General features: G+C 71.2%; 55 protein-coding genes and 2 pseudogenes (1 of these 57 only partly in view). 21 read left to right on the forward strand and 36 right to left on the reverse strand.

Annotation, left to right across the window (positions count from 1 at the left end):
• Positions 1 to 96: 96 nt before the first annotated feature.
• Together IH26_RS0125225 and IH26_RS62220 are read right to left on the reverse strand one after the other, a co-directional pair.
• Entirely contained in the window at positions 97 to 774 is a 678-nt protein-coding gene (locus IH26_RS0125225; protein WP_030438709.1) for a response regulator, read from the reverse strand.
• Entirely contained in the window at positions 771 to 1,934 is a 1,164-nt protein-coding gene (locus IH26_RS62220; RefSeq protein WP_051808490.1) for a sensor histidine kinase, read from the reverse strand. The genes IH26_RS0125225 and IH26_RS62220 overlap by 4 nt, the downstream gene beginning before the upstream one ends.
• Before the next feature lie 85 nt (positions 1,935 to 2,019).
• On the opposite strand from IH26_RS62220, the gene IH26_RS63085 reads away from it, so the two are divergent.
• The 4 genes and pseudogenes from IH26_RS63085 to IH26_RS64885 all read left to right on the forward strand — a co-directional run bounded on the left by IH26_RS63085 (position 2,020) and on the right by IH26_RS64885 (position 4,898).
• Entirely contained in the window at positions 2,020 to 3,843 is a 1,824-nt protein-coding gene (locus IH26_RS63085; protein WP_051808491.1) for a glycoside hydrolase family 5 protein, read from the forward strand.
• 211 nt (positions 3,844 to 4,054) lie between these two features.
• Complete coding sequence (locus tag IH26_RS0125240) at positions 4,055 to 4,291, forward strand: hypothetical protein (RefSeq protein WP_030438712.1); 237 nt, start codon at positions 4,055 to 4,057, stop codon at positions 4,289 to 4,291.
• Position 4,292: 1 nt separating this feature from the next.
• Positions 4,293 to 4,484, forward strand: a pseudogene (locus tag IH26_RS63090) (Clp protease N-terminal domain-containing protein); the annotation flags it as partial.
• Positions 4,485 to 4,487: 3 nt separating this feature from the next.
• Complete coding sequence (locus tag IH26_RS64885; RefSeq protein WP_483757044.1) at positions 4,488 to 4,898, forward strand: Clp protease N-terminal domain-containing protein; 411 nt, start codon at positions 4,488 to 4,490, stop codon at positions 4,896 to 4,898.
• Position 4,899: 1 nt separating this feature from the next.
• Here the strand turns inward: IH26_RS64885 and IH26_RS0125250 are convergent, their stop codons facing one another.
• Positions 4,900 to 5,286 carry a hypothetical protein gene (locus IH26_RS0125250; protein ID WP_030438714.1) on the reverse strand — a complete coding sequence of 129 codons (387 nt, stop codon included), beginning with the start codon at positions 5,284 to 5,286 and terminating at the stop codon, positions 4,900 to 4,902.
• 67 nt (positions 5,287 to 5,353) lie between these two features.
• On the opposite strand from IH26_RS0125250, the gene IH26_RS0125255 reads away from it, so the two are divergent.
• Positions 5,354 to 5,803: a hypothetical protein gene (locus IH26_RS0125255; RefSeq protein ID WP_245665496.1), complete on the forward strand. Its 450-nt coding sequence runs from the start codon at positions 5,354 to 5,356 to the stop codon at positions 5,801 to 5,803.
• A 16-nt stretch (positions 5,804 to 5,819) separates the two neighbouring features.
• Here the strand turns inward: IH26_RS0125255 and IH26_RS0125260 are convergent, their stop codons facing one another.
• Complete coding sequence (locus tag IH26_RS0125260) at positions 5,820 to 6,458, reverse strand: hypothetical protein (protein ID WP_030438716.1); 639 nt, start codon at positions 6,456 to 6,458, stop codon at positions 5,820 to 5,822.
• 172 nt (positions 6,459 to 6,630) lie between these two features.
• Between IH26_RS0125260 and IH26_RS0125265 the strand changes: the two genes are divergently transcribed.
• On the forward strand, positions 6,631 to 6,918 hold the full coding sequence (locus tag IH26_RS0125265; RefSeq protein ID WP_030438717.1) for a hypothetical protein: 288 nt from the start codon (positions 6,631 to 6,633) through the stop codon (positions 6,916 to 6,918).
• A gap of 96 nt (positions 6,919 to 7,014) precedes the next feature.
• Positions 7,015 to 7,677 (forward strand): serine hydrolase, encoded by a 663-nt coding sequence (locus IH26_RS58230; RefSeq protein ID WP_084599055.1) that lies wholly within the window; start codon positions 7,015 to 7,017, stop codon positions 7,675 to 7,677.
• 35 nt (positions 7,678 to 7,712) lie between these two features.
• On the opposite strand, the gene IH26_RS0125280 is transcribed toward IH26_RS58230, so the two are convergent.
• Positions 7,713 to 8,105, reverse strand: coding sequence for a GNAT family N-acetyltransferase (locus tag IH26_RS0125280; protein WP_342668304.1), 393 nt, complete (start codon positions 8,103 to 8,105; stop codon positions 7,713 to 7,715).
• A gap of 133 nt (positions 8,106 to 8,238) precedes the next feature.
• On the opposite strand from IH26_RS0125280, the gene IH26_RS0125285 reads away from it, so the two are divergent.
• Genes IH26_RS0125285 through IH26_RS0125295 form a run of 3 tightly spaced genes read left to right on the forward strand, consistent with a single transcriptional unit; the run spans position 8,239 to position 11,069 of the window.
• Entirely contained in the window at positions 8,239 to 9,612 is a 1,374-nt protein-coding gene (locus IH26_RS0125285) for an alpha/beta fold hydrolase (RefSeq protein ID WP_030438721.1), read from the forward strand.
• A gap of 46 nt (positions 9,613 to 9,658) precedes the next feature.
• The gene (locus tag IH26_RS0125290) at positions 9,659 to 10,099 is read left to right on the forward strand and encodes a MarR family winged helix-turn-helix transcriptional regulator (RefSeq protein WP_030438722.1); all 441 of its coding nucleotides are present in this window, start codon (positions 9,659 to 9,661) and stop codon (positions 10,097 to 10,099) included.
• A gap of 1 nt (position 10,100) precedes the next feature.
• Positions 10,101 to 11,069, forward strand: a complete 969-nt coding sequence (locus tag IH26_RS0125295; protein WP_030438723.1) for a pirin family protein — start codon at positions 10,101 to 10,103, stop codon at positions 11,067 to 11,069.
• Positions 11,070 to 11,169: 100 nt separating this feature from the next.
• Here the strand turns inward: IH26_RS0125295 and IH26_RS0125300 are convergent, their stop codons facing one another.
• Both IH26_RS0125300 and chvE read right to left on the reverse strand, forming a co-directional pair.
• On the reverse strand, positions 11,170 to 12,753 hold the full coding sequence (locus IH26_RS0125300) for a methyl-accepting chemotaxis protein (protein ID WP_030438724.1): 1,584 nt from the start codon (positions 12,751 to 12,753) through the stop codon (positions 11,170 to 11,172).
• Positions 12,753 to 13,808 (reverse strand): multiple monosaccharide ABC transporter substrate-binding protein, encoded by a 1,056-nt coding sequence (gene chvE / locus IH26_RS0125305; protein ID WP_245665497.1) that lies wholly within the window; start codon positions 13,806 to 13,808, stop codon positions 12,753 to 12,755. Before chvE ends, IH26_RS0125300 begins: the two co-directional genes overlap by 1 nt.
• Positions 13,809 to 13,892: 84 nt before the next feature.
• Between chvE and IH26_RS0125310 the strand changes: the two genes are divergently transcribed.
• A complete protein-coding gene (locus IH26_RS0125310; protein WP_030438726.1) occupies positions 13,893 to 14,144 on the forward strand; it encodes a hypothetical protein in 252 nt (83 codons plus the stop codon).
• Here IH26_RS0125310 and IH26_RS0125315 read toward each other — a convergent pair.
• Positions 14,137 to 14,889 carry an alpha/beta fold hydrolase gene (locus IH26_RS0125315; RefSeq protein ID WP_030438727.1) on the reverse strand — a complete coding sequence of 251 codons (753 nt, stop codon included), beginning with the start codon at positions 14,887 to 14,889 and terminating at the stop codon, positions 14,137 to 14,139. The two genes, IH26_RS0125310 and IH26_RS0125315, sit on opposite strands and share 8 nt — an antisense overlap.
• A 73-nt stretch (positions 14,890 to 14,962) precedes the next feature.
• Here IH26_RS0125315 and IH26_RS0125320 point away from each other — a divergent pair, with 73 nt between their 5' ends.
• Together IH26_RS0125320 and IH26_RS0125330 are read left to right on the forward strand one after the other, a co-directional pair.
• Positions 14,963 to 16,159, forward strand: a complete 1,197-nt coding sequence (locus IH26_RS0125320; protein WP_030438728.1) for an aminopeptidase — start codon at positions 14,963 to 14,965, stop codon at positions 16,157 to 16,159.
• Positions 16,160 to 16,371: 212 nt separating this feature from the next.
• Complete coding sequence (locus IH26_RS0125330) at positions 16,372 to 17,928, forward strand: phospholipase D family protein (RefSeq protein ID WP_030438729.1); 1,557 nt, start codon at positions 16,372 to 16,374, stop codon at positions 17,926 to 17,928.
• Between the two features lie 139 nt (positions 17,929 to 18,067).
• On the opposite strand, the gene IH26_RS0125335 is transcribed toward IH26_RS0125330, so the two are convergent.
• A complete protein-coding gene (locus tag IH26_RS0125335; protein WP_034215942.1) occupies positions 18,068 to 18,517 on the reverse strand; it encodes a MarR family winged helix-turn-helix transcriptional regulator in 450 nt (149 codons plus the stop codon).
• A 66-nt stretch (positions 18,518 to 18,583) separates the two neighbouring features.
• Here IH26_RS0125335 and IH26_RS0125340 point away from each other — a divergent pair, with 66 nt between their 5' ends.
• Together IH26_RS0125340 and IH26_RS0125345 are read left to right on the forward strand one after the other, a co-directional pair.
• On the forward strand, positions 18,584 to 19,354 hold the full coding sequence (locus IH26_RS0125340; RefSeq protein WP_245665499.1) for an SDR family NAD(P)-dependent oxidoreductase: 771 nt from the start codon (positions 18,584 to 18,586) through the stop codon (positions 19,352 to 19,354).
• Positions 19,355 to 19,453: 99 nt separating this feature from the next.
• Complete coding sequence (locus IH26_RS0125345; RefSeq protein WP_030438732.1) at positions 19,454 to 20,032, forward strand: carboxymuconolactone decarboxylase family protein; 579 nt, start codon at positions 19,454 to 19,456, stop codon at positions 20,030 to 20,032.
• Here the strand turns inward: IH26_RS0125345 and IH26_RS0125350 are convergent.
• From IH26_RS0125350 to IH26_RS0125370, 5 genes are read right to left on the reverse strand one after another with little or no spacing between them, the layout of a single operon-like run.
• A complete protein-coding gene (locus IH26_RS0125350) occupies positions 20,019 to 20,615 on the reverse strand; it encodes a dihydrofolate reductase family protein (RefSeq protein WP_030438733.1) in 597 nt (198 codons plus the stop codon). The genes IH26_RS0125345 and IH26_RS0125350 overlap by 14 nt on opposite strands.
• Positions 20,616 to 20,664: 49 nt before the next feature.
• Positions 20,665 to 21,192 (reverse strand): DUF6817 domain-containing protein, encoded by a 528-nt coding sequence (locus IH26_RS0125355; RefSeq protein WP_030438734.1) that lies wholly within the window; start codon positions 21,190 to 21,192, stop codon positions 20,665 to 20,667.
• A complete protein-coding gene (locus tag IH26_RS0125360; protein ID WP_030438735.1) occupies positions 21,189 to 22,289 on the reverse strand; it encodes a protein-L-isoaspartate O-methyltransferase family protein in 1,101 nt (366 codons plus the stop codon). The genes IH26_RS0125355 and IH26_RS0125360 overlap by 4 nt, the downstream gene beginning before the upstream one ends.
• A 59-nt stretch (positions 22,290 to 22,348) precedes the next feature.
• Positions 22,349 to 22,777, reverse strand: a complete 429-nt coding sequence (locus tag IH26_RS53975; RefSeq protein WP_030438736.1) for a phosphotransferase family protein — start codon at positions 22,775 to 22,777, stop codon at positions 22,349 to 22,351.
• Complete coding sequence (locus tag IH26_RS0125370) at positions 22,774 to 23,097, reverse strand: TfoX/Sxy family protein (RefSeq protein WP_030438737.1); 324 nt, start codon at positions 23,095 to 23,097, stop codon at positions 22,774 to 22,776. Before IH26_RS0125370 ends, IH26_RS53975 begins: the two co-directional genes overlap by 4 nt.
• Positions 23,098 to 23,137: 40 nt before the next feature.
• Between IH26_RS0125370 and allB the strand changes: the two genes are divergently transcribed.
• On the forward strand, positions 23,138 to 24,448 hold the full coding sequence (allB, locus tag IH26_RS0125375; RefSeq protein ID WP_030438738.1) for an allantoinase AllB: 1,311 nt from the start codon (positions 23,138 to 23,140) through the stop codon (positions 24,446 to 24,448).
• 3 nt (positions 24,449 to 24,451) lie between these two features.
• Positions 24,452 to 25,447 (forward strand): allantoicase, encoded by a 996-nt coding sequence (alc, locus tag IH26_RS0125380; RefSeq protein ID WP_030438739.1) that lies wholly within the window; start codon positions 24,452 to 24,454, stop codon positions 25,445 to 25,447.
• Here alc and IH26_RS0125385 read toward each other — a convergent pair.
• Both IH26_RS0125385 and IH26_RS0125390 read right to left on the reverse strand, forming a co-directional pair.
• Positions 25,417 to 26,601, reverse strand: coding sequence for an FAD-dependent oxidoreductase (locus IH26_RS0125385; RefSeq protein ID WP_030438740.1), 1,185 nt, complete (start codon positions 26,599 to 26,601; stop codon positions 25,417 to 25,419). The genes alc and IH26_RS0125385 overlap by 31 nt on opposite strands.
• A gap of 167 nt (positions 26,602 to 26,768) precedes the next feature.
• On the reverse strand, positions 26,769 to 27,428 hold the full coding sequence (locus IH26_RS0125390) for a PadR family transcriptional regulator (RefSeq protein ID WP_030438741.1): 660 nt from the start codon (positions 27,426 to 27,428) through the stop codon (positions 26,769 to 26,771).
• 133 nt (positions 27,429 to 27,561) lie between these two features.
• Between IH26_RS0125390 and IH26_RS0125395 the strand changes: the two genes are divergently transcribed.
• Positions 27,562 to 28,272, forward strand: a complete 711-nt coding sequence (locus tag IH26_RS0125395) for an ALF repeat-containing protein (RefSeq protein ID WP_030438742.1) — start codon at positions 27,562 to 27,564, stop codon at positions 28,270 to 28,272.
• Positions 28,273 to 28,350: 78 nt separating this feature from the next.
• Positions 28,351 to 28,551 carry a hypothetical protein gene (locus IH26_RS0125400; RefSeq protein WP_157437383.1) on the forward strand — a complete coding sequence of 67 codons (201 nt, stop codon included), beginning with the start codon at positions 28,351 to 28,353 and terminating at the stop codon, positions 28,549 to 28,551.
• A gap of 234 nt (positions 28,552 to 28,785) precedes the next feature.
• Here the strand turns inward: IH26_RS0125400 and IH26_RS60020 are convergent, their stop codons facing one another.
• From IH26_RS60020 to uraD, 9 genes are all read right to left on the reverse strand, one after another.
• Entirely contained in the window at positions 28,786 to 29,409 is a 624-nt protein-coding gene (locus tag IH26_RS60020) for an RICIN domain-containing protein (RefSeq protein WP_169789814.1), read from the reverse strand.
• Between the two features lie 215 nt (positions 29,410 to 29,624).
• Positions 29,625 to 30,437, reverse strand: a complete 813-nt coding sequence (locus IH26_RS0125410; RefSeq protein WP_211268751.1) for an SDR family NAD(P)-dependent oxidoreductase — start codon at positions 30,435 to 30,437, stop codon at positions 29,625 to 29,627.
• A 130-nt stretch (positions 30,438 to 30,567) separates the two neighbouring features.
• The gene (locus IH26_RS0125415; protein WP_030438746.1) at positions 30,568 to 30,822 is read right to left on the reverse strand and encodes a PadR family transcriptional regulator; all 255 of its coding nucleotides are present in this window, start codon (positions 30,820 to 30,822) and stop codon (positions 30,568 to 30,570) included.
• 37 nt (positions 30,823 to 30,859) lie between these two features.
• A complete protein-coding gene (locus IH26_RS0125420) occupies positions 30,860 to 32,005 on the reverse strand; it encodes a DUF6986 family protein (protein WP_030438747.1) in 1,146 nt (381 codons plus the stop codon).
• Between the two features lie 4 nt (positions 32,006 to 32,009).
• Complete coding sequence (gene aceB, locus IH26_RS0125425; protein WP_030438748.1) at positions 32,010 to 33,557, reverse strand: malate synthase A; 1,548 nt, start codon at positions 33,555 to 33,557, stop codon at positions 32,010 to 32,012.
• Positions 33,558 to 33,606: 49 nt separating this feature from the next.
• Positions 33,607 to 34,947 carry an 8-oxoguanine deaminase gene (locus IH26_RS0125430; RefSeq protein ID WP_030438749.1) on the reverse strand — a complete coding sequence of 447 codons (1,341 nt, stop codon included), beginning with the start codon at positions 34,945 to 34,947 and terminating at the stop codon, positions 33,607 to 33,609.
• Complete coding sequence (pucL, locus tag IH26_RS0125435) at positions 34,944 to 35,804, reverse strand: factor-independent urate hydroxylase (protein WP_030438750.1); 861 nt, start codon at positions 35,802 to 35,804, stop codon at positions 34,944 to 34,946. Before pucL ends, IH26_RS0125430 begins: the two co-directional genes overlap by 4 nt.
• Before the next feature lie 4 nt (positions 35,805 to 35,808).
• Positions 35,809 to 36,171, reverse strand: coding sequence for a hydroxyisourate hydrolase (gene uraH / locus IH26_RS0125440; protein ID WP_030438751.1), 363 nt, complete (start codon positions 36,169 to 36,171; stop codon positions 35,809 to 35,811).
• The gene (gene uraD / locus IH26_RS0125445; RefSeq protein ID WP_030438752.1) at positions 36,158 to 36,667 is read right to left on the reverse strand and encodes a 2-oxo-4-hydroxy-4-carboxy-5-ureidoimidazoline decarboxylase; all 510 of its coding nucleotides are present in this window, start codon (positions 36,665 to 36,667) and stop codon (positions 36,158 to 36,160) included. The genes uraH and uraD overlap by 14 nt, the downstream gene beginning before the upstream one ends.
• Before the next feature lie 180 nt (positions 36,668 to 36,847).
• Between uraD and IH26_RS53980 the strand changes: the two genes are divergently transcribed.
• Entirely contained in the window at positions 36,848 to 39,793 is a 2,946-nt protein-coding gene (locus IH26_RS53980) for an ATP-dependent RNA helicase (RefSeq protein WP_051808493.1), read from the forward strand.
• On the opposite strand, the gene IH26_RS0125460 is transcribed toward IH26_RS53980, so the two are convergent.
• The 9 genes and pseudogenes from IH26_RS0125460 to IH26_RS64610 form a co-directional block, all read right to left on the reverse strand.
• Entirely contained in the window at positions 39,790 to 42,114 is a 2,325-nt protein-coding gene (locus IH26_RS0125460; RefSeq protein ID WP_030438754.1) for a putative bifunctional diguanylate cyclase/phosphodiesterase, read from the reverse strand. The two genes, IH26_RS53980 and IH26_RS0125460, sit on opposite strands and share 4 nt — an antisense overlap.
• Positions 42,115 to 42,206: 92 nt before the next feature.
• Entirely contained in the window at positions 42,207 to 42,926 is a 720-nt protein-coding gene (locus IH26_RS0125465) for a PP2C family protein-serine/threonine phosphatase (RefSeq protein WP_030438755.1), read from the reverse strand.
• Between the two features lie 70 nt (positions 42,927 to 42,996).
• Positions 42,997 to 44,019, reverse strand: a complete 1,023-nt coding sequence (locus IH26_RS0125470) for a hypothetical protein (RefSeq protein WP_030438756.1) — start codon at positions 44,017 to 44,019, stop codon at positions 42,997 to 42,999.
• Positions 44,016 to 45,122, reverse strand: a complete 1,107-nt coding sequence (locus tag IH26_RS0125475; protein ID WP_245665501.1) for a transporter substrate-binding domain-containing protein — start codon at positions 45,120 to 45,122, stop codon at positions 44,016 to 44,018. Before IH26_RS0125475 ends, IH26_RS0125470 begins: the two co-directional genes overlap by 4 nt.
• Before the next feature lie 33 nt (positions 45,123 to 45,155).
• Positions 45,156 to 46,883: a malto-oligosyltrehalose trehalohydrolase gene (gene treZ / locus IH26_RS0125480; RefSeq protein WP_030438758.1), complete on the reverse strand. Its 1,728-nt coding sequence runs from the start codon at positions 46,881 to 46,883 to the stop codon at positions 45,156 to 45,158.
• The gene (gene treY / locus IH26_RS0125485) at positions 46,883 to 49,150 is read right to left on the reverse strand and encodes a malto-oligosyltrehalose synthase (protein ID WP_030438759.1); all 2,268 of its coding nucleotides are present in this window, start codon (positions 49,148 to 49,150) and stop codon (positions 46,883 to 46,885) included. Before treY ends, treZ begins: the two co-directional genes overlap by 1 nt.
• Positions 49,150 to 51,261, reverse strand: a complete 2,112-nt coding sequence (glgX, locus tag IH26_RS0125490) for a glycogen debranching protein GlgX (protein ID WP_030438760.1) — start codon at positions 51,259 to 51,261, stop codon at positions 49,150 to 49,152. Before glgX ends, treY begins: the two co-directional genes overlap by 1 nt.
• 144 nt (positions 51,262 to 51,405) lie before the next feature.
• Positions 51,406 to 52,323, reverse strand: coding sequence for a ketopantoate reductase family protein (locus tag IH26_RS0125495; protein ID WP_030438761.1), 918 nt, complete (start codon positions 52,321 to 52,323; stop codon positions 51,406 to 51,408).
• Positions 52,324 to 52,535: 212 nt separating this feature from the next.
• Positions 52,536 to 52,823: pseudogene (locus tag IH26_RS64610) on the reverse strand (calcium/sodium antiporter); the annotation flags it as partial.
• Positions 52,824 to 52,924: 101 nt separating this feature from the next.
• Here IH26_RS64610 and IH26_RS0125505 point away from each other — a divergent pair.
• On the forward strand, positions 52,925 to 54,397 hold the full coding sequence (locus IH26_RS0125505; protein ID WP_030438762.1) for a potassium/proton antiporter: 1,473 nt from the start codon (positions 52,925 to 52,927) through the stop codon (positions 54,395 to 54,397).
• 10 nt (positions 54,398 to 54,407) lie between these two features.
• On the opposite strand, the gene IH26_RS0125510 is transcribed toward IH26_RS0125505, so the two are convergent.
• A complete protein-coding gene (locus IH26_RS0125510) occupies positions 54,408 to 54,671 on the reverse strand; it encodes a UBP-type zinc finger domain-containing protein (protein WP_030438763.1) in 264 nt (87 codons plus the stop codon).
• A protein-coding gene (locus IH26_RS0125515) for a Na+/H+ antiporter (RefSeq protein ID WP_030438764.1) crosses the window boundary here: on the reverse strand, positions 54,668 to 55,053 show its end. Its footprint extends 1,168 nt past the window's final position; the window shows 386 of its 1,554 coding nt (coding positions 1,169-1,554); its start codon lies off the right edge, out of view; the stop codon is at positions 54,668 to 54,670. The genes IH26_RS0125510 and IH26_RS0125515 overlap by 4 nt, the downstream gene beginning before the upstream one ends.

The raw sequence follows: 55,053 nt of genomic DNA on the forward strand, positions 1-55,053 counted from the left end.
GCGGTCGCATCCCGGTGTTGGATGTGGCCGTTTCGCGGACGCCGTCAGGCGCCACCTGGGCCACGCCGCAGCCCCGCGTGATCCACCAGATAGGCCCTAAGATCCCGGCCGGATCAGGCCGGTCTCGTAGGCGAAGACGACGATCTGCACCCGGTCGCGCAGCTCGAGCTTGGTCAGGATCCGGCCGACGTGTGTCTTGACGGTGGCCTCGGCGAGCACCAGCCGCTCGGCGATCTCGGTGTTGGACAGGCCCTGCGCCACCAGCACCAGCACCTCCCGCTCGCGCTCGGTGAGCACGGCCAGCGGATCGTCACCGCCGGCCGTGCCGGGGCGGGCCACCATCTGGTCGGCGAACCGGTCGAGCAGGCGCCGGGTGATCCGCGGCGCCACCACGGCGTCGCCGCCGGCCACCACGCGGATCGCGGCCAGCAGGTCCTCGGGCGGCGCGTTCTTGAGCAGGAAGCCGCTCGCGCCGGCCTGCAGCGCCGCGAACGCGTCGGCGTCGGTGTCGAAGGTGGTGAGCACCAGCACCCGGGGCGTCTCGGCGCCCCGGGCGCGCAACCGCCGGGTGGCCTCGACGCCGTCCATGACCGGCATCCGCACGTCCATCACGACCACATCGGCCGGCACGGCGCTCAGCAGCCGCAGCGCCTCGGCGCCGTCGCCGGCCTCGCCCACCACCGACAGGTCCCGCTGGGCCGCGAGAATCATCCGGAACCCGGCCCGGACCAGCGGCTGGTCGTCCACGACGACGACCCGGGTCGGCGCGTTCACCCCGCCCCCAGCGGAATCGTGGCGCGCACCCGCCAGCCGCCGCCCAGCACCGGGCCGGCCTCGAACTCGCCGCCGTGCACGGCCACCCGCTCCCGCATCCCGATCAACCCATGCCCGTCCGGCCGGTCCGGCGTCGGCGCGATGGCCCCGCTGCCGTCGTCGGCCATCTCCATCTCCACGGATGTCGGAGCGTACCGAACGGTGAGCCGCCCGGTCGCGCCCTGCCCGGCGTGCCGGAGCACGTTGGTGAGCGACTCCTGGACCAGCCGGTAGAGGGTCAGCTCCACCGCCGGCGGCACCCCCGTCCGCTCGCCCTGGACCTCGACGGCGATCGGGAGCCCGGCGGAGCGGGCCCGCTCGACCAGCTGCTCCAGGGTGATCCGCCGATGCTCGTCCGCGTCCGGCGGCGCATCGCCGGCGCCGCGGAGAACCCCGACGAGGCGCCGCATGTCCTCGAGCGCCTCCCGCCCGGTGGCGCCGACCTGTTTGATCGCCGCCCGGGCCTGGGCCGGCTCGGCGTCCAGCGCATAACTCGCCCCGTCCGCCTGCACGATCATCACGGCGAGGCTGTGCGCCACCACGTCGTGCAGCTCCCGTGCGATCGCGGCGCGCTCCTCGGCGACCGCTATCCGGGCCAGGTGGTCGCGCTCCCGCTCGGCGGTGGCCGCCCGCTCTTCCAGCCCGGCCACATACTGCCGGCGGGTGCGCACGGCCAGGCCGCCCAGCCAGGTGCCGCCGCACAGGGCGAGGTACAACGCGATCACGTAGAGCTGATCGCGCTGCGGGTGCCGGACCACCTCGAACACGATGCCGATGGCCACCGGCACGGCGGCGAGCACCGCGTCGGACAGCCACCGGCCGTACTTGACCACCGAATACATCGCGATCAGCACGGCCGCGTCGTAGGGCACCGGGTCGTCGGCCGGCGGAAACCAGAGGACCTGCTGCAGCGCGAGCAGCGACACCACCGCCATGGTGGACAGCGGGAAGCGACGCCGGACGAGCAGGGCCATCGCCATGCCGAACCCGATCGCCCGCACCGGGCCGGTCATCGTCCGCGGCACACTGGTCAGCGCCAGGGTGACCACGAAAAGCGACACGAGCAGGTCGAATAGGAATGACCGCGCCCGCTCGTCGGCCCAGCCCAGCACCCACCTCATGAAATTCGCCTTAAGTCTTGATCCGCTCGTGGGAGCGCTCCCGTATGGCTTGCCGTAGGCAAACTCGGGAGAGGCGCGGGTTCCAATGTACAGATCCAAGGTCGGTCTGGGCCGATTCAAACAGCGCCGGTGGCAAGCGTACGCGGTCGCCGGCGTCGCCGTCGTCGTGGCCGGCGCCGGATTGGGCATCGCCTCCGCCAGCGAGACGGTGCCTACGGTCAACTGTCCCCAGGTCGCGGTCAACGTCGCGGTGCCGGCCCAGCAGCGGGCCGACGTGCAGAACAACCTCAAGCTGCTCAACACCCAGATCGACGAGGCCAACAACCGGCTGAAGACGACCGTCGGCCAGGGCGGGCCCCAATTCATCAACAACGCGATCCTCGGCCCGCTCAAGGACAAGCGCTTCGCCACCATCAACCGGATCGAGACGGCGATCGGCCGCAACGCCCCCAAGCCCAACCTGAACGCCGAGGGCCTCTCCGCCTGCACGCTGAACAAGAACGGCGGCGCGTCGAAGAAGCAGAACACGGCGCTGTCGGCGGCCGCCACCGCGGCCCAGCCGGTGCCGACGGTCAACTGCCCGACGGTGAAGATCACCGTCGCCGTGCCGGCCCAGCAGAAGGCCGACGTCGACCGGAACCTGGAGCTGCTCAAGACCCAGATCGACGAGGCGAACCAGCGGTTGCGCACCACCGTCGGCCAGGGCGGCCCTCAGTTCATCAACAACGCGATCCTCGGCCCGCTCAAGGACAAGCGCTTCGCCACCATCAACCGGATCGAGACGGCGATCGGCCGCAACGCCCCGAAGCCCAACCTCAACGCCGAGGGCCTCTCCGCCTGCACGCTGAACAAGGCGACCGTTCCGGCCCCGACGAAGGCCCCGGCCCCGGCTCCGACCGCGACCGCATCCGTCGCGCCGGCGCCGACCACCCAGGCTCCCGCGCCGGCCCAGCCGGGCACGAAGGCGCCGGCCGGCTCCCCGGTGGCGGTCAACGGCCAGCTGAGCGTCTGCGGCGTGCACCTGTGCAACCAGTCCGGCACGCCGATCCAGCTGCGCGGCATGAGCAGCCACGGCCTGCAGTTCTTCCCGAACTGCGTGAACGCCAACTCGCTGAACGCGCTGCGCAACGACTGGAAGGCCGATTTCATCCGGCTGTCGATGTACGTGCAGGAGGGCGGCCTCGCCAGCGACCCGACCGGCTTCACCAACAAGGTGAACGGCCTGGTCGACACCGCTACGGCGCTCGGCCTCTACGTCGTGGTCGACTTCCACATCCTCACGCCGGGTGACCCCAACTTCAACCTTGGCCTGGCCAAGACCTTCTTCGCGAACGTGACGGCCAAGCACGCCGGCAACACCAACGTGCTCTACGAGATCGCCAACGAGCCGAACGGCGTGAGCTGGGACGCGATCAAGTCGTACGCGGACCAGGTGATCCCGGTGGTGCGGAAGAACGCGCCGAACAGCGTCGTGCTGGTGGGCACCCGCGGCTTCTCGTCGCTGGGCCTCACCGACGGCAGCGACGAGAAGGAGATCCTGGCGGACCCGGTGAACTTCAAGAACGTGATGTACACGTTCCACTTCTACGCCGCCTCGCACGGCGCCGATCGCCGGGCCGTGGTGGCCCGGGCGGCCAAGGAACTTCCGCTCTTCGTCACCGAGTTCGGCAGCCAGACCTTCACCGGCGACGGCACCAACGATTTCACGAGCACCACCGCCTGGCTGGACCTGCTCAAGAGCAACAAGATTTCGTACGGCATGTGGAGCTTCTCCGACAGCCACGAATCGAACGCCGTCTTCAAGCAGGGCACCTGCGCGGGCACGAACTTCGCCGGCACGGGCGTGCTGACGGCGACGGGCCGCTACATCCGCAGCCGCATCCTCACCGGAGTCGGCAACCCCAACTGAGTCACCCGCACCGGCCACGGCCGCAACCCCCGCCAGGGTTGCGGCCGTGCTGTTTTGCCATGCAGGACAGCCCGGAGGCCGCGGTCGGAGGGTGACCCACGACGGCGCGAGGCGCTGCACCGGGGACTTGTGTCTCCCGTACGTCCAAGTGGTTTTGCGTTTGTGTCAACCGGGGTTGACGTTTGCGGGCATGTCAACGTAAGTTGACAGCATGACTGAGGCAACCGACCTCGCGGCGGCGGCCGGCAGTGCCGATCCCCGGGTGGGGCTGCGTGCCGTCGTGGCACTGCGCCGCCTGCTCGAAGGGCTGGAGCATCTGCAGGTCGCCAACGCTCGCCGCAACGGCTGGTCCTGGCAGGAGATCGCCGACGCGCTCGACGTGACCCGCCAGGGCGTTCACAAGAAGCACGCGCACCTGATCCCCGCGCGCGACCCACGGGAGGGCTGAGATGTTCGAACGGTTCACGACGGCGTCACGCGAGGTCGTCATCAACGCTCAGCAGGAGGCTCGCCGGCTGGGCCATCCCTTCATCGGCACCGAGCACGTGCTGCTCGGCCTGATCCACGACCCGCAGGGCTCGACCGGTCGCCTGCTGCGGCCGGCCGGGGTGGTCGAGGCCGCGGTCCGCGCGGACATCCAGCGGCTGGTCGGCGACAAGTTCGAGCTCGACCTGTCGTTCACCGAGACCGACGCCGAGGACGCGGCCGCGCTCAAGGCGATCGGCATCGACCTCGCCAAGGTGCGGGCCGCGATCGAGGAGAGCTTCGGGGCCGGCTCGCTGCAACTGTCCCGGCCGTCGCCCCGGCGGCGCGGCCTGTTCGGCCGGAAGACCGGCGGACATCTTCCGCTCACCTCGCGGGCGAAGAAGGTGCTCGAGCTGTCGCTGCGGGAGGCGATCCGGCTGAACCACAACTTCATCGCGCCCGAGCACATCATGCTCGGCCTGCTGCGCGAGGGCGAGGGGCTGGCCTGCCGGATCCTGGCCGACCACGAGGTCGACTTCGCGAAGCTGCGGGCCGACCTGGCCGATTCGGTACGGCACGAGGCGGCGTGACTCAGCCGCGGTAGTAGATGCGGAGCTGGTGGCCGTTCGCGGTGTGGTGCCAGCCGACATCGCCCAGCACGTCGATGTCCGGCCGGCGCCGCAGCCACTCGGCGGCCATCGCGAACGCCTCCGCCGGGGTGCGGCCGACGAACGAGACCCGTCGCTCCCACTCCTCGATCACCCGGGCGCCCGGCCCGGTGATCACCGCGGTCGGCCCGACCCGCCGGCCGTTGCGCACCGCCTGCACGAACCAGTCGTCGACATCCTCGTCGTGCTCGACGGCCCAGCCGTCGAACCGGTCGATGTCGTTGGCGATCGCGCTGCGGGCGCAGTTGAGGGCGGCGTCCAGGGTGGCGAGCTCGATCTCCTCGCCGTTGTACTCCACCCGGTACGCCATGCCCGTCCTCCTGAACGGCGTTGATGATAATGGAGCAAACATGAAACTGAGGCGTACCTTCGAAGACATGAGCATGCGGTGGTGGTCGATCGAGGTCCGCGACGGGGTGCTGCCGGCGCAGCGCTGGAAGGACGGCTACGGCGAGGCACTCCTCGAAGCAGCCATCACCAACGGGGCCCGTCGCTGGGAGTGGACGGTGATTCCCGGCGGCGTGGTCCTGGAGGTGGCGTTCCGTGAGTCGGAGGAGTGGGAGCGCTTCCGCGCCCTGCCGGTGGTGACGGCGGCGCTGGACGCGACCCCCGACCCGGTCAACGGGCTGTACGTCTACCCGGGCCGGGGCGGCAACGCCTCCGCGCGGTCGCCGAAGCGCAAGCCGCGCCCGACCGGTGCGGGCGCCGCCGCGGTGCCGATCCCGGTGGAGCCGCCGCCGGTCGCCCGGCTGGCCGTCACCGAGCCGCCGGCCGAGCCGATCGTGGCGGGCTCCCCGGCCTCGTTCACGCTGGAGCCGGCCGCCTAGATGGCCGCCCGGCCGCCTAGATGGCCGCCCGGGCGTCGGCAGCCGCCAGGCCGGCCCGCATGGCTTCCCGCTCCCCCGGGTCCCACGGCCCCGAGTAGGTCAGCGGGATCTCCGTCATGAACCGCCGCTGGTCCGCGGGGATGCGGGCGACGACCAGGTCGGGGTTCGTGGCGGCGGTCTCGTAGAGGTCGGGGCCGTCGGCGTAGTACAGGTCGGCGACGACGAGCCGGCCGTCGGCGGTGCGGCGGACGTTGTCCGGGTTGTGGTCGAGCGGGCCGCACCAGGGCAGGTCGCGCCGGGCCCGCTCGTGCACCCGGCGGATCACTTCGACCAGCCCGGCCACCTCGGCGTCGCCCCGGGCGATGGCCTCGTGGAAGGCGATCGCCTCGGCCTCGGGCACCGGGCTCAGCCACTCTATCACCTGCAGGTCGCCGCCGCCGGCCAGGCGCCGGTGCTCGAACAGCGCGGGCACCTGGCGGGTGTGCGCGGCCTCCCGGTAGAGCGCCGCGGAATAGGGCCCGGTCGGGTCGAAGGGGCTGATCCGGGCGGCTCGGGCGCCGTCCGGCGAGCGCAGGGCGATGGCCCAGTCCCCCGCGCCGCCGTCGGTCCAGCCGGCCGCCCGAAGCGCCCGCTCCACCTCGCGATGATCGGCCATCCCCCGAGGGTAGAGGTGTCAGCGATCGGGCGGCGGCCGACGTCGCCCACCCTGCTGGCCACCGGGGGCGTCCAGGTGACGCTGCTGGGCGGTCGGCCCGCCCCTGTTCCGCCGTCTGAATCTTCGGGCGTACGGGCTGGAGTGGCGGCACCCGCAGGTCGACTGCGCGCACGTGCTCGACGGGGGTGGCGCCGCCGCCCTGCACACGAGCGTGGCCGAGACCGCCGAGGGCCTGGGACCGGACGGGCCGGTTTGGCGCCGCTCGTTCGCCGGTCCGTCGGCCCACCACGACACCCTCACCGAGGACCTGCTCGGGCCGTTGCTCGGCGTCCCGCGCCACCCGCTGCTCATGGCCCGGTTCGGCCTGCCCGCGCCGGCCACCGCGCTGGCCCAGTTGTTTCGCACCGACGCCGCCCGGGCACTGCGGGCCGTGGTGGCGGCGCACGGCTTCGCCCGTTGAAGCGCCCGTTGAGCTCGGCCGTCGGCCTCGGCATGCGCCATCGCGGCTCTCCCCGCAGTCGGCCGTCGAGACGGCAGGACGCTATCGATCACGGAAATGATTCGACAAGAGTCTCTGAGTCGCGACCGAGGAGACACTGGCGGCGACCCGCGGCGCCGCCGGGACGGTGAATCCCGCCACCTCGGCGAGGGGGCACAGCGCCGCGGCGGCGGCCGGTCCGCCGTACGCGGCGAAGGTCAAGACAACCTTGACCAAGTACCTCAAGCCCACCAGCGACAACCCCAAGCACCCGGGGTACGCCGGAGCCGTCGCGCTCGTCCTGCAGGACAACAAGACCCTGATGGTCACCGCGGTCGGGCACGCCCTGCGCTACCAGGCCGGGCCGGTCGAACTCCCCGCCGCGCGATCGGCCAGATGCTGCTGGCCGGCGGCACCTACAACGGCAAACGCATCCTCTCGGCGGCAACCGTCAAGCAGATGCTCACCAACGTCAACAAGGGCAAGCCGGCCATCGACCCCGATCGCCCCCACCGCACCGCCGACCACGGCCTCGGCGTCGAGATCAACCAGCCCTGGTTCATGGGCAAGCTGGCCTCGGCCACCAGCTTCGGGCACACCGGCTTCACCGGCACGTCCCTGCTGGTCGTCCCCGCCCGCCGCCAGGTGATCGTCCTGCTCACCAACCGGGCCCACCCCAACTGGAGCTGGTCCGACCCCGACACCCACCGGGTCGCCGTCCACGACGCCATCGCCACCTGACCCGCCATCCCAGCCTCCCTCGCCGAGGACCTGGTTCAGGGGTCGAGGCGGAGCCGCATGGCCGGATCGGCGGTGCGGCCGAACCCCAGCGACCGATACAACGGTTCGGCCTCCGCTGAGGCTCGCAGATCCACCTTGCGTACGCCCTGCGCCCGGAACCACGCCAGCAGCGCGGTCATGCACTGCCGGGAGTAGCCTCGCCTTCGCATGTCCGGGTCGGTGGCGACGCTGAAGACGTAGCCGGTGCGGCCTTCCGGGTCGCCGGGGGCGCCCAGCCGGTGCTCGATCGTGCCGACGGCGCACGCCGCGAGGCCGGTGCCGTCGGGGCGGTCCACCACGAAGGCCGCGAGTGTCGGCGAGGCCAATCTGGCGACCAGAGTCGTTCGGGCCGGGGCTCGCCAGTCGTCGTCCCCAATAGGATGGTTCATGCTGGTTAGCATTACGGCACGTAGGCGGACCAATTCGTCCGCGTCACGGGCGGTGGCCGGGCGGGCAATCATGGCACGGAAGTTAACGGCGCCGGGCGCGCGCGGGGGACTGAATTTCCATTAACGTCCCAGCATGCTCCGAGCCGTGGGGTTGCTGCCGGCGCTCGTCTGGGGAGTGGTCGCGGCCTTCTGGCGGCCGCGCGGGCCGATCTTCCCGTACGAGGCGCTGGTCATCATCGCGGTCAGCGTCGTGGTGGGCGTGGTGGCCGGGCGGGTCTACCGGTCGCGGGCGGCGATCGTCTGGGCGCCGGTGCTGTTCGCGGCGGCCGGGGAGGTCACCCGGGTCGGGTTCAGCGGGCCGACGGTCGACTATCCGCGGGCCACGTATCTCGGGGTGCTCGCGCTGGTCGTGGGGCGCGGGCTGTACGCGCTGCTCACACTGCTGCCGATGGGCGTGGGCGCCGCCTACGGGGCCGGGTCCCGGCGGCAGAGCCGCAGCGCCTGGCGGTTCGCCGGGCAGTTCCTGGCCGCCGTCTTCGCGCTGGTGGTGGTCGCGACCGGGGTGGTCGTCGCGCTGCCGGGGCGGGTCGCGCCGATCACCGGCGGGGTCTCCGAGCTTGCGTACGCCGGGAAACTCGGCTTGATGATCCGCGGCGCTCGACCGAACCTCCCCGTTCTGCTGTTCGTCCCGGATCTGCCGGGCGGCTCGGAACTGGCCGCCATGCGTGACCGCCTCGGGGTCCTCGAGCAGCGGTTCCTCGTCGCGACCCTGGATCGGCGCGGTGGCGGGCGATCGTTCGGGGACCTCGATCCGACGCCGACGTTCACGGTGGACGACGAGACGCACAACGTGCTCGCGGCCGCCGACTACCTGCGGGCCCGGTTCCGGCAGGACAGGATCTACCTGGTGGCGCACGGGGGCGGGACGATCCCGGCGACCCTCGCGGCACAGGAGCAGCCGACCGACTTCCTCGCGTACGTCGGGGTCGCGCAACTGGCCGACCCCACCGCGAGCGACCGCGGCCAGTACGACGACACGCTCGCCTGGGCGCGCTCGCACGACACCCGGCTGGCCGCGGCGCTCACCCAGGTGGGCCCGCCGCCCTACGCCAACATCTACGGGTACGAGCCGATGCTGCTCAACGAGGACCGGGTGTTCGGGTCGGGCAACGACGCCGCCCTGGTCGCCGACGCGCAGGCGCCCGAGCTGTCGGCGCTCGAGAAGGTCCACGTGCTGTCCGGCTTCCTGGACTCGTTCGACGCGTTCTACCCGCGGACCCGCGACGTCGACTTCAAGACCCAGGTGCCGGCCCTCTCGATACCCGTCTATTTTGTGGAGGGGGAGGGTGAGGTGCCCGCGCGCGTACGGGAACTAGGTCTTTGGTCTTCGGTGTTGAAAGCGCCGCACAAGCAGACGGTCACGGTCAAGGACGCGGGGCATCGGGCGATGTTCGATCAGCCGGCGGCGTTCGCGAACCTGATGGCACGCGTAGTGGCCGGGTCGTGACGCAGGGCACTTGTTATTTCAGATTTGAAAGAGTTAGAGTCTCGGCATGGCCGATCCGCTGACCGACGACGAGGAGCGTGCCTGGCGCACGTTCATCGAGAGCTCGTGGGCGTTGCACACGGCGCTCGAGGATGATCTGCGCGCCAAGACCGGCCTCAGCATGAACGACTATCACGTCCTGGTTCATCTGTCCGAGGCGCCCGGCCACCGGCTGCGCATGGGCGAGCTGGCCGCCGCGCTGTGGTTCTCGCCCAGCCGGGTCACGTACCAGATCAATTCGATGGTCAAGCGGGGGCTCGTGCTGAAGCAGCCCTGCCCCGAGGACGGCCGCGGCCAGGAGGCCGTGCTGACCGACGAGGGGCTGGCCGCGCTGGAGACGGCGGCCCCGCTGCACCTGATCACCGTCCGGGACCGCTTCATCGACCGTCTCGACCCCGACGAGCTCGAGGTCGTCCACCGGGTTTTCGAAAAAGTGAGGAAGGCCTGAGATGCCCGCCATCACCGTCGACGACGTCCTCGTTCTGCCGCGCCTGCCGGAGCTCGCCCCGACCGCCGAGTTCCGCGCGGTCCGCCGGCTCACCACCGCGCCCTCCGGCTTCGAGGGCGAGGGCTTCCCGGTGCGCCGCGCCTTCGCCGGCGTGCCGGTCACCGAGCTCGACCCCTTCATCCACCTCGACCAGATGGGCGAGGTCGACTACGCGCCCGGCGAGCCGAAGGGCACGCCCTGGCACCCGCACCGAGGCTTCGAGACGGTCACCTACATGATCGACGGGATCATGGACCACCAGGACTCGCTCGGCGGCGGCGGCACGATCACCAACGGCGACACCCAGTGGATGACGGCCGGCCAGGGCATCCTGCACATCGAGGCGCCGCCGGAGCATCTGGTGGCGAGCGGCGGGCTGTTCCACGGCCTGCAGCTGTGGGTGAACCTGCCGCGGGCGGCGAAGATGATCACGCCGAAATACCAGGACATCCGGGGCAAGCAGGCGGCGCTGCTGACCACGCCGGACGGCGGCAGCCTGATCCGGGTGATCGCCGGCGAGGTGGCCGGGCACGCCGGGCCGGGCTCCACGTTCACCCCGATCAACCTGGCGCATATCACCCTGCAGCCCGGGGCCCGGCTCGACCTGCCCTGGCAGGCCGACTACAACGCCCTGGTCTACGTGCTGGCCGGGCGCGGCACGGCCGGCGTGGAGAAGCGGCCGATCCGGATCGGGCAGCTGGCCGTCCACGGCCCGGGCGAGGCGATCCGGGTCGAGGCCGACCGGACGCAGGATGCGAACACCCCGGCGATGGAGCTGTTCGTGATGGGCGGCCGGCCGATCCGCGAGCCGGTGGCGCACTACGGGCCGTTCGTGATGAACACCCGGGAGGAGCTGGCCCAGGCCTTCGAGGACTTCCAGAAGGGCCGGCTGGGCGTGATCCCCGCGGAGCGGATGCCGCACACGGATTAAGACGTCCCAGCCCGCGTCGAGAGTCTGCACCGGCTCGGCAGTGGCATGCACTCCCCCGGCGATGTGCGTGACGTCGGGCCCGTCCACCCGGCTGGGCCGGCTAAACCTTGAAGTGGCCGACCAGCGTCTGCAGCTTGTGGGCCATGGCGCTGAGCTCGGTCACCGCGGCGCGGGACTGGGCGACGCCCTCGTTGGTGACCCGGGAGGCGCCGGCCAGCCCGTCGATGGTGGCGGCGATCCCGCCGACGCCCTCGGCCGCCGCGGCGACCCCCCGGTTCATCTCCGAGGTGGTCGCGGTCTGCTCCTCGACGGCGCTGGCGATCGTGGTCTGGAACGCGTTGATCTGGGTGATCACGTCGGTGATCTCGCTGATCGCCTCGACCGCGCCGGCCGTGTCGGTCTGGATCGCCTGCACCCGCTGGGCGATGTCCTCGGTGGCCCGCGCGGTCTCCTGGGCGAGCTCCTTGACCTCGCCGGCGACGACCGCGAAGCCCTTGCCGCTCTCGCCGGCCCGGGCCGCCTCGATCGTGGCGTTCAGCGCGAGCAGGTTGGTCTGGGCCGCGATCGCGGTGATCACGTTGATCACGCTGGCGATCTCGGCGGACGAGTCGCCCAGCTTGCCGACCTGCTGGGTGGTCTGCTCGGCGATGGTCACCGCCTGGTTCGCCACCCGGGCCGCCTCGGCGGCGCTCTGGGCGATCTCGGTGATCGCGGCGCCCATCTCCTCGGCGCCGAGCGCGACCGCCTGCACGTTGTGGGCCACCTCGCCGGCGCTCTGCGAGACCAGCTCGCTCTGCCGGGCGGTGTCGGCGATGGCCCCGGACATCGACGCCGAGGTGGACGACATCTCCTCGGCGGCGGTGGCCACCGAGGTGGCGGTCACCGTGACCGCGCCGACCACGCCGCGCAGGTCGGCGAGGGCGGTGTCCAGGTCGCGGGCCATCTGGCCGACCTCGTCCCGGGCGGTCACCGCGGCCGTGGCGGTGAGGTCGCCGTGGGCGAGGCCCTGCAGCGCGGTGCGCACCCGCACCAGCGGCCGGGTGATCGACAGCACCACGATCCAGGCGAGCGCGACGACGACCAGCGTGGCCACCCCGACCGCGGCCCACATCACGTGGTTGCCGTCGGCGCGCTGGGCGGCGGCCCGGCTCTCGGCCGCGGCGACCACCCGGGCGAACTCGGCGGTGGCGTGCGCCAGGACGGTGGAGACCAGGTAGTTGTCGACGCCGATCTGCGCCCAGCCGAGCCGGGCGGTGGACTGGTCGCTGCCGGCGCTCGACACGTACCGGGTGATCACGTCGATGTAGTCGCCGTAGACCGAGCTCAGCCCGCTGACGGTCGCCTTCTGCGCGGCCGGCAGGCGGACCGCGGCGAGTTGGCCGAGCAGGTCCCGGGTCTGGGCGACCTCGGCGGTCAGCTTGGCGTTCTCGTCGGCCGCGTGCTCCCGCACCAGCGCCTCCAGGCCGACCGCCTTGAGCTCGCTGGCCAGCCGGTCGAGCCGCAGCACGTACGTGCCGGCCAGGTTCAGCCGTTGCAGGTTGCCGGCCGTACGGGTGGCCTGCGCCGAGGTCACCGCGCTCACCGCCAGGCAGGTGACCAGGGCGAGCAGGCTGACCGTGACCAGCATCGTGAGCTTGACGGCGACCGGCCGGTCCAGGAAGCCGCCCGCGATCCGGCGCCACATCAGCCCAGGTCCGATTGCTTGTAGTAGCCGCCGTCGATCAGCACCCGCTCGAGGTTCGAGCGGTCCACGCTGACCGGCTGCAGCAGGAACGCGGGGACGACCTTGACCCCGTTGTCGTACGTCTTGCTGTCGTTGATCTCCGGGGTCTCGCCGGACAGCTCCCGGTCGGTCATCTGCACGGCGACCTTGGCCAGCTCCCGGGTGTCCTTGTAGATCGTCTCGGCCTGGACCCCCTTGTTGATCAGCTTCACCGAGTCGAGCTCCGCGTCCTGGCCGGTCACCACCGGCAGCCGCTTGCCGCCCGAGCCGTAGCCGTGCTGCCGCAGGGTCTCGATGATGCCGCGGGAGATCCCGTCGTACGGCGAGAGAACGGTGTCCAGAGTGACCGACCGGTCCGCGCCGGCGAGCAGCCTCGCCATCCGCGCCGCCGCCACCTTGCCGTCCCACTGTTTCGTGGTGACCTGCGCGAACTTGGTCTGGCCGCTGGGCACGACCAGGGTGCCGCCGGTCAGGTACGGCTTGAGCACACTCATCGCCCCGTCGAAGAAGAATCGCGCGTTGTTGTCGTCCGCCGACCCGGCGAACAGCTCCGCGCGGCAGGTCCGGCCGCCCTTCTTGAGCCCGGCCTTGGCCACGATCGCGGTCGCCTGCAGCACGCCGACCTTGAAGTTGTCGAAGCTGGCGTAGTAGTCGACGTTCGCCGAGTCCCGGATCAGCCGGTCGTACGCGATCACCGGGATGTTCTTGTCGTGCGCGGCCTGCAGCGGGCCCTTGAGCGCGCTGCCGTCCACCGAGCCGATCACCAGCGCCCGGTCGCCGGCCGAGATCATGCTGTTCAGCTGGGATATCTGTTTCTGCACGTCGTTGTCGGCGTACTGCATGTCGGTGCGGTAGCCGAGCGCCCGGAACTGTTTGACCATGTTGTCGCCGTCGGCGATCCACCGGGCACTGTCCTTGGTCGGCATCGCAATGCCGATCGTGCCCAGATCGGGGGCCGACTCCGTGGCGCCGCCGTCCCCCGCGCAGCCACCGGCCGCGCTTGCGAGAACGGCCACGGCGACGATCGCGAGGCATCTCACAACTACCCGATCGGCAGGTACCCGGGATGCCTTAGCCGCGGACCGATCTAGGATGGCGAAATGAGCGACGACACCACGGCCGAGCAGCTGCGCCAGGAACTCCGCGACGTCGAGGAGGAGCTCGCCGAGCTGCGGCGGGTCGGCGGGGACGCCCAGGCGCGGCGCGGGCAGGACACCGACACCTCGGAGGGCTACATCGAGCCCGAGGAGATCGCCACCGAGCTGACCGGCATCGCTGAGAACGAGGCGATCATCGACACGCTGGAGCAGCGGCGCGACCGCATCCAGGAGAAGCTGGACGCGCTCAGCTGAGCGCCAGAAAGTCCAGCAGTACCGGGTTCAGCAGGTCGGGCCGTTCCATACTGGGCAGATGGCCGGCCCAGGCCAGCTCCAGCCGCTTCGCGCCCGGGATCACCGAGGCCAGGTCGTCGGCGATCCGGCGGAAGTCGGGCAGGTCGTGGGCGCCGGTGACCAGCAGCGTGCGGGCGGTGACGGCCTCGAGGTCATACTCGTAGGTGCGCTGTTCCGGCTCCTCGTCGACGCCCCACTGCACGTCGAAAACGTGGCGCTGCATTTCTCGTACGGCCGCGTGGGTCTTTTGATCTGCCTCCGGGCCCAGCCACTGGACCGCGTTGAGCTCGGCCGCCGCATCCAGGTCGCCGGCCTCGAGCAGCGCGTCCTCCCGCTCGCCGAAGGCGCGCAGCTCCGGGCCGCGCTCGAAACCGCCCACCGCGGTGCAGAGCAGCAGCAGGGCGGTCACCCGCGACGGGCGGCGTGCGGCGATCTCCAGCGCGACGCGGCCGCCGCCGGACGCCCCGACGATCGCGAAATCGTCGACCGCCAGCGAGGAGAGGACCGCCAGCACGTCGTCGGCGTCGTTGTAGAGGCCGGTCGGCACCGGGGAGTCGCCGAACCCGTTCAGGTCGCAGCGGATCGCCCGGAAGCCGGCCTCGACCAGCGCCGGGACCTGCGGATCCCACATCCGCCGGTCGACCACCGTGGAATGCAGCAACAAGACAGCCGGGCCATCGCCGGCCACATCGTGAGCGATCGTCATCGGGTCCGACAGTAGAGACCCGGGCGGCGCACCGCACCCCAATTAAGAAGCGTCATCACATAGGCTCTCCGGCATGGGACAGATCGAGCGATTGGCCGACCTGGTCGTGCGAGCCGGGGTCAACGTGCAGCCGGGGCAGGGAGTCGTGGTCGACACCGACACCGCCCATCTCGAGATCGCGCGGGCCGTCGTCGAGGCCGCCTACCGGGCCGGCGCCGGCTGGGTCGAGACGAATTGGACCGACGGGCCGATGCTGCGCTCGGCCGTCGACCACGCCAGTATCGAGGATCTGACCCGTGCCCGGCCGTGGGCGCTCGCCCGGATCGAGGAGTGGGCGGCGGCCGGCGTCGCGTCGATCGCCCTGGTCGGCGACGCGAATCCGCACCTGTTCGACGGCGCCGACCCGAAGAAGGTCGCGGCCCGCCGGTGGGAGGAGGCGCAGGCCCGGCGCCGCGCGCTGTTCGGCCGGATGCGGTGGAGCGTCGTCGCGGCGCCGAACCCGGGCTGGGCCGAGCAGATCTTCGGCGAGCCGGATGTGGAGCGGCTGTGGGCGGCGGTCGGCACCGCGATGCGGCTGGACGCGCCGGACCCGGCGGCCGAGTGGCAGCGGCGGTCGGCGACGCTGGGCGAGCGCGCCCGGCAGCTGGACGCGCTGGAGCTGACCGAGGTGCGGTACGTCGGCGAGGGCACGGACCTGACGGTGGGCCTGCCGGCGAACGCGCGCTGGACCGGCGGCGGCATGATCGACCCGGACGGCATCGCGTACCTGCCGAACATCCCGACCGAGGAGGTCTTCACCAGCCCCGACCGGCGGCGCGCCGACGGCGTGATCCGGGTGACCCGGCCGATGGTGATCCTCGGCCAGCTGGTCACCGGCCTGCGGGTCACCTTCCGGGACGGCCGGATCACCGAGGTGGAGGCCGACGAGGGCGCCGAGGTGATCCGGGCGCAGGTCGCCACCGACGAGGGCTCGGCACGCCTCGGCGAGGTCTCGCTGGTCGACAAGGACAGCCGGATAGCGAAGGCGGGCATCGTCTTCCAGAACACGCTGTTCGACGAGAACGCGGGTTGTCACGTGGCGTGGGGGCAGAGCTTCCCGTTCGCGGTCGAGGGCGGCCTGGCGATGAGCGAGCAGGAGCGCAGCGAGCTGGGCCTGAACATGTCCGGCGTGCACACCGACGTGGTGATCGGCGGCGACGGCATCACGGTGACCGGCACCGGCCCGAAGGGCACGGTCGAGATCATCCGCGGCGACGAGTGGGCGCTCTAGACCCGGGTCTAGACCATGAACAGCATGCCGCCGGCCCCGAGCAGGACGATCAGCAGGACGGCGATGAGCAGGCCCTTGTCGGCGGCGGGGACGGCTACGTTCTCCACGATCGGCTCGCTGGTCATGGCTGGTCCCTCCGGGTTGTGCTGCCAGAGTGCGGGAGTCCGTCAAGGGGCTTAACGTGAGGGCGACATCGACCTCGGAAGGCTGCCTTGGACTGGTTCCTGAGCGGGCAGGAGCGCGGCAACCCGGACTCCTCCATACCCATCTGGTGCGCGGGAAACTCCGCCGAACCACTTATTCACGGAATAACGTATTTTGACCGGCTGGCGACCGAGGTGGACAGCCTCCGTGCGGGTGACCACCTGTTCTTCACCGACTGGCGCGGCGACCCCGACGAGCTGCTGCGCCCCGGCGGCCCGACGGTCGCCGCCCTGTTCGCGGCGGCCGCCCGGCGAGGGGTGATCGTCAAGGGCCTCCTCTGGCGGTCTCATCTGGACAAATTGGCCTACAGCGAGGAGGAGAACCGCAACCTCGGCGACGACGTACGGGCCGCCGGCGGCGAGGTTCTGCTCGACCAGCGCGTGCGGCGGGGCGGTTCGCACCATCAGAAGCTGGTGATCCTGCGGCATCCCGATGACCCCGCCCGGGATGTGGCCTTTGTCGGCGGGATCGACCTCTGCCACAGCCGCCGCGACGACGCGTCGCACACCGGCGACCCCCAACCCGTGCAAATGTCACGAAAGTATGGGAAAAATCCGCCGTGGCATGACGTTCAGCTCGCGGTGAAGGGTCCGGTCGTCGGCGCCCTCGACCTGACCTTCCGCGAGCGCTGGAACGATCCGGCCCCGCTCGATCAGCACGGCCCGATCGCCACCCTGGTCGACCGCCGCAAGCACGCCGACCCGAACGCCGGCCCCCTGCCGCCTCAGCCACCCGACCCACCTCCCTGTGGTCCGCTGACCATCCAGGTCCTCCGAACGTATCCGGCGATGCGCCCGCGGTATTCATTCGCCAGGGATGGGGAACGCAGCATCGCCCGCGCCTACACCAAGGCCATCCGCCTGGCCCGGCACCTGATCTACCTGGAGGATCAGTACCTGTGGTCCACGGAGGTCGCCGAACTCTTCGCCGCCGCCCTGCGCGACACCCCGAGCCTGCACGTGATCGCCGTCGTCCCGCGGCACCCCGACGTCGACGGCCGACTCGCCCTGCCACCCAACGAGATCGGCCGCGAACAGGCGCTGGCCGTCTGCCGACTGGCCGCCCCCGACCGGATGCACGTCTTCGACCTGGAGAACCACGCCGGCACGCCGACCTACGTACACGCCAAGGTCTGCGTCATCGACGACACGTGGTGCACCGTCGGCAGCGACAACTTCAACCGTCGCTCCTGGACCCACGACAGTGAGGTCTGCTGCGCCATCCTCGACGAGACCCTCGACGACCGCCCACCATCCGGCGAGGCCCGCCGCTTCGCTCGCGACCTGCGCCTCTCCCTCATGCGCGAACACCTGGACCGGCCCGACGGCGACGACGCCGACCTGCTCGACCCGATGTCAGCCGTCCGCGCCATGACCGATTCCGCCGACCGCCTACGCGCCTGGAGCGACTCCGGACGAACCGCCCCTCGCCCACCCGGCCGAGCCTTCCCGCACTCCCCCGAACACCTCCCGTGGCACCAACGCCTCTGGTCCCTGCCGGTCTACCGCCTCTTCTACGACCCCGACGGCCGCCCCTGGAAAGACCGCCACCACAAAACCTTCTAAACCCCATGCGGACGTACGAGGCCCAGCCAGGTCCCCGCCGCACCACGCGAGCTGATCGCATGGTTCAGCCTTTGCCGCGACCGCCGGGCTGAGCTGCCCACTCACCCTCTCCCGCGACGCCGAGACCCCGCGGGTCTCGTCATTCAGTTTCCGTGGCAAGGGCGAGGAGATTTCCGCGTACCTTCTCCAGCAGCTCGATCAGAATGGCTTGTTGGTCGTTCGCCATTCCGGCGGTTGCGGTCTCGGCGAGCGTACGCCAGGCTGCCTCTATCTCCGGGACGACCGCTCGGCCTTTATCGGTCAACCGAATACGGGTGGCCCGCCGATCCCCCGGCACGGGCTGCCGGACGAACCAGCCACCTTGCTCGAGGCGGCTGAGACTGCGTGTCGCCGTGGGCTGCTCCACGCCCAGCCGGGCCGCGATCTCCGAGACGGTCACGCCATCGGGCTCTTGGCCGAGCATCCACAACAGGACGTCCTGCCCGGGGTGCAAGGCGAGTCCGCTCAGCACGTCGGCTTGCGCGCTCCGGTAGAGCTTGGCCACCTTGACCAGGGCTTTGTTGGTAGCCAGGACATCCGCCAGTTCCACTCCGGCAGTGTACGGCTTGACGATCCACGATTCCACGGTACATAGTCGGCTAACCTATAGCCGACTATGGAGATCGTGATGGAAACTGGCCTTTCCGGCACCGTGGCTCTCGTCACCGGCGCCTCGGGCGCCATCGGCAAAGCCGCGGCCCTGCATCTGGCCGCCGAGGGTGCCGCCGTGGCACTGTCCTGGCGCACCAACCACGACGGCGTCACGGACGTCGTCGATGCCATAACGCGAGAAGGCGGCCGAGCCTGCGCCGTCCGGCTCGATCACCGGGACCCGGCCACCGCACCGAGCGTCATCGAGGAAATCACCGAACGCCTTGGCGCGGTCACGGTCCTTGTCGCCAACGCCGTGCAGTGGCCATCGTTCGACGATGCCGAGATCAGCGGCCTCACGACCTCGCTGGCCGTGAACACCGTGGGTCCGCTGGCCTTGATCGATGCGGCTCTGCCCGGCATGCGCGCCGCCGGCTGGGGGCGCATCGTCGCCGTGTCGACGGACATCGTCGAGCAACCCATGGCGGGACCGCTCGCCTACGCCACGGCGAAAGGTGCACTCGAAACGGCCGCACGGGTGCTCGCCGTCCGGGAAGCCCGCCACGGCATCCTGACCAACGTCGTCCGCCCCGGCTTCACCCTCACCGACAAGGCTTTGAACGCCCCCTTCCTCGGGCCGAAAGCGGTCGCGGCCGAATCCGAGAAAACCCCCACCGGCCGCATCTGCACGCCCGAAGACGTCGCGTCCGCGATCACCTATCTGGCCTCGGCGGCAAACGGTCACATCAACGGACAGACACTGTCGCTGGCGGGCGGCCGCGAACTCGTCCGATAACCCGGCGGGCACCATGCCGCCGCCGACTCCGAAGATGCCGCTAGCGCTTCTGATATAGAAGCGCTAGCGTCATCCGGAGTGGGCGTTGAGGGAGGCGTCATGGCACGGATAACTCCACTGGAACCACCCTTCGCGGCGGATGTGGCGGCCCAGCTCGCCGCGATGATGCCGCCCGGGCAGCCACCGATCGGCCTGTTCCGCACCTTCGCCAGGAACCTGCCGATGGCGGAGGCGATGACCCACTGGGGCCGCTACGAGCTCGGTCGCCGCTTGTCCCTGACGCTGCGCGAGCGGGAGATCGTCATCCTGCGCACGTGTGCTCGCTGTGGCTGCGAGTACGAGTGGGGTGTGCACGTGATGGTCTTCGCCGATCGCGCCGGGCTGGACCGGTCCGAGATCGGCTCGCTCACCCACGGGTCAGCCGGCGACGATTGCTGGACCGCACCGCGCGACCGGGCGCTGATCCGGGTCGCCGACGCGTTGCACGACGCGGGCGACGTCGACGACCAGCTGTGGCGGTCCGCTCGCGAGGTGCTGGACGAGCCGCAGCTGCTCGACACCTTGCTGCTGTGCGGGTGGTACCACGCGATCAGCTTCGCCGCCCGGGCGGCCCGGGTCGACCTGGAGCCCGGTGCTCCCCGCTTCGCCGGGTCCGCCCAGCGGGTCACCGGCGGTTGACGGTGTAGTGCAGGTGCAGCACGCGGTCCCCCTGAACGATCATGTCCGGGTCGTCGAGGAGGACGGTGCCGGTGTGGCTGCCGAAGAACCGTATCCCCTCGCCCATGACCACCGGGACGACGTCCATCGCTACCTCGTCGACGAGGCCCGCCGAGAATGCCTGGCCGCCGACGTCGCCGGCGGTCACGCAGACCAGGCCGTCGCCGGCGAGGTCCTTGGCGACGGCGATGCCGGCCTCGACCGAGTCGGCGGTACGGAACGGTGCGCCGGGAAATCTGGCGAGCCATTCCTCGGGCAGCGGCCGATGGGTGACGACGACGAGCTCGTCGCCGGCGGCGGGTACGCCGGCCCAGCCGTCGGTGGTGTCGAACAGGTGGCGGCCGATCACGGTGACCTTGATGGCGTCCCAGAAGGGCTTCACGTATTCGGCCGAGGCGCGGCTGACGTTGAACGCCCACTTGTCGTTGGCTTGGATCGTGCGGTCCCCGTTGCCGTACCAGTCGAACAGCGGTCCGACCGAGTCATCGGGATAGGCGATGTAGCCGTCCACCGATACGACCGCCTGCATGACAACTCTGGCCATCTTCGCTCGCTCCCTGCCTCGTCGAAACGCTGAGCTGCCCGCTCACCCTTCAGATACCGAGCACTCGGCGGGCGTCGGCCATCACCGCGGGCGAGGTGATGGGCTCCCAGGCCGGGAAGACCGAGCGGAAGTAGTCGCCGGCCTTTGCCGCGATCTCCGGGGACCGTTCGTAGACGTCCAGCTCGTTGACGATGCTCAGGTCGGCGAAGGCGCGCAGGTCGGCCGGGGTCGGCGCGGCGCTGTTGCCGGTGAAGCGGCTCCAGATCAGGCCGGTCGACGGCAGCGCCCGCCAGGTGCGTCCCCGGTCGCAGCCGCCGTAGCGGTAGACCAGCTCCTCCGCCTCCGCCCCGATCAGGTCGCGGAGGGCGGCCCGCTCGACGACGTCGAGCAGCACCACGGGGAAGCCGTCCGTCCCGTACGCCGCGTGGGTCAGGGCGGCCAGGCGCTCCGCCTCGGGCGCGCCGTGAGCCGAGAGCCGGTCGGCGACCCGGCCGAGGTGTTCGTAGAGCGAACCGCCCGCGTGCGGGATCGCCTCGGCGCCGCGCGCTCGCAGCCACTCCAGCACGGCCTCGGTCATTCGCCGGCCTCCCAGGCGTCGGGGACCCAGATCGGCGACGCCGGATCGCCGGCGCGGGAGAACTCCACCCGCCACGCGCGCATCGGGGGGCCGCCCAGCGTCGTCCAGCGGTCCAGGATGTCGACGGCCAAGGCGGCGAAGGTCGCCGCCTCCGGGCCGCCGGCCAGCACGCTGCCGTCGGGGAGAACGACGGCGCCGCCGGTGCCCGCGGTGTCGACCAGGGCCAGGCGGAGGTGGTCCTTGCCGGGGACCATCGCGAGGGTGGCGCGCCGGCTCAGGACGCCGGCCGCGTACCAGAGACCGCGGTAGGCGACGTCGTCCAGCGGCGGGTCGAAGCGGGGCGGCGCGGCCTCGGCCATCTCGGCGAGGGCGCCGGCCGCCACCGGGGGCGGGAAGGCGCCCGGGTGGTCGGCGTTGAGCGGGCCGGCCGCGCGCATGAAGCCGGCCGGGCAGATCGGCACGCCGGTGACCGGGCCCTCGGGCGGGCCGCTCACCCGCAGGACCGGGTCGGTGCCGGCGTGCGCCACGGGGGCCAGCACGAAGCCGCCCGGATCGAGCTGGGCCAGCCAGTGCGGGGAGACGCCGGCGATCCCGACCGTGACGATGACCCGGTCGAAGCGCGAACCCGGGGCGCCGAGATAGCCGTCGGCGTGCTCCACCCGTACGCCCGCAATGCCCGCGCGAGCCAACGCCGAGCGTGCCCGGACCGCCACGTCCTCCTGCACGTCGATGCTGGTGATCGTCGCCCCGAGCGAAGCGAGCAGGGCGGCGTTGTAGCCGGTGCCCGCGCCGATCTCGAGCACCCGCAGGCCGGGGGTCACGCGCAGGGCCAGGATCATGATGGCCATCAGCGACGGCTGGCTGGACGAGCTGATCGGCACCCGGCCGTCCATCTTGGTGACCAGCACGTCGTTGCTGTAGACGGTGCCCAGGAAATCCGGGTCGGCGGGGCGCACCCAGCTGCCGTCGCGGCGCTGGAAGCCGTCGGGGACGAACGCCTCGCGGGGCACGCTCGCGAACGCCTCGGCCAGTTCCGGCGGTAGGTCGACGCCGTCCTGCCGGATCTGGTCGAGGTAGTCCCCGCGTGGACCGGTCATCCCTTCACGATAGAGGCGCGGACCGCCGCGGACAGGCAGGCGGGGACATCGTCACGGTGCTAGGGCCATTCGGCGGGCTCGATGGCGTCGAGGAAACCGGCGTAGACGACGGCCAACCGCAGGGCGGCGATCGGCCGCATCAGCTGGGCGGCACGCAAGGGCTCGCTGCCGGATCGCTCCCGCCGCCAGCGGTACGCCCATCCCTCGAGCACCGGTTCGGGCGCGGCGAGGCCCTCGGTGAGCCGGAGGATGTCGACGGCGGGGTGGCCGATCACGCAGTCACCCCAGTCCATGATGGTCAGCCGGCCGGCGTCGTCGGTGCGGGCGTTGCCCGGGTGCAGGTCGCCGTGCACGAGCGTGTCCGGGAGCCCGCACTCGCCGATCGCCTCGAGCCGCTCCGGAAGCTCATCGCTCAGCCGCTCGAGCCCGTCGGTCGTGGCGAAGAAGTCCCCGGTGACGAGCACCAGGGTCACGCTCCGGCCGGTCACTTCTTCTTCGGCGGCAGCGTCGCGACGTGCGCCCGGGCCAGCGCGACCCACTCGTCCAGCACCGGGTCGTCCAGCACCTCCCCCGCCACCAGGATCCAGCCCGGCATGCTCCGGCCGCCCACCTCGAACGGCCGCACGCCCGGGCGCCCGGCCACCGACGCCGGGTCGATGCGGACGATCAGCTCGTCCGCGTGCACGCCGACCGTCATGTTGCCGTTCGTCAGGAAGGCCAGACCGCCGAACATCTTCTTCGCGGTCACGGCCGGATCGTCCGCGAACCGCTCGCGCAGCCGCTCCGCCAACGCCTCGTCATAGGCCATGCCGCACATTGTCACCCGCGCCGCCGCTAGTGTCGGGGCCATGGTTGATCTCGTCTTGCGGTCCCGGCGTGTGCTGACCGAAGGCGGCGAGCGCCCGGGTGCCGTGGCGATCGCCGAGGGGAAGGTCGTCGCGGTGACCGGCTACGACGAACCGGTCGAGGCCGCCGACGATCAGGATCTCGGCGACACCGCCCTGCTGCCGGGCCTCGTCGACACCCACGTGCATGTGAACGAGCCCGGGCGTACGGAATGGGAAGGCTTTGCCACCGCCACCCGGGCCGCCGCGGCCGGTGGCGTCACCACCATCATCGACATGCCGCTGAACAGCCTGCCGCCGACGGTCGACGTCGACGCGCTGCGGGTCAAGCGCAAGGCGGCGACCGGGCAGATCCACGTCGACGTCGGCTTCTGGGGCGGCGCGATCCCCGGTAATGCCGACAAACTGGCCGCCCTGCACGACGCGGGCGTCTTCGGCTTCAAGGCATTCCTGGCCGACTCGGGCGTCCCCGAGTTCCCGCCGGTCTCCCCCGCCGAGCTGGGCACCGCGCTCCGGGCGGTCGACGCGCTGTTCGTCGTGCACGCCGAGGATCCCGGTCACCTGGTTTCGCAAGGTGCCTCGGCCGCCTACGCCGACTTTCTCGCCTCCCGGCCGGCCGAGGCGGAGCAGGCCGCGATCGCGACCGCCATCGACGCCGCCCGGGCGACCGGCCGGCGGGTGCACATCCTGCATCTCTCGGCCGCGGGCGCGCTTCCGCTGATCGCGGCGGCAAAGGCCGATGGGGTACGCGTGACGGCCGAGACGTGTCCGCACTACCTGACGCTCGACGCCGGCCACATCCCGGACGGCGCGACCGAGTTCAAGTGCTGCCCGCCGATCCGGGACGCGGCCAACGCCGACGCGCTGTGGCGGGCGCTCGCCGACGGCCTGATCACCTGCGTGGTGAGCGATCACTCGCCGTGCACGCCCGAGCTGAAGCGGCGGGACACCGGCGACTTCGCGGCGGCCTGGGGCGGGATCGCGTCGGTGCAGCTCGGGCTGCCGGTGATCTGGACCGCCGCCCGGGAGCGCGGCCACCGGCTGGCCGACGTGGTGGAGTGGATGGCGCGCCGGCCCGCCGATCTCGTGGGGCTGGCCGGGAAGGGGCGGATCGCGCCGGGGGCCGACGCCGACCTGGTGGCCTTCGACCCCGAGGCGAGCTTCACCGTCGATCCGCGGCGGCTGCATCATCGCCATGCGGTCACCCCGTACGCGGGGAAGGTGTTGCACGGCGTGGTCCGCGCGACCTGGTTGCGCGGACGCAGCGTGACCACCGACGAGGCCGGCGGCCGTTTTCTGACCCGGGAGGGATAGCCGATGGAGGAGTTCAGCAACCGGCCCGACCTGGCGTCGCGGGCGCTCGGCGGCGGGGTGGTCTACGCCAACGACGAGTTCTTCGCGGCGGCGGATCACCTGGTCCTGCCGCACGCGCCGACGTTCACGCCGCGCACCTTCGACCAGAAGGGCCAGGTCTACGACGGCTGGGAGACCCGGCGGCGGCGCGCGCCGGGCGAGGACGTGGCGATCGTCCGGCTCGGCGCGCCCGGCGTGATCCACGGCGTCGACGTCGACACGGCGTTCTTCGTCGGCAACTACCCTACGCACGCGTCGATCGACGCACTGGCCACGGACGGTCACCCCGCCGGCGCGGATCTCCGGGACGCCGATTGGGTGCCCCTCGTGCCGAAATCCCCCTTGCAAGGCGACACCCGGAATCTGTTTCCGGTCACCGACCGGCGCCGATTCACGCACGTGCGGCTGACCATCTATCCGGACGGCGGGGTGGCCCGGCTGCGGGTGCACGGCGACGTCGTTCCCGATCCGGGGCTGCTGCCCGAGGTGGTCGATGTGGCGGCACTGGCGAATGGCGGGCGGGTCACCGGGTGCAGCAACATGTTCTTCGGCCGGCCGCACAACCTGCTGATGCCGGGGCTCGCGCAGCACATGGGCGACGGCTGGGAGACGGCCCGCCGCCGCACCGACGGCAATGACTGGGTGGAGATCGCGCTGGCCGCCCCGTCGACGATCCAATTCCTCGACCTGGACACCAGCCATTTCAAGGGCAACTCCCCCGGCGCGGCCTCGGTGCGCGGCGCCCTCGGCAGCGAGGACTGGTTCGATCTGCTGCCGAGGACGCCGCTCAACCCGGATACGCCGCACCGCTTCCCGGCCATCCAGGGAAGAGTCGACCGGCTGCGGCTCGACATCCATCCCGACGGCGGCATGGCCCGGTTCCGGGCGATCGGCCGCCCCGACCGCCCGGCCCTGGAAGAGGCCTTCGCTCAGGCGGTCGCGGGCCAATCGATGCGGTAACGCTGCTCCGGTCCGAAGGTTTTCTCCGGCTTCATCGCCAGCTCCAGGAAAATGGGCATGATGGCCGACATCAATGCCCTGGCGACCGGGCCGGGCGTCTTGGCGTGGTTGATTTTCGCGGCCCGGGCGGCGATTCGTTCCACCCGGCCGCGGCGGGTTCGCTCGTAGGTCGCGAACGCCTCGGGCACCTCCCGGTCGCGCAGGCAGCGGGCGAGTTCGATCGCGCTCTCGATCGCCAGCGACGCGCCCTGCCCGGAACTGTTGGACGGGGCGTGCACCGCGTCGCCGACCAGCACGAGCCGGCCGCGGTACCAGTGCGGGACCGGGGGCATGATGTAGAGCGCGCCGCTGACCTGCAGCTTCTCCGGGGGCAGGTGACGGAGCAGGTCACCGCCGGGGGCGTCCTCGCCGTACACCCCGAGCAAGGTCGCCATCCACTCGCGCACGGGAACCGCCCGGGCTTCCTTGATCGTCAGCGGCCGCGGATGCGGCACGTTCACGCCGAAGGTGGTGCCGCCGCCGACGGCCGGCCAGTAAATGTAGTAGCCGCGCTTGCCGAACGCGAAGGTCATCGTGCCCGGCTCCTCCGGCACCTCGAAGGCGGAGACGCCCTCGAAGGCGAGCATGCCGGTGTAGCTCGGGCCGGGCGCGTCCGGATCGATCAGCCGGCGGACGGTCGACTGCACCCCGTCCGCGCCGACCAGCACGTCGGCCGTCGCGGTCGAGCCGTCGGCGAAGACGGCCGTGACCCGGTCGCCCTCCTCGCGCGCCTCGGTCAGCCGGCGGCCGTGCTCGATCGTGATGCCCTCGGCCGTCGCGCGGTCGTGCAGGATCCGGTAGAGGTCAGCGCGCCGCACCACCTGGTACGGCTCCACCCCGGCCAGCGCCGGCATCGGGACGCGCTTGCCGCCGATCGCCATGACCTGGCGATGCGCCGGCTCGGCGACCGCCCGGACGGCCTCGGCCGCCCCGACGATCTCCAGAGCCGCCATCCCGTTCGGCGCGAGCGCGATGGTGCCGCCCAGCCCGTCGGCGGTGCTCGGATAGCTCTCGTAGACGGTCGCCTTCAGTCCGGCCTTGCGTAGGGCCAGCGCCGCCACCGGCCCGGCGATGCCGCCGCCGATGATCGCGACCTGTTCCGCTCGCTTACTCATGGCTCTTCTCCCTCTGCCGCGATTTGTCCGCTTCTGCGGGTTTTTCGCCATGGGAGGTCGGCCCGGTATCCTGTGGTTGCCGCCTTCGGCCCGGGTCGTGGTTCCCATGACTTGTGGTTCGAGGCCCGGTCCCGGCGGTCTGTTGCAGCAGCCCGCCGGGACCGTTCTTACTTCTTGTCGCCGTACGTTTCGACGCTCTCCTCCGCGAGCTCCACCATCTCGGCGGGCACCTCCCCGGTCTCGTGGTGATGGCGCCACCCGTCCAGCCCCGGCAGCGTCCCGCCGTCGATCTCCTCGATCAGCGACCCCATCCAGGCCCGCTCGGCCTCGAGCATGGCCAGGTCGTACTCCAGCTCGATCAGGAACAGCCGGGGCACCCGCGGCGCGTGCAACTCATGCGCCGCCTGGGCCTCGGCGATCTCCCGCTCGACGGCCGCCAGGCGCTGTCGCAGCAGCGTCACCACCTCGTCGGGCCCGAGCACCGCCATCACCGAAAGGCCGGCGCGAAACCTCGGATACTCCGGCTCGGCCTCGGAGAGCAGCTCCCTCGCCCAGTCGACGAGCTCGGCCCGGCCCTCGTCGGTGATCCGGTAGACGGTCCGCTCCGGGCGGCGCCCCTCGCGGCTGCTCTCCACCTCGGCGATCAGGTCGTGCTTGGCCAGGTTTCGGACGACCGTGTAGAGCGAGCCCCACTTGATCTCGAAGTCCCGGTCCTTGCCCCAGCCGCGCAGGGTGCCGGCCATCTCGTACGGGTGCATCGGACGGAACACGATCGCGGAGAGGATCGCCAGCCCCATCAGATTCCCCACCCGGCGCCGCTTGGCCATCGACCCATCCTCCCTGGCGTATTACTCGTTGCCGAGTATACGCACACGAGTATCGCCGCCGGCAACCCCGACTTGCTTCTCCGCCCGCCGTCGGTAGCATCTCCATGTTTTCGTCAACGGGGAGGAAGTCCACATGCGAGCGAAGTTGCCGCCCGGTGTCCTGATAGCGCTGGCCCTTCTGGTTCCGGCGGTATTTCTGATTCCGGCGGCGCCGGCGATGGCCCAAACCGGACCGCCGGGGCTCAACGAGTCGTGCCAACCGGTCGAGCGCAAGGTGTACAAGGACATCCGCGAGTTGATGACCATCGACCTGGACACCGCCACCGATGTGCAGGTGCGGATGGAGGCCGACCGGATCCTCTACGTGGCGAACCAGGAGTCGTTGCCCGTCTTGCCGGGCACACTTCAGGGGAAGCTGGACGGCACCCCGGACGACCTTCGGGCATTCCTCAAGACGGGCCTGCTGGGCGCGTGGACGACAGATCTGCGGGTCACGGTGGTCCGCACGTTGACGGGCGCCGGCCCCCACGTGAAGGCGGCCGCGCAGAAGGCGCTCGACAATGGAGGCATCGACGCCTTCCTGGCCTTCCTGAACGACGGCCTGTACGCCGCGCGTGCGCTCGACTGCGCGTCCCAGCCGCCGGCGACACCGAGCGCCACGACGCCCGCCGCGGCGATCCCCAGTTCCGCCACGAGCCGGGGCACTTCCGGTGGTCAGGGTGGCGGGCTGCCGGTGACCGGTGCCGACACCGGGACCGTGGCCGGCATCGGCGGCGTGCTCCTGCTCATCGGCGGCGCCGGCTACCTGGTCGGACGCCGCCGCCGTTCCCGGTTCGTGGCATAGCCGACTCGCCGCGCCCGGCTCGACACGCCGCCGAACCGGGCGCGGCGATCCACGGCCACGAGTGGAACCGCGTAGAACTTGGCGGACATCGTCATGGCCGCGACCAAAGCGCAGGGCCGGTGGCCCGAGATGACGGCAACCGAGGAAGCCGACCGGCGGGACGAGTTCGCCGGCTGGAGCCGCCGCATCGTCGAGGAAGCCGATCCCGGCGACTGGGCTGCGTACTTGTCGGCGACGACGGTGCGGAACATCAGCTGCGCTGGATCGCCGAAAATGTGACCGACCAACCCGCCGAGTAACCTGCCGCCGGCGACAGGTGGCCGCGTCGCGCTCGCAGATCCAGGAGCGTAACCGTCAGCGGCGAACTGAAACCTTCATCCTCCCGCCGGCCCCAACTTCCACGGCCGCCGAGAATGCCGGTTCCGTGCTCACGCCGTACGACCTGGGGGTGTTGGCTTCGATGTTTTGCAAACGCCCCCAGGGTTGCGGAAGGGCCACTGTCAAGGACCGCGATCAGCAGTTGTACGGGAACGTGGGACCGGAGGTGTGCCAACGGCTGGCCCCCGACTGGGAGAGGATCACGATATTGTGGGAGCCTTTGTCCTTCAGTCCGAGGTCCGCGTTGTATCTGACGATGTAGCCGTTGCCGGCCCAGCACCAGCGCTGGTCGGTGCTGCCGTTGCAGCCCCACACCCAGACCTTTGTGGCCTCGACGTTCGGGCCTCCGTCCAGGCATTTCCCGGCGGGACTGAGCGCGTGGATGAAGTAGCCGCCGTTCCTCTCGGTAGCTTTTTCCACGCACCAGATCTGATTGGTGCTGCCGGAACTGGTCGGCCACGTGTGTACGTACCCGGGCGGCTTGCTCTGCCCCGACTGTCCGTAGGTGTCCAGGTAGTTGTTGATGTCGCTGTGGATGGTCCCGGCGTACACCTGATGGGGGCATAGTGAAGCGGCGATCCCTGCCGCGTGCGACGTCGGCACAGCGACAGAGGTGGAGCCCGATTGGTCTGCACCGGACCGCGGCCGGGCCGGGCTGGCAGATGCACTGCCGGCGGTCATCACCAAGGTCGCGATGATCGTGATCAGCGCGATCGCGGCACCGATCCAGCGGGACGCGACACCGTTTCTTTGTTTCACGTTTCGTCGCCTTTCGTCGGCGCCGGACCGCGGTCGGAGCTGGGCCGATATCGGCGTAGCGGCCGGCAGTTTCGAAGGATTTCGCCCAGTGAGCGTGGCGCGCATGGTGCCTTCATCTCACCTACGAGTCCCGCGGCGTGCCAGGCAATCTGATCGGCAAACCACCGGCATTCTTTCCGGCACTTTGGAGGACCGGCCGGGATCGAGCGCAGGGATCAGTCCAGCGCTGTGTCTCGGCTGACGGCCTCCCAGCGGCCGAGTTCGTCGGCCAGGGACGCGATGCGGGCTTGGACGCCGTCGACGGCGTCGTCGCCGAGGACCAGGCGCAGCGGTGGCGCCGGCGCGTCGAGCGCGGTCAGGATGGCGCGGGCCGCTTTCGCCGGGTCGCCCGGCTGGCTGCCGCCGCCGGTACGCACGTACTCGCGGGTGGGGCCGACCGTGGCGTGGTATTCCGGCAGCGGTTCGGAAAGATGCGCGGCGTCGCGATCGAACAGGCCGGTCCGGAAGGCGCCGGGTTCGACGATGAGGAACCGCACGCCGAAGTCGACCTCCTGCGCGAGGGTCTCGGTCAGTCCTTCCAAGGCGAACTTCGTGGCGCAGTACGCGCCGAACCCGGGCGCGGTCACCTGGCCGCCCACGCTCGACATCTGCACCACGGCGCCGCCGCCGCGCCGGCGCATATGCGGCAACACGGCCCGGGTCAGCGCGGCCGGCCCGAAGAAATGCAGCTCGAACAGATCGCGTAGCTCCCGGTCGGTGGTCTCCTCCAACGCACCCACTTGAGTACGCCCGGCGTTGTTGACCAGCACGTCGACACGTCCCCAGCGGTTCCATACGGCGTCTACCACCTCGGCGGCGCGGTGCGTGTCGGTGACGTCGAACTCCAACGCCTCCGCCCGGGCCGGATAAGCCGCCACCAGCTCCTTCAACCGGTGTGGATGGCGCGCCGCCCCGATGACCGTGTCCCCGACGCCCAGCGCGGCGTCCGCCAACGCCCGGCCGAAACCAGACGTCGCACCCGTGATCAACCAAACTCGTCCAGAATCCCCGTTGCCCATGCCGACATTCTGGTACGGATGCCGCTCAACGGCAGCGCCGCCGGTCGAGGTCGCAGGCGACGCCGAGAATTCGAGGTAGTACCGCAGTCGCGGCACGCGCTCACGCGAGACGCGCGTCCTCGGCCGTGACCCGACGCGCGATCGCGTCGTGCGTCCGGGTTCGCGGTCGTGCGGTTGGAGGGCCGGCGCACGTACGGTCGCGAACGAGCTGGGCGAGGATGCGGTACACGCGCCCGAACCGCAGGGGTTTGGCGCCGCCGAACCGGCGGTCGTAGGCGAGCTTCAGGTCATAGCCGTGCCGGGCCGAATCCTCCAACAGCCCGAGCAGGACGTACGAGGTCGTCGCGCCCGGCACTACACCCAGTGGGTCTACCCACTGGGTGTAGTGCTCTTTATCGCGCCAGGACGAGCAGGTCGGAGCGGGGCAGCCCGGCGTCGGTGAGGGCGCCGCAGTCCAGGCCGCGGAGCAGGTAGCCGGCCAGGGCGCGGGCGGTGGCCGGCTCGTCGGCAATGCCGGACTCCTGGCGGGCCAGGTAGCGGTGCAGGCGCTCGACGGCGGCGTCGCGGCCGTCGCGGAAGAAGGCGTACGTCGCGGCGTAGCGGGTCGGCAGTTGCGCCGGGTGCAGGTCCCAGCCCTGGTAGAAGCCGCGTTCGAGGGAGCGACGCACCAGGCGGTAGTGGAGTTGCCACGCGGCGCGGATCTCGGCGGGGGTGCCGACCGGGAGGACGTTGGTGGAGCCGTCGGAGAGGTGGACCCCGGTCTGCGCGGCGGCGGCCTGCATGACGGCCTTCGCGTAGTCGGCCACCGGGTGGTCGAGGGCCTGATAGGCAGCGGCCACGCCGGCGGCGGCGCTGTAGTCGTACGTTCCGTAGTGGAGGCCGGTGCAGCGGCCGTCGGCGGCGGTGATCAGGCGGGCGACGGTGGCGCCCCCGTCGGCGCCCAGGACGGCGGCGGGCAGTTCGATCTGGATCTCGAAGCTCAGGCGCCCGGCGGGCAGGCCGTAGGACCGTTCCAGTTTCTCGCAGAGGGTGACCATCGCGGCGACCTGATCGACGCCGCTCACCTTGGGTAGCGTGATGGCGAACGCGTCCTGATAGGACGAGAGGAACAGGTCGAGCGTACGCAGGGCGCGCCGCCGGGTCGCCGCCTCGAGCGATTTGATCCGGATGCCGACGAAGGGCGGCAGCGGGCCCTCGGCCTCGGCCAGGATCTTGGCGACCCGCCGGACCGCCTCATCCTCCTGGTCGTCGGGGCGGACGCCGTAGCCGTCCTCGAAGTCGACACGGAGATCCTCGATCGGCTCGCGCGCCAGCTTGGCGCGTACCTCCGCCTCGGCCTCCGGCCAGGGAAAGTCGGTCATCGAGGCGAGCGCGGCGTCGCCCCACGAGCGGAAGCCGCCCAGCTTGTCGGCGGGGATGTACACCGTGTGCACGGGCTGGCGGCCCACCGGCGTTCCCGGGTAACGGGAGCGCAGGAACGCATCGTGTGCCGCCAGCCGGACGTCGAACTCCGCGTAGTCGTCCTCGGTCAGCCGCATCTGTTCAGTCGATCGAGTCGTAGGCCGCCGTGGTGAGGAAGTCGGCGAAATCGTCGGCCAGCGCGACCCGCTCGAACAGCTTGCGGGCGTCGTCGAAGCGGGACGCCGTCCACGCCTGGTCGCCGATCGCTTCGCGGATCTTGGCGAGTTCCTCGTCCTCGATCCGGCCGACCAGGTCGGCGGTGATCTCGGTGCCGTCCGGCAGGCGTACGCCGTTGTGGATCCACTGCCAGACCTGCGAGCGGGAGATCTCGGCGGTGGCCGCGTCCTCCATCAGGTTGTTGATCGCCACGGCGCCGTTGCCGCGCAGCCACGCCTCCAGGTACTGGAGGCCGACCGAGACGTCGTTGCGCAGGCCCGCCTCGGTGACCGCGCCCTCGGTGGCCGCCACATTCAGCAACTGCTCGGCGGTCACCGACACCTCGGGGCGCTGCCGGTCGAGCTGGTTGGGCCGCGCGCCGAGCACCCGGTCGAAGATCTCCTGGCAGACCGGCACCAGATCGGGGTGCGCCACCCAGGAGCCGTCGAAGCCGTCGCCGGCCTCGCGCTCCTTGTCCTCCCGGACCTTGGCCAGCGCCACCTCGTTGACCTGCGGATCGCGCCGGCTCGGGATGAACGCCGCCATCCCGCCCATCGCGAACGCGCCGCGCCGGTGGCAGGTCGAGACGAGCAGTTCGGTGTACGCGCGCATGAACGGCGCGGTCATCGTCACCGAGGCACGGTCGGGCAGGATCATCCGCGGGTTGTCGCGGAAGTACTTGATGATGCTGAACAGGTAGTCCCAGCGGCCGGCGTTCAGCCCGGAAATGTGCGGCCGCAGCGCGTGCAGGATCTCCTCCATCTCGAAGGCCGCCGGGATGGTCTCGATCAGCACGGTGGCGCGGATCGTCCCGCGCGGGATCCCGAGCGTGTCCTGCGCGAAGTCGAAGACGTCGTTCCACAGTGCCGCTTCCCGGTGCGACTCCATCTTCGGCAGGTAGAAATACGGGCCGCTGCCGCGCTCGAGCAGCTCGGCGGCGTTGTGGAAGAAGTAGAGCCCGAAGTCGACGAGCGCGCCGACGGCCGGCTCGCCGTCGACCGGCAGGTGCCGCTCGTCGAGGTGCCAGCCGCGCGGGCGCATCACGATCGTCGGGTAGGGGCCGCCGTTCAGCTCGTATGTCTTCTGCTCGGTCTCCAGCGTGATGGTCCGGCGGATCGCGTCGTACAGATTCCGCTGACCGTCGACGACGTTCGACCAGTGCGGGGTGTTGGCGTCCTCGAGGTCGGCCAGCCAGACCTTGGCGCCGGAGTTGAGCGCGTTGATGGTCATCTTGCGCTCGGTCGGGCCGGTGATCTCGACGCGCCGGTCCCGGAGGTCGGCGGGGGCGGGCGGGGCGGACCACTCGGCGGCACGGATGCCGGCGGTCTCGTCGAGGAAGCCGAGCGTGCCCCCGGCCGCGATCTCGGCGCGCCGCGCGGCCCGGGCGGCCAGGAGTTCGTTGCGCCGGGGGCGGAACCGGCGGTTCAGCTCCGCGACGAACGCCACGGCCTCGTCGGACAGGATCTCGGTCATCGCGACGGCTCCAATCGCATTGGTTACTCCCCAGTAGCTTAGCGGTACCTCACGTCAGCAGGCGACGGTGTGCGGCCGCGGCCGCACGTTGGAGAGTCTCCACGTCAGCGTGCACCAATTCGCCGCGCCGCACGACCGGACGGCCCCCGACCAGGGACAGCTCGACCGGCGCGGGCGGCCCGAAGACGAGCGCGGCCAGCCGGTCGTCGATGCCGTCGTGGGCCGGGCCGTCCAGCCGCCACACCACGAGATCGGCGAGCTTGCCCGGCTCGATCGACCCCAGGTGGTCCTCCCGGCCCAGGCACCGGGCGCCGCCCATGGTGCCCAGCCGCAGCGCCTCGCGGGCGGTCATCGCCTTCGGGCCGCCGCGCAGCCGGGCCGTATACAGCGCCTGGCGCAGCTCGGCGCCGAGGTGGGAGACCTCCTGCGAGGCCGCGCCATCGACGCCCAGTCCGACCGGCACGGCATGATCAAGCAGATCCCGTACCCGGGCCATGCCGGCCCCCAGCCGCGCGTTCGAGCTCGGGCAGTGCGCGACGCCGGTGCCGGTCGCGCCGAGCCGCTCGATCGCCGAGTCGTCGAGATGCACGCCGTGGGCCAGCCAGACGTCGTCGCCGAGCCAGCCGACGCGCTCCGCATACTCCACCGGCGTGCAGCCGAATTGCTTGCGGCAGAACTCGTCCTCGTCGTCGGTCTCGGCGAGGTGGGTGTGCAACCGCACGCCCTTGCGCCGGGCCAGCGTCGCGGCCTCGGCCATCAGCCGGGTGGTGACCGAGAACGGCGAGCAGGGCGCGACGGCGATCTGCAGCATCGCGTCGGGCGACGGGTCGTGCCAGCGGTCGATCGCCCGCTCGGTGGCGGCGAGCGCCTCGTCGGTCGTCTCCACCACGTTGTCCGGCGGGAGGCCGCCGTCCTTCTCGCTCAGGTCCATCGAGCCGCGGGTCGGGTGGAAGCGCAGGCCGATGCGGCGGGCCGCCTCGATCTCGGCCCCGAGCACGTCGCCGCCGTCGCGCGGGAAGACGTAGTGGTGATCCATGCTCAGCGTGCAGCCGGAGAGGGCGAGTTGGCCGAGCCCGGCGGCGGCCGAGGCACCGACGATCTCGGCGTCCAGCCGGCCCCAGATCGGGTAGAGCGTGGTGAGCCAGCCGAACAGGGTCTCGTCGACGGCCAGGCCGCGGGTCGCCCACTGGTAGAGGTGGTGGTGCGTATTGATCAGGCCGGGGGTGACGAGGCAGCCGCTGCCGTCGAGCCTTTCGCCCGATTTGTCGAGGGCGGGGCCGGCGCCGACCGCGTCGATCCGACCGTCGTCACCGAGCACGACGTGGCCGCTCGGGTGATAGGTGTCTTTTTGGTCCACGGTCGCGATCGCGACGTTCTCGATGACGATCACTGGTACCACTCCGCCGTGGCCGGGGGCGCGTCGTCACGGGTCACGGTGCCCTCGATCAGGCCGTACGGGCGGTCGCCGGCGATGAAGACCTCGTTCTCGTTGGCCAGCCCGAACGGGGCCAGGTCGACCAGGTAATGGTGTTTGTTCGGCAGCGCCAGGCGGATCTCGGCGATCTCCGGCCGGGTGGAGAGGACGTAGCTGCCCATCGCGAACAGCGTCTGCTGCAGCGAGGAACTGTACGTGTTGACGAACGCCGTGGTCAGCGCGTCGAGGGCGCCGTGATAGGACGCCGCCCAGTCGCCGGCCGGGGCCAGATGTCGCCAGCGGGCGTCGACGGCGGTGGCCAGGATGCGGTCGCGGGTCTCGGGCAGCGTCGTGTAGCGGTCCTTGATGAAGCCGTGGAACTCGGACGCCGTCGTGTTCATCAGGGTCAGGCCGGTCACGCCGGAGACCACCTGCTCGTCGCCGGCGGTGGCGACGACCTGGGCGATCCTGGTCTGCGCGCCCTCCCGGCGGAACGAATGCGGCCCGAGACGGTCCCACCCGTACGACTCGATGGTGATTTTGACCTGGTCTATCTGCCCTTGAGTTTTCCGGAAGTGGCGGGCGAGCAGCAGCGCGAACTCCTCCGGCTCGCCGACGCCGTGCTGCTTGGCGAACGCATACACCGTGTTCTTCATGGTGTCGGTGGGGAGCACGCCGGTGTTGTCGCCGGTCAGGTGGGTGGCGGCAAGGTCGCCGGCGAGCGCGACGCTGACATTGAGATCGGTCAGCGAGTGCGTCCCGCCGTCGCGGGTCACGCGGACCAGGCGCGTCTCCGCCTTGCCGTAACGGTTGGGTCCGAGCACGATCGCCACGGCGTCAGCTCCCTCGATAGGTGGTGTAGCCGAATCGGCTGAGCAGCAGCGGCACGTGGTAATGCCGCTCGGGGTCACGGACGTGGAAGGCGACGGTGACCTCCGGGAAGAAGCAGTCCTCCCCCAGGTAGGGCTCCACGTAGAAGAACAGCCGGTAGCCGCCGGCCTGCCACTCGTGCAGCGGCACCCGATAACGAAGGCGGCCGTCGGAGTCGGTGCGGCCCTCGTCGATAATGCGCCAGCCCGACGAGTCGCGCCGCTCCAGCCGCACATACACGTTGCGGGCGGGCTCGCCGGTCACCGTGTCCAGGATGTGCGTCGAGATCTTGGCGTGGAACTCCGGCTCCGTGCCGTCATCGGAGGGCATCGAGCACCCGCTCCAGCCGGAGCAACGCGATCTTGCGCAACTCGTCCGCCACGATCACCCGCTCGGTGTCCTCGTCGTTGGCCAGCCGCTCGCGCGCTTCGGCCAGGATCTCCTCCTGCGTCCGCCCATTGGCAAAGATCAAGAACACCTGACCGAACCTGCTTTCGTACGTCCGGTTGGCGTCGGCAAGCGCAGCCTTGGTCAGCTCGTCGGCGCTCCGCGCGGCGGCCGCCTGCTCCTGCCGCGACCAGGACGCCTCCGCCGAATCACCGCTCGCCCGCTCCCCGATCCGCGGGTGGGCGGACAGCGCGACCCGCACCTCGTCCCAGCTCAGCGCCCGGGCGGCGGCGTCGCCCGCATCGATGATCTCCAGTCGCTCCCGGTAGGGCCGCTTGGCGAGAACGGCGGCACCCCAGCCCGGGGCGGCGCAGCAGGCACGCAGCTGCGCCTCGAGGCGGGCGGCGGGCAGCCTGTTGAAGACCTCTACAGCGTCCATCCGACGACCCCTTCCCGATGTCGATCAGTCAAGCAGGCCCGCTCACGTGAGTGCAGACCTTTGGGCGGGAATTAACAGTCCCGTTCCGGTTGCCGCAGACCTTGCCACCCGGGTCCGACAGTTTTTCGGGCGGACCCGACCGGCCTCAGTTTTGTCGGACCCCTGCGGAAGGATGGGTCCGTGCTCATCCCCGACGCGTCGCTGCCCGATCTGCCCATCCGGCCGGTTCTCCCCGAGCTGCGGGCGTCGCTGGCGGCCGCGGGCGCGTCGGTGCTGGTGGCGCCGCCCGGCACCGGCAAGACCACGCTGGTTCCGCTTGCGTTGAAAGGGCGGGTCGTGGTCGCCGAGCCGCGCCGTCTCGCCGCCCGGGCCGCCGCCCGGCGGATGGCGTCGCTGCTGGGCGAGCGGGTGGGCGACCGGGTCGGCTTCTCGGTGCGGGGCGAGCGCCGCGTCTCCCGCCGCACGATGGTCGAGGTGGTCACCACCGGCGTGCTGGTCCGCCGCCTGCAGCGCGATCCCGAGCTCGCCGGCACCGCGGTCGTGATGATCGACGAGTGCCACGAGCGCCATCTCGACACCGATCTGGCGCTGGCCTTCCTGCTTGAGGTGCGGGCGGCGCTGCGACCCGACCTGCGGCTGGTGGCGGCCTCGGCGACGGCCGACACGTCGGTGCTCGGCCCGGTCCCGGTGGTGCGGGCGGAGGCGCGGCTGTTCCCGGTCGAGGTGCGTTGGGCGCCGCCGCCGGCCCCCGTCCGCCCGCCGCTCGGGCTCCGGGTCGACCCCCGGCTGCTCGATCACGTGGCGGCGGTGGTGCGCCGAGCCCTGGCCGAGGGCGACGGAGATGTGCTGGTCTTCCTCCCCGGCGCGGGAGAGATCGACGCGGTCGCGAGCCGGCTGGGCGGCCTCGGCGGTTCGGGCGGCGTCGGCGGTTCGGGCGGCGTCGGCGGTTCGGGCGATCTCGGCGGTTCGGGCGATCTCCGCGGCCTTGGCGGTTCGGGCGATCTCGGCGTCGAGGTGCTGGCGCTGCACGGGCGGCAGCCGGCGTCCATTCAGGATGCCGCCCTGCGCCCGGGCTCGCGGCGCCGGGTCGTGCTCGCCACCGCGGTGGCGGAAAGCAGCCTGACCGTCCCCGGGGTGCGGGCGGTGGTCGATGCCGGGCTGAGCCGGGTCCCACGGATGGACCATGCGCGCGGCCTGGGCGCGCTGGTGACCGTGCCGGTGTCGCGGGCCGCCGCCACGCAGCGAGCCGGCCGGGCCGGGCGGGAGGCGCCGGGGCGGGTCTACCGGTGCTGGCCGGAGGCGCAGCACGAGCGGTTGCCGGCCCAGCCCGAGGCGGAGATCGCGGCGGCCGACCTGACCGGGTTCGCGCTCGACCTGGCGCTGTGGGGTCATCCGGACGGCAGCGGGCTGGCCTTGCCCGACCGGCCGCCCGCGGGGGCGCTGCAGGCGGCGGTGACCACGCTGCGCGATCTCGGGGCGGTCGACCAGGACGGGCGGATCACGGCCCGGGGGCGGGCGCTGGCCGATGCCGGGTTGCATCCGCGGTTGGCGCGAGCGCTGCTCGACGGGGCGCCGGTGGTGGGGGCTCGCCGGGCCGCGGAGATTGTGGCGCTGCTGGACGACGAGCGGGCGGTGTCGGATGACGTGGTGACGGCCTGGCGACGGGCGCGGTCGGCCAACGAGCCGTCTTGGCGCGGCGAGGTGCGACGGCTGACGGCGGCGTTGAGTCGCTCCCCCGGCGACGACGTCGAGGTGCCGGAGGTCGCGGATGTCGCCTCGGGTGATGACACGGACATTGCCGAAATGCCGGGCGCAATGGGCTCGGGGGCTGTGGATAACGGCCGGGAATTGTCGGGGCTAGGTGGTTTGCTTGGCCCCACCCAGAAGGGTGGGGGCGGTTCGCGGCCGGGGCGGGGCGACTCGCGACCAGCGCCGGGCGACTCGCGACCAGCGCCGGGCGATCCGCGACCAGGGCCGGGCGACTCGCGACCAGCGCCGGGCGATCCGCGACCAGCGCCGGGCGACTCGCGACCAGCGCCGGGCGATCCGCGACCAGCGCCGGGCGACTCGCGACCAGCGCCGGGCGATCCGCTGCCGGGGCCGGGCGATCCCCAACCGGGGCCGGGCGATCCGCGGCCGGGGCGTCACCTGCCTGACGATCTTGCGGCGGGGCTGATCGTCGGGATGGCGTATCCGGAGCGGGTTGCGCGGGTGCGGGCGGCCGGCGGGCGGGGCTATCTCATGGCGGGCGGGACGGAGGGCGAGCTCTCCCCCGGGAGCGGGCTCGCCGGGGTGGGCTGGCTCGCGGTGGCGTCGGCCGATCGGGTGGCGGGGGCGCGGACGGCGCGGATTCGGGCCGCGGCGCCGCTCGACGAGGAGACGGCGGTGGAGGCCGCGGGGGCGATGCTGTCCGAGTCGACCGAGATCGGCTGGGTCGACGGTGACGTGGTGGCGCGCAGCGTGCGGCGGCTCGGGGCGATCACGCTGGTCGAGCGCCGGCTCGCCGAGCCCGATCCGGCGCTGGTGCGGGCCGCACTGCTGGACGGGTTGACGAGAGCGGGGCTCGGGCTGCTGACCTGGACGCGGGGCGCGGTCGAGCTGCGGGAACGGCTGGCGTTCGCGCACGCCGCCCTCGGTGAGCCGTGGCCGGATGTCAGCGACGAGGCGCTGCTCGCCCGGGCCGAGGAGTGGCTCGATCTCGGCTCCGCGCGGCGGCGGGCCGATCTGGCCAAGCTCGACGTGACCGCCGGGTTGCGAAAAATGCTGCCCTGGTCGGTGGCCGGGCGGCTCGATGAGGTCGCGCCGGAGCGGCTGCCGGTGCCGAGCGGGTCGCGGGTGCGAGTGGACTATTCGGACGTTGCCGCGCCGGTGCTGGCGGTGAAGGTGCAGGAGGCGTTCGGGTGGCAGGACGCACCGCGGCTGGCCGGCGGGCGGGTGCCGGTGCTGCTGCATCTGCTGTCGCCGGCCGGGCGGCCGGTCGCGGTGACCCGGGATCTCGCGTCGTTCTGGCGGCAGGGGTATCCGCAGGTTCGCGCCGAGCTGCGGGGGCGCTATCCGCGGCATCCCTGGCCCGAGGACCCGACCACGGCGGAACCCACCCGCCGCACCAACGACAAAAGAACCTAGGTGAGCTGCTGAAGCGGGGACGGACCGGGCTGGGCCGGAATGCCGGGCGGCGCCTTGAGACGGTGCAGCGGCCCCGGCTGCCCGTAGAGATAACCCTGACCGTACGGGCACCCCAAGGCCGACAGCGCCGCTCCCCGGGACGCCGTCTCGATGCCCTCGGCCACCACGTCGATCTTCAGCTCGTGGCAGATCGCCAGCACCGAGCGGCACAATGCCGCCGCCCGCTCCGGGTCGGTGTCCACATCGGTCAGTGTCGAGTCGAGCTTCACGATGTCGATCGGCAACGAGTGGAGCTGCGCCAGCGCGTTGAAGCCGCTGCCGAAGTCGTCCAGCGCTATCCGGGGGCCCAGCGCCCGCAGCCGCGAGGCCGCGGCGGACGCCACCGGCAGGTCCTCGATGCGGTGGGTCTCGGTGATCTCGATGATCAGGCGGGACGGCGGCAGGTTGTGCCGGGACAGCGCGGCGCGTACCGCCTCCTCCAGACCGGTCTGGCCCAGGCGGGCGGCCGACACGTTCACGTGTACGTCGATCGGCCGTCCGTAGATCAGCGCCAGCCGGGAGGCATCCGCGCACGCCTGGTCCAGGACGAAGTTGTCGATCGCCGCGACCTGGCCGGTGCGCTCGGCGATCGTCACGAACGCGTCGGGGTGGACCGGGCCGGCCGCCAGCGTCCAGCGGGCCAGCGCCTCGACCGCCACCGTCGCCCCGTCGGTCAGGCGGACGATCGGCTGGTAGTAGACCTCGAAACCGTTCGCCGCCGGCCGGCCGCCCGCGGCCAGCGCCTGGGCCAGCAGGTGCGGCATGTCCGCGTTCGGGCCGCCGTCCGGGTTCCCGGCGTACCGGGCCAGCGACCCCTTCCCCCGGCGCTTGCTGACGTACATCGCCGCGTCGGCCCGGCGCAGCAACGCGTCCGCCGACATCGGCTCGCCCGCGTCGGGCACCACCAGGCCGATGCTCGCTCCGACGCCGATCCGGTGCCCGTCGATCGGGAACGGCTCGCGCAGCGCGGCCAGGATCCGGTGCCCGGCCGGCTCCGCGTCGGCGGGGTGATGGTCGAGCAGCACCGCGAACTCGTCGCCGCCGAGCCGGGCCACCAGGTCGTCCGGCGAGACGCAGCCCTGCAGGCGCTCGGCGATCGCGCGCAGCACCCGGTCGCCCATCGCGTGCCCGAAGCTGTCGTTGACCAGCTTGAAGTCGTCGAGGTCGGCGAACAGTACCGCCACCGCCCGGCCGCGGTGCCGGTGCGCGTCGAGGGCGAGCACCAGCCGCTCGCGGAACAGCGCCCGGTTCGCCAGGCCGGTCAGCGAGTCGTGGTAGGCCTGATGGTGCAGCCGCTGCTGCCCCTCGGAGACCCGGTCGAGCAGCACCGTGTTGTCCACGATGGTGAACATCTGCCGGGCCACCACCAGGCCCAGCCCGAGCCAGCCGAGGTAGGCCTCGAACGGCGACAGCGGGTTGCCCGCCCCGGTGCTGATGGCGATCACGATGCCGGTGGCGGTCACCGGCACGTACGGCAGAAGCAGGTGCAGCCAGTCGCGCTCGGCCACGTCCGCGATCGGAGCGTCCGGGGCGGCCGGGCGGCTCGCCGCGGCCAGCGCCACGAAGCCGCAGCCGATCAGGTAGCCCGCCGACTCGAGCGGCGTCAGCGCCCCCTCGCCGAGGCACATCAGCCGCAGCGAGTCGCTGACCAGGAAGCCGGCCAGCGCGATGCCGACCAGGTGCAGGGGCAGCCGCGTGACCGGCGAGCCGGGCCGGGTGAGCAGCAGTAACAGGACCATGGTGAAAAGCAGAAGATCAGCGATGGGGTACGCCACGGCCAGCCCCAGCACGAGCGAATCCTGGCCGGCCCGGTCGAACGCCGAGCTGGGCATGATCGACCAGCCCAGCGCCAGCAGCGAACCGGCGATCAGCACACTGTCGATCAGCAGCGCGATCTGGTCCCGCCGGGCCGAGGCGGGCACCGGCCGGGGCCGCGCGTAGGGGACGCTGAGCAGCGCGATCATCAGGCACGCGGGCAGCACCAGGAAGCCGATGTCGATCGGCGAGGCGATCGGCCGGCCCGGGTCGACCACGTCGAACGCCACCGCCCACAGGCGGATCGCCGCCCACGCGACCAGGCCCACGCCGACGAGGACGCGCCATCGCCGCTGGACACCCGGGCTCCGGCGGGCCGCCGCCGAGAAGCACACCCCGGCCGCGGCCAGCCCCGCGACCGCCTGCACGATGTCGTCGAACAGTCGCCAGTGTCGCTCCCCGACGAGTTCGCCAAGCGCCACCGCCCCCAGGACGAGCGTCAGCGTGACGAACAGTCGCGCTCTCATCCACCACCACCCGCGAAAGCTGCGAACAGCCGCGGGCCCCCTGATCCGCGACCGGAGTAACGTACCGCAATCAGCGAATGATGACGCGTGGCTCAGTCCGTTGTCAGATCGGCGACAATCACCGTGACGTTGTCCGGGCCGCCGCCACGCAGCGCGAGGTCGACCAGCCGCTCGGCGCAGGACTTCGGGTCGGGGGCGGCGAGCATCTCCTGCTCGATCGTCTCGTTGCTGACCACGGCGGTGAGCCCGTCGCTGCACAGCAGCCAGCGGTCGCCGTTCTCCGGCTCGACGATCACGTACGCCGGGCTGACCGGCTCGCCCTGCAGCACCCGGGTGACCACCGACCGGCGCGGGTGGCCGGCCGCCTCCTCCGGCTTGATCAGACCCTGGTCGACCAGCATCTGGACGTACGTGTCGTCCTTGGTCAGCTGGTTCAGCCGCCCGTCGCGCAACAGGTACGCCCGGGAGTCGCCGACGTGCGCCATCGCGGCGCGCGTGCCGGAGAAGATGACCGCGGTGAGCGTGGTGCCCATGCCCTGCAGCTCGGGGTCGGCGACCACGTGCTCGGCGATCCGACCGTTCGCGACCTCGAGCGCCCGATGCAGCGCGTCCATCTGGTTGTCGTTGTCGATCGGCACGTCTAGGCCGGTCATCGACTCGATGGCGGTGCGGCTGGCGAGATCACCGGCAGCCATCCCGCCCATGCCGTCGGCAACGACGAGCAGGTGGTCACCGGCGTAGTAACAGTCCTCGTTGTTGCTGCGGACGTGTCCTTGGTCGGTGACTGCCGACCACCGGAGGTGCAAGGTCATGGCGTGCAGCTTCCCAGATCACGGCGAGCCTGTCTGCACGAGGGCGGCGGCGCGTCGCCAAAAAGGGGGTTCAGCTGGGATTCAAGGGGCGTCCTAGACATCTGGGGTCTACCTCGCTGTCGCGGTGGGTGGGAGCGATCCAGGAAAGCGCCGACTCCTCCACCTGCCACCCGCGCACGGAGACGGCGCTGTCCGGCGGCCGCACCGGCTCGGGGCACAGGGTCTTGGAGCGGACCTTGTTGTTGTCGAGGAACAGCACGTCGCCGTCGCTGTTCAGCATCGTGGTGGAGGTGTCGTCGACCGAGATGAGCTGGCCGCGGATCACCTGGTCGGGCCCCTTGTCGGCGGCGACCTCGACGGCGCTGTTCGGCAGCACCGGCGCGCGCAGGAAGATCACGCCGACCGCGATCGGGGCGACCAGCGCGGCGGCGACCGCCGGCCAGTGCGTGACCAGCCGGGCCGACCAGCGCGGCACCGGCCCGGTGAGCAGCGGCCCGAGCAGCGGCGGCACGCCGAGCAGCACGGCCGTGGAGACCTCGCCGCGGCGCAGCGCCGAGACGATGCCGGGCCAGACGAAGATCAGCACGAGCAGGCCGACCAGCACCGGCACGCCTGCCGTGATCCACAGCATCAGCCAGCGCTCGGCCCGGAAGCGCAGCACCGCGGTGACGCCGAGGATCGAGACGACCAGCATGCCGAGGGTCGGCAGCAACTTCAACTGCCAGGTGAACGCGGCGAGCACGGTGGCCAGCAGCACCACCCAGTCCGGCATCCGCAGCGCGGTCACCGCCAGCAACGACCGGCCGGCGTCGTCCGGCTCGCTGATCAGCAGGATGCCGCCGAGCGCCTTCAGCACCAGGATCACCGCGGGCACGGTCCAGATCAGCGTGATGAACAGGGCGCTGATCATGCCGAGCGGGCTGATGTACTGCACCAGCAGCAGCATCGTGGGCAGGTCCTGCCGGCTCAGGTACCACAGCCGCAGGACCAGCAGCAGCAGCGGGAAGGCCGGCAGCACGGTGAGCAGCCAGTTGAGCTGCGCCCGGCGCCGGCGCGGCGGGATCGGGCCACCCTTGACCACGAGATCGGTCACGGGAGGTCGTTCTCCCAGGGCAGCTGCCGCACGTCGGGGCGGCCCACCGGCGGCTGCTCGGCCACCGCGAGCGGGGTGGGCAGGTTCTTGGCGATCTCCGGCTGGATGTTGTTCTGATAGGCCATTTCCCACCGGTCGTCGTGCGGGTCCTTCCACGACTTGTAGAGCGTGACGTTCACCAGCGTCTGCAGCGCCTTGTTCTCGCCGACGTTGATGCCCCACTGCTCGCTGGTGTCCAGCCCGATGTCCCAGTGGTGGATCGTGTCGCCGGAATCCCGCGCCTTGTAGCCGCCAAGGATCGCCGCGTCCGTGCTGATCGCCTCGACCTGGTGCTTGTGCAGCAGGTCGAAGCAATCACTGACCAGGTTGCGGGTGACCACGATCGCCCTGGCCTGGGTGAGCGCGTTGGTGCTGGTCGACGCGGAGAGCGAACAGACCTTCTTCCCGGCGAGGTCGTTGAACGTGTTGACCGGCGGGTGTCCCTCGAGAGTCACCACCGACTGCTCGGTGTAGAGATAGGGACCGGCGAAGTTGACGCCGGCCATCGCTTTCCGCTCGGCGGTGATGCTGTAGCTGGCGATCACGAGCTTGACCGGCACGCGCTGCTGGTTCGCCGGGTCGGTGGCCTGCATGCGGGCCCGGTCCTCGCTCTCGATCGCGTAGAACCTGACCTCCTGCCGGCGAAAGCCGAGATCCTCCGCGATCATGTACGCGATGTCGATGTCGAAGCCGCTCCACAGGTTCAGCTTCTTGTCGTAGTAGCCGATGCCCGGCTGGTCGCCCTTGACCCCGACGGTCAGCACCGGCCAGCCGGCCACGCCCGCGTCGGCGCGCAGCTGCGCGATCGACGGCGGCCCGCTGCCGATCACCCGGATCAGGGCCAGCACGAGGGCGAGCACCAGCGCCAGGCCGAGCCCGGCCAGCCGGAAGACGGCGAGGTTGAAGCGTGGCGGCGGTTCCATGATCGGCTCGGGCGGGGGCGGCGGCAACTGCCGGTCGGCGGCCTCCCGCTCGTCGATGTCGCGCACGGCGATGTCTTCCGGGCTGGGAGGCGTACGCCGCCGCACCGGCCAGGCGAACCGGCTCGAACCGCGCTCCGTCATCGCCCCATCGTGCCCTATCGACCCGATCACGGTTCAGCGGGCGGCGACCACCACCGCGCTCTCGGCGGGCAACTCCACCCGATCGCGTTGCAGGACCACGCCCGGCGCGGTGGCCAGCAGTACCTTGCTCGGCACCGACCGCAGGCTGACCGTCTGCGGCGCCGGCGCCAGGTTGGCCGCGACCACGCACCCGCCCCGGCGGATCACCACGAAGTTGTCGCCGTGCCAGACCTCGACCCGCGAAAGCCACGGGTCCGACAAGTCCGAATACTGCCGGCGGAGCGCGATCAACCTCTTGTACAGCGCCAGGATCTCGGCGTGTTCCGGCTTGGCCGACTCGTCCCAGTCCAGTTTGGACCGCTCGAAGGTCGCCGGGTCCTGCGGGTCGGGCACATCGGCCGAGGCCCAGCCGTGCGCCGCGAACTCGCGCCGCCGCCCGGTGCGCACCGCGTCGGCCAGTTCCGGCTCGGGGTGGCTGGTGAAGAACTGCCAGGGGCTGCTGGCCGCCCACTCCTCGCCCATGAACAGCATCGGCGTGAACGGGCCGGTGAGCAGCAGCGTCGCCCCGACCTTGAGCAGCCCGGGCGACAGCAGCGCGGAGATCCGGTCACCGATCGCCCGGTTGCCGATCTGGTCGTGATTCTGCAGGAAAGCGACAAAGCGGTGGCCTGGCACAAAAGAGCGGTTGACCGGCCGCCCATGGTGCCGCTGCCGGAAGCTCGACCAGGTGCCGGCGTGGAAGAACGCGCCCTCGAGCACGGTCCGCAGGCAGTCCAGCGACCCGAAGTCGCCGTAGTAGCCCTGCCGCTCGCCGGTCAGCAGCGTGTGCAGCGCGTGGTGCACGTCGTCGTCCCACTGCGCGGTCAGCCCGAAGCCACCGGCCTCGCGCGGGGTGATCAGCCGCGGATCGTTGAGATCCGACTCGGCGATCAGCGAGAGCGGCCGGCCGAGGTGCGTCGAGAGCGTCTCCACCTCGACCGCCAACTGCTCCAGCAGGTTGACCGCCGAGTGGTCGACCAGCGCGTGCACCGCGTCCAGCCGCAGGCCGTCGACGTGGTAGTCGCGCAGCCACATCAGCACGTTCTCGGCGATGTAGCGGCGCACCTCGTCGGAGAGCGGGCCGTCCAGGTTGATCGAGTCGCCCCACGGGTTGGAACCGTGCTTGCTGAGGTAGGGGGCGAACATCGGGGCGTACGCGCCGCTGGGCCCGAAGTGGTTGTAGACCACGTCGAGGACGACGCCGAGCCCGCGCGCGTGGGCGGCGTCGACGAACCGCTTGAGCCCGTCCGGCCCGCCGTACGGCTCGTGCGGCGCATACCAGCAGACGCCGTCGTAGCCCCAGTTGTGCGAGCCGTTGAAGGCGTTCACCGGGAGCAGTTCGACCAGGTCGACGCCGAGGTCGACGAGGTGGTCGAGCCGCTCGATCGCCGCGTCGAAGGTGCCGGCCGGGGTGAACGTGCCGACGTGCAACTCGTACAGAATCGATCCTGGCAGTTGCTTTCCGGTCCAGGCCTGATCGGTCCAGGCGAAGGCGGAGTGGTCATAAACGCGGCTCGGACCATGCACACCGTTGGGCTGCCAAGGCGACCGAGGATCGGGGAGCGGTCCTGGCGAATCAGACAAAACGTAGGCGTAATCCGTGCCCGGCGGAGCCTCAGAGGAGAGGCGCCACCAGCCGTCGTCGCCGCGCTCCATCGCGCGCTCCTCCCCCGCCACCAGAAGCTTGACCGTCTTCTCGGGGACCCACACTTCGAAGAGCATTATTCTTTCACCAGGAGAGCGACGGGATAGATGCGCAGCAGTTCGGCCACCGCCAGGCGGTTCCCGCCGTAGCTCGTCCCGGTGAAGACTTCCGTCCAGCTGTGGCCGTCGAGTGACAGGGTGGTGTCGCCCCAGCCGCCGTGGCGTGACAATCCGACCGGCAGCCGGGTGGCCAGCGTGACCACGCCGCCCCGGTCGAAGGCCAGGGCGTGCTCGCCGACGCGGCCCTCGGCGAAGACCGGGCGGTAGCCGGTGAACAGCTCGGGCCGCTGCCGGCGCAGGCGCAGGGTACGGCTGGTGACCAGCAGTTTCGCCGCGCCCGAGTCGTCGACCGGCGGCAGCCAGCCATCGTCCAGCCGGGCCAGCAGCGCACGCCGGGCCGGGAAGTCGACCGGGCGGCGGTTGTCCGGGTCGACCAGCGAGTAGTCCCACAGCTCGGTGCCCTGGTAGACGTCGGGGACGCCGGGCATGGTCAGCTGCACGAGCTTCTGGCCGAGCGAGTTCGACCAGCCGGGCGGGGTGATCGACGCGACGAACCCGGTGACCTCGCGGTGCAGCGCCGGGTCGTCGAAGATCTTGTCGACCATCCCCCGGACGAGGGCCTCGAACTGCTCGTCCGGGTGCTGCCAGGTGGTCGCGGTCGCGGCCTCCCGGGCTGCTTTCACCGCGTAGGCGAATAGCCGCTCGCGGGAAATCGGCCAGGAACCCACCGCGGCCTGCCAGATCAGATGGGCGAGCGACGGGTCCGGGAGCGGCGCTATCCGCACCCACCGGCGCACCACCTCGGTCCAGTCGCCCGGCACCTCGGCCAGCACCGCGAGCCGTGCCCGCACGTCCTCGCTGCGCTTGGTGTCGTGGGTGGACAGCGCGGTCATCGCCCGCGGCCAGTCGCGCAGCCGCTCCTCGTTGGCCTCGTGGAACTCGTCGAAGGTCACGCCGAACTTGGCCGGGTCGTTGCCGACCTCGTTGCGCGCGGTGAACCTGGTCCAGCGGTAGAACGCGGTGTCCTCGACGCCCTTGGCCATCACCGCGCCGGTGAACTGCTGGAATCGGAGGGCGAGCTCGTCGGCGGGGTTGCGCAGCCGCGCGGTGAGCGCCTCGAGGACCGGGATGAGCTGCGGGCGCCGGCGTCCGGCCTCGGCGCGGGCGCGGGCGAGGTGCCGCGCGCCGAACGGCAGGTAGGACCGATAGACCGGGAAGCAGGCGGCCAGCTCGGCCAGGGCGCGGGGTGCGCCTTCGATCTCCGGTACGAGCCGGGCGAGCCGCGCCAGCTCCGCGGCGAGCAGCGTGGTGGCCGCGGCCAGCTTCGCCTCGTGCACCTGGTCCTGCCACGACGTCTCGGTCCCGGTCAGATGGTGCTGCAACGTGTCGAAGAACGCCGCGGTGGACGGGTCGACGAAGACGCCGCAGACCTCGTCGAGCGCGTCGTAGCCGGTGGTGCCGGCGACCGGCCAGGGCGGCAGCCGCTCGCCCGGCTCGAGGATCTTCTCGACCACGAGCCAGGCGCCGGGGGCGGCCTCGCGCAGCCGGGTCAGGTAGTCGCCGGGGTCGCGCAGGCCGTCCGGGTGGTCGATCCGGAGGCCGTCGACGATGCCCTCGCGGTGCCAGCGGAGGATCTCGGCGTGCGTGGCGTCGAACACCGCCTGGTCCTCGACGCGCAGGCCGGCCAGGTCGGCGATGGAGAAGAACCGGCGGTAGTTGAGCTCGCGGTCGCCGCGGGTCCAGTTGGCCAGCTCGTAGTGCTGCCGGTCGTGGACCTCCCGCGGGCTGCCGTCGCCGGTGCCCTCGGCGATCGGGTAGCGGTGGTCGTAGTAGCGGAGCTCGCCGTCCTCTACGGTCAGTTTGTCCACTTCATCCGGCTCGTCCGCCAGAACCGGTATCAAGATCCGCCCCCGCGACCAGTCGATGTCGTAAAAGTCGGAAAATTCCGATTTTTGGCCGTTTTTCAGGACGTCCCACCAGGTCGGATTGGCGTGCGGGACGGCCACCCCAGCATGGTTGGGAACGATGTCGACGACGAGACCCAGCCCGGCCGCGCGGAGCGTTTCGGACAAATCCGTTAAGCCGGAAGTGCCGCCGAGGGCGGGGTTGACGAACCGGTGGTCGACGACGTCGTAGCCGTGCTGCGACCCCGGGACGGCCGTAAGAATCGGCGCGGTGTAAAGGTGACTGACCCCGAGATCGGCCAGATAGTCGGCCAGCGCACCCGCCGCCGACAACGGGAAATCAGGGCGGACCTGGACCCGATACGTAACGGTTGGGGGCATCAGACCGTCCTGTCCAAAACGATGAGCGATCGGTCCGGGACCCAGATCTTGCTGCCGGCCTCGACCACCTGCGGCCGGTCCGGCGAGGGCTCGGCCGTCTCGATGACCTTCTCCCACTTCTCCCCGTACTCGGCCGGGGGCGTGGCGAACTCGATCGGCGCGTCGTGCGCGTTGAAGAAGAGCAGGAACGACGAGTCCACGTGCCGCTGGCCGTACTGGCCGCGCTCGCGGATGCCCTCACCGTTGACGAACAGCGCGACCGCCCGGCCGAAGTCGTTGCCCCAGTCGTCGCCGGCCATCTGCCGCCCGTCCGGGGTGAACCACTCCAGGTCGGGCAGTGGGTCGCCGCCGCCGCGCGCGGTCACCGGCAGCCCGGTGAAGAACCGCCGCCGCTGGAACACCTGGTGCCGGTGGCGGAACGCGGTCAGCCGACGGGTGAACTCCAGCAGCTGCTCGTCGGAGCGCTCCCAATCCACCCAGGCGATCTCGTTGTCCTGGCAGTACGCGTTGTTGTTGCCCTGCTGGGTGCGGCCCAGTTCGTCGCCGTGGGAGATCATCGGCACGCCCTGCGACAGCATCAGCGTGGCCAGGAAGTTGCGCCGCTGCTTGGCGCGCAGCTGCAGGACCTTGGGGTCGGTGGCCGGCCCCTCGGTCCCGCAGTTCCACGACCGGTTGTGGCTCTCGCCGTCCCGGTTCTCCTCGCCGTTGGCCTCGTTGTGCTTGTCGTTGTACGAGACCAGGTCGGTCAGCGTGAACCCATCGTGCGCGGTGACGAAGTTGATCGAGTGGAACGGCTTGCGCCCGTCGTCCTGGTAGAGGTCGGCGGACCCGGTGATCCGGGAGGCGAACTCGGCGAGCGTGGCCGGCTCGCCCCGCCAGAAGTCCCGTACGGTATCGCGGTATTTGCCGTTCCACTCGGTCCAGTTCGGCGGGAAGTTGCCCACCTGGTAGCCGCCCGGCCCGACGTCCCACGGCTCGGCGATCAGCTTCACCTGGCCGACCACCGGGTCCTGCTGCACCACCTCGAAGAACGTGGACAGCCGGTCGACGTCGTAGAACTCGCGGGCCAGCGTGGAGGCGAGATCGAACCGGAACCCGTCGACGTGCATCTCGGTCACCCAGTAGCGCAGCGAATCCATGATCAGCTGGAGGCTCTGCGGGCTGCGCACGTTCAGGCTGTTACCCGTTCCGGTGTAGTCCATGTAGAACTGCGGCTGGTCGTCCACCAGGCGGTAATACGTACGGTTGTCGATGCCCTTGAGGCTGAGCGTGGGACCCAGGTGATTGCCCTCGGCGGTGTGGTTGTAGACGACGTCGAGGATGACCTCCATGCCGGCCTTGTGCAGGGCCTTGACCATCCCGCGGAACTCCTGGGTCTGCTGGCCGAGCGTGCCGGTCGACGAGTAGCCCTGGTACGGCGCGAAGAAGCCGAGCGTGTTGTAGCCCCAGTAGTTGCGCAGGCCGAGGTCGTGCAGCCGGTTGTCGTGCACGAACTGGTGCACCGGCATGAGCTCGACCGCGGTCACCCCCAGCCCCTTGAGGTGCTCGATGATCGCCGGGTGGCCGAGCGCCGAGTAGCTGCCGCGCATGTCCTTGGGCACGTCCGGGTGTCGCTCGGTGAGCCCCTTCACGTGCGTCTCGTAGATCACCGAATGGTGGTACGGGATGTCCGGGCGGCGGTCGTTCCCCCAATCGAAGTACGGATTGACCACCACGCCCTTGCACATGTACGGCGCCGAGTCCAGATCCGACATCTGATCGGGGTTGCCCAGCTCGTAGGCGTACAGCGACGGGTGCCACTGGATGTCCGAGTCCACCGCCCGGGCGTACGGGTCGAGCAGCAGCTTGTGCGGGTTGTAGCGCAGCCCGCGGCCCGGCTCGTACGGCCCGTACATCCGGTAGCCGTACCGCTGGCCCGGCTCGACGCCCGGCAGGTAGGCGTGCCACACGAACGCGTCCTGCTCGTGCAGCTGAACCTTGCGCTCGTTGCCGGACGGATCGAAGAGGCAGAGCTCGACCGCCTCGGCCCCCTCGGCGAAGATCGCGAAGTTCGTGCCCGTGCCGTCGTACGTGGCACCCAACGGGTACCGGTGACCAGGCCAAACCTGCATGTTGAGCTCCCACCCCTCGTCGGCGCCACGCAGCTTGCCCGCCGGCCGTCCGGCGTAATCCTGCGCGGCCGCGTCAGCGGTCATTCTCACCGATCCGCCCGGCGGCATCCGCACGACTGTCCGGTTGCCCGCTGTTCGATACCTTCAGCCGGCCCGCTTGGTGGCGTAGATGCTCAGATTGGTGTACGCGGCGGACAGCATCGGCGCCGGCACGTCGTGCTTGGCCGCCTCGGCCAGCAGGTCGCCGAGAATCGCGTCGGCCTCGACCGGCAGCCCCTGCGCCATGTCCCGGTACATCGACGACGTCCGCGGCCCGTCGGTCGCCAGGTTCTGCCGCACCACGTCGACGGCGGCCGGGCGCGGCTCGTGGCCGGCCGCGGCGGCGATCGCGATCGCCTCGTTCGCCATCCGGGTGCCGAGGTCGGGCCCGCCGGGCGCGGCGTTGATCTCACCGATCGTGGCCCGCATCAGCGTGGTGAGAGCGGCCGCGGCGGCCAGGTAGACCCACTTGCCCCACATGTCCTCGACGATCGTGCGCGACGGGTTCGAGTCGAACTCCTCGCCGGAGAGCGCGAAGGTCACCTCGGGCAGCCGCTCGTCCTCGCCGCCGTCCAGCGGGCCGTAGCCGATCCGGTGCAGCCCGGACATCTGCACGACGTCGCCGTCCTCGTCGACCGTCGCCTCGATCAGGCAGACCCCGCCCCAGGCCCGCTCGGCGCCGAACGCGGCCCGCAACTCGTCGACGTGCCGCATGCCGTTGAGCAGCGGCACGATCACGGTCCGCGGGCCGATCGCCGGCGCCATGTCGATCATCGCCTGGCCGAGCGCATAGCTCTTCACCGCAAGAACGACCAGGTCGTACGGGCCGTCGACGGTGTCCGCGGTGATCAGCCGGGGATGCGAGACGGTCTCACCGCGCGGCCCCTTGATCCGCAGACCGCGCTGGTCGAGCACGGCCCGCCGCCCCGGCCGCACCAGAAACGTGACGTCCTTGCCGGCCTCGGCCAGCCGCCCGCCGAAATACCCACCGGTCGCGCCGGCACCTACGAAGAGAGTCCGCACCCACCCATCTAACTCGAAACCCACCTTCCGGACCCACCCCTCCCGCCGACGCGGCCGCCCCGGCCTTCGTCCTGATGTCCCCGGTCGGCAGACAACATCGCGCCGATCCGGTGGTAACCGTGCAGTCCTGCCGCTACCCGAGCAGCGGCAAGGTGCCGGCGTAGGCGGCGATCAGGATGCCGACCTCGACGCGGGTGACGCGATGGCCGCGGAACAGCAACAGCCAGCGCCGCCGCTCCGAGGATGAGGGTGAGGTTGACGATGTTGGAACCGACGAGATTGCCGATCGCGAGACCACCGTCCCCGCGCGCGGACGCGACGCCGGACACGAGAAACTCGGGGGTGCTGGTGCCCAGGCCGATGACCACCACGCCGACGACCACCGGCGCGATCCGCAGCATCGCGGCAAGCCGGCCGGCGCCGAGCACGAGCTGGTCCGCCGCCACGGTCAGCAACAGCAGACCGAGCAGGCCGAGACCGATCCCCACCGTCGTTGCCACCCGCTGCCTCCTGGCGCCGGGAGTGAGTCCGGTCAGAGCATGATATTTGGTCGGACCGCGGTGAACCGGCCGACCGCAACGCCGCGATAGCGTGACACGTCGTGAAGGATGTGGCGTCTTTCGGCTGGGACGTGCTCGGGGTGTCGCTGGTCGTCGTGGCGGCGATCCTGTCGAACCGAGTCAGTGATCGGATACGCATCCCCGCGCCCGCGCTGTTCCTGGTCGGCGCGGCGATCGCCGCCGACCTGTTCCCCGCGCTCGCCTCGATGCGAGTGCAGACGGTCCAGAACGTGGTCACCGTCGCTCTCATCATGATCCTTTTCAACGGCGGGATGGGCATCGGCTGGCGGCATCTGCGGCCCAACGCCGGCGCCGTGCTCTGGATCGGCGTGGCCGGGACCGCCGTCACCGCGGCCGGTCTCGCCGTGTTCGCCCACGCGGTGCTGGGCTTCGGCTGGCAAGTCGCCCTGCTGCTGGGCACGGCCCTGTCCCCCACCGACCCGGCCGTCGTGTTCTCCGTGCTGGGCCGTCGCGAGATCGTGGGACGCTCGGGCGTCCTGCTGGAGGGCGAGGCCGGCGCCAACGACCCGGTCGGCATTGCTCTCATGGCGGTGCTGGTCGGCACCGTCGGGCTCAGCGGCGGCCACGCCGTGGTGGAGGGGCTGGTCGAGTTCCTCCGGCAGATGGCGATCGGCGGCGTGGCCGGGGTGGCCTCCGGTTGGCTGCTGCTGCGACTGATGCGCCGCATGGCGCTGCCCAGCGAGGCGTTGTACCCGATCCGCACCCTGGCTTTCGCCGGCGCGGTCTACGGCCTTGCCACGGTCGCCGGCGGCTCCGGATTCCTCGCCGTCTTCATCGCCGGGATCGTCGTCGGCGACGCCAACGCGCCGTACAAACGAGAGATCGAGCGGTTCCACAGCGCCCTGGCGAGCCTGGCCGAGGTCGTCGCCTTCGTGGTACTCGGCCTGACCGTCTCCCTGCGCGATCTCCCCACGGTCCACGCGCTGTGGCCCGGTCTGGTCATCGCTGTCGTGCTCACCCTGCTCGTCCGGCCCGTGCTGGTCGGCCTCATCTCGCTGCCCGTCCGGTTGCGCACCGGCGAGCGGGTATTCGTGCTCTGGGCCGGCCTCAAGGGTGCCGTGCCGGTGCTGCTGGGCACCTTCGCCTTCACCGCCGGCGTCCCGGACGCCCAACGCATCTATGAGATCGTCTTCGTCGTGGTCACCTTCTCGGTGATCGTGCAGGGCGGCCTCGCCCCCACCGTGGCCAAGTGGGCGAAGGTGCCGATGCGCAGCACCGAGCTGGAACCGTGGGCGCTCGGCATGCGCTTCCGCGAGGAGCCCACCGGCCTGCGCCGCTACCGGGTGGCCACGGGCTCGACCGCCGACGGCAGCTCCATCGCCGAGCTACCCCTCGGCGAAAGCCTGTGGATCAGCATGATCAACCGCGACGGCCGCCTCGTTCAGGTCGCCCATGACACCGTCCTGCGAGCCGGCGACGAAATCCTCGCGCTCGCCGACACCGACGGCAACGGCCGCGATCCCGGCGCGATCTTCACCGCACCCGGCGACTGAGGACCGGAGCTCAGCCCAGCAATTCGTCGGCGTAGCACCAGCGCCACTTTTCTCCGGGCTCGAAGGAGCGCATCACCGGGTGGGCGGTGGCTTCGTGGTGGGCGGACATGTGGCGGCGGGGCGACGAATCGCAGCAGGCCACCGTGCCGCAATCGAGGCACAGGCGCAGGTGGACCCATCCGGTGAAGCCGTCGGCCACGCACTGCGGGCAACCGTCCTCGTAGGCCGACTGCGGGGCCGGGTCGCCGGCCGCCGCCAGGTGCTGGCAGGTCAATCGTCACTCCGTTGCAGCTGGGACTCTTCCAGGTCGAGTTCGCGCTGGGCGCGGGTCAGCACCTCCTCGGGGATCCGGCCCTCGTTGCGGGCGATCTTGAAGACGTGCCGTTCCGCGCTGATCATCTCGCGACGCAGCCGACCGTACGCCGCCGAGGGGGTCTCCTGCTGCTGATTACCGAGCCGTTCCCACGCGTTGTTGGAGCGGGACTCGACCAGCGCGCGGAGGCGGTCGACCACCTCGGTCGGGGCGCCGTCCGCCTCCTTCTCCAGGGCGGCCAGCGCGGCCCGGCTGGCCTGATGCTGCACCCCGGCCTCGGCCAGGGCGTCGGCCGTCGTGGTGTCCTGCCGGACGCCGAGCCGCACCGCGAGCCACGGCAGCG

This window comes from Actinoplanes subtropicus (assembly GCF_000721705.1).
Taxonomy (GTDB): domain Bacteria; phylum Actinomycetota; class Actinomycetes; order Mycobacteriales; family Micromonosporaceae; genus Actinoplanes; species Actinoplanes subtropicus.

What these genes read in the sequence shown, in the direction of transcription:
- IH26_RS62220 (WP_051808490.1), bottom strand. Translation starts at nt 1,934, where the DNA reads ATGAGGTGGGTGCTGGGCTGGGCCGACGAGCGGGCGCGGTCATTCCTA.
- IH26_RS63085 (WP_051808491.1), top strand. Translation starts at nt 2,020, where the DNA reads ATGTACAGATCCAAGGTCGGTCTGGGCCGATTCAAACAGCGCCGGTGG.
- IH26_RS0125240 (WP_030438712.1), top strand. Translation starts at nt 4,055, where the DNA reads ATGACTGAGGCAACCGACCTCGCGGCGGCGGCCGGCAGTGCCGATCCC.
- IH26_RS0125250 (WP_030438714.1), bottom strand. Translation starts at nt 5,286, where the DNA reads ATGGCGTACCGGGTGGAGTACAACGGCGAGGAGATCGAGCTCGCCACC.
- IH26_RS0125255 (WP_245665496.1), top strand. Translation starts at nt 5,354, where the DNA reads ATGAGCATGCGGTGGTGGTCGATCGAGGTCCGCGACGGGGTGCTGCCG.
- IH26_RS0125260 (WP_030438716.1), bottom strand. Translation starts at nt 6,458, where the DNA reads ATGGCCGATCATCGCGAGGTGGAGCGGGCGCTTCGGGCGGCCGGCTGG.
- IH26_RS58230 (WP_084599055.1), top strand. Translation starts at nt 7,015, where the DNA reads ATGATTCGACAAGAGTCTCTGAGTCGCGACCGAGGAGACACTGGCGGC.
- IH26_RS0125280 (WP_342668304.1), bottom strand. Translation starts at nt 8,105, where the DNA reads ATGAACCATCCTATTGGGGACGACGACTGGCGAGCCCCGGCCCGAACG.
- IH26_RS0125285 (WP_030438721.1), top strand. Translation starts at nt 8,239, where the DNA reads ATGCTCCGAGCCGTGGGGTTGCTGCCGGCGCTCGTCTGGGGAGTGGTC.
- IH26_RS0125290 (WP_030438722.1), top strand. Translation starts at nt 9,659, where the DNA reads ATGGCCGATCCGCTGACCGACGACGAGGAGCGTGCCTGGCGCACGTTC.
- IH26_RS0125295 (WP_030438723.1), top strand. Translation starts at nt 10,101, where the DNA reads ATGCCCGCCATCACCGTCGACGACGTCCTCGTTCTGCCGCGCCTGCCG.
- IH26_RS0125300 (WP_030438724.1), bottom strand. Translation starts at nt 12,753, where the DNA reads ATGTGGCGCCGGATCGCGGGCGGCTTCCTGGACCGGCCGGTCGCCGTC.
- IH26_RS0125310 (WP_030438726.1), top strand. Translation starts at nt 13,893, where the DNA reads ATGAGCGACGACACCACGGCCGAGCAGCTGCGCCAGGAACTCCGCGAC.
- IH26_RS0125315 (WP_030438727.1), bottom strand. Translation starts at nt 14,889, where the DNA reads ATGACGATCGCTCACGATGTGGCCGGCGATGGCCCGGCTGTCTTGTTG.
- IH26_RS0125320 (WP_030438728.1), top strand. Translation starts at nt 14,963, where the DNA reads ATGGGACAGATCGAGCGATTGGCCGACCTGGTCGTGCGAGCCGGGGTC.
- IH26_RS0125340 (WP_245665499.1), top strand. Translation starts at nt 18,584, where the DNA reads ATGGAGATCGTGATGGAAACTGGCCTTTCCGGCACCGTGGCTCTCGTC.
- IH26_RS0125345 (WP_030438732.1), top strand. Translation starts at nt 19,454, where the DNA reads ATGGCACGGATAACTCCACTGGAACCACCCTTCGCGGCGGATGTGGCG.
- IH26_RS0125350 (WP_030438733.1), bottom strand. Translation starts at nt 20,615, where the DNA reads ATGGCCAGAGTTGTCATGCAGGCGGTCGTATCGGTGGACGGCTACATC.
- IH26_RS0125355 (WP_030438734.1), bottom strand. Translation starts at nt 21,192, where the DNA reads ATGACCGAGGCCGTGCTGGAGTGGCTGCGAGCGCGCGGCGCCGAGGCG.
- IH26_RS0125360 (WP_030438735.1), bottom strand. Translation starts at nt 22,289, where the DNA reads ATGACCGGTCCACGCGGGGACTACCTCGACCAGATCCGGCAGGACGGC.
- IH26_RS0125370 (WP_030438737.1), bottom strand. Translation starts at nt 23,097, where the DNA reads ATGGCCTATGACGAGGCGTTGGCGGAGCGGCTGCGCGAGCGGTTCGCG.
- allB (WP_030438738.1), top strand. Translation starts at nt 23,138, where the DNA reads ATGGTTGATCTCGTCTTGCGGTCCCGGCGTGTGCTGACCGAAGGCGGC.
- alc (WP_030438739.1), top strand. Translation starts at nt 24,452, where the DNA reads ATGGAGGAGTTCAGCAACCGGCCCGACCTGGCGTCGCGGGCGCTCGGC.
- IH26_RS0125385 (WP_030438740.1), bottom strand. Translation starts at nt 26,601, where the DNA reads ATGAGTAAGCGAGCGGAACAGGTCGCGATCATCGGCGGCGGCATCGCC.
- IH26_RS0125390 (WP_030438741.1), bottom strand. Translation starts at nt 27,428, where the DNA reads ATGGCCAAGCGGCGCCGGGTGGGGAATCTGATGGGGCTGGCGATCCTC.
- IH26_RS0125395 (WP_030438742.1), top strand. Translation starts at nt 27,562, where the DNA reads ATGCGAGCGAAGTTGCCGCCCGGTGTCCTGATAGCGCTGGCCCTTCTG.
- IH26_RS0125420 (WP_030438747.1), bottom strand. Translation starts at nt 32,005, where the DNA reads ATGCGGCTGACCGAGGACGACTACGCGGAGTTCGACGTCCGGCTGGCG.
- aceB (WP_030438748.1), bottom strand. Translation starts at nt 33,557, where the DNA reads ATGACCGAGATCCTGTCCGACGAGGCCGTGGCGTTCGTCGCGGAGCTG.
- uraH (WP_030438751.1), bottom strand. Translation starts at nt 36,171, where the DNA reads ATGCCCTCCGATGACGGCACGGAGCCGGAGTTCCACGCCAAGATCTCG.
- uraD (WP_030438752.1), bottom strand. Translation starts at nt 36,667, where the DNA reads ATGGACGCTGTAGAGGTCTTCAACAGGCTGCCCGCCGCCCGCCTCGAG.
- IH26_RS0125460 (WP_030438754.1), bottom strand. Translation starts at nt 42,114, where the DNA reads ATGAGAGCGCGACTGTTCGTCACGCTGACGCTCGTCCTGGGGGCGGTG.
- IH26_RS0125465 (WP_030438755.1), bottom strand. Translation starts at nt 42,926, where the DNA reads ATGACCTTGCACCTCCGGTGGTCGGCAGTCACCGACCAAGGACACGTC.
- IH26_RS0125475 (WP_245665501.1), bottom strand. Translation starts at nt 45,122, where the DNA reads ATGACGGAGCGCGGTTCGAGCCGGTTCGCCTGGCCGGTGCGGCGGCGT.
- treZ (WP_030438758.1), bottom strand. Translation starts at nt 46,883, where the DNA reads ATGCTCTTCGAAGTGTGGGTCCCCGAGAAGACGGTCAAGCTTCTGGTG.
- treY (WP_030438759.1), bottom strand. Translation starts at nt 49,150, where the DNA reads ATGCCCCCAACCGTTACGTATCGGGTCCAGGTCCGCCCTGATTTCCCG.
- glgX (WP_030438760.1), bottom strand. Translation starts at nt 51,261, where the DNA reads ATGCAGGTTTGGCCTGGTCACCGGTACCCGTTGGGTGCCACGTACGAC.